We start from the raw sequence: 55,791 nt of genomic DNA, 5'->3' as shown, positions 1-55,791 counted from the left end.
CCAGCAACAGCGGCGAGGTCGTGCGCGACTGGGCGCTGGCCGGGCACGGCATCATGCTGCGCTCGCTATGGGACGTGCACCCCTTGCTGGCCGACGGCACACTGCTGCAGGTGCTGCCCGGCTACGCGATGCTCGACGCCGACGTGCACTGGATCGCACCGCCGCGGACGCCAGGTGGCGCTGTGCCGCTGCGCCTGCGGCTGCTGCAGGACCATCTCGCCAGCAGCCTGGCCGATCCGCCGTGGCTGAAGCCGCTGCCGTCAGCCCGCCCGCGCCGCTGACGCCGGCTGCTTGGCGGCCGGCCCTTTGACCACCAGCCACACGCCGAAGGCCGTCAAGGCCATGCCGGCCAGCGTCGAAGCGCCAAGCGGCTCGCCGAACAGCAGCCACGCCATGGCGGCGGTACAGGGCGGTACCAGGTAGAGCAGGCTGGTCACTGAAGTGGCAGCACCGCGCTGGATGAGCACGTACAGCAAGGAACTGCCGCCCAGGGTCAGCCCGAGCACCGACCATGCCATCGCGCCGACGAAGTGCGGGTGCAGCCGGATCGCCTCGGCTTCGAACAGGGCGAACGGCAGCGAGACGGCCAAGGCGGCCATCAACTGCACCGTGTTGGCCGTGCGCGCGTCGCAGGGTTTCAAGAAGCGCTTCTGGTAGAGCGTGCCGACGGTGATCGACACCAGCGCGAAGATCGCGAGCGACAGGTTCAATGCGTTCAGCTCGCCGAGCCCGAGCTTGCGCCAGACCACCAGCGCCAGCCCTGCCAGGCCGAGCGTCAACCCGCCCCACTGCCGCCCTGTGACCCGCGTCCCGGCGCCACCGATGGACGTGACCCATACGGCCGTCAGCACCGGCTGCAAGCCGACGATCAACGCGATGGTGCCCGCGCCCATGCCCGCTTTGACCGCGGCCCAGACGCCACCCAGATAGCCTGCATGCATCAGTGCGCCGGTGACGCCGAGGTGAGCCCATTGCGCTGCGCCTTGCGGCCACGCCGCACGTGCCAGCCGTATCCAGACGAGAAAGCAGGCGATCGACAGCGCATAGCGCCACGACAGAAATCCCAGCGGCGGTGCATAGGGCATGCCATAGCGCGCGACGATGAAACCGGTGCTCCAGACGAGCACGAACACCCAGGGCATCGAGCGCACGAGCGCCTGCCGGTCGTTGAACATGTTAGATATCTGGTGCACCGGCGATGCTGCCGTTGATTTCATGGGGGCGTCGTCAGCGGGATTTCGCCCGGATCTCGGGCAGCGCCTTCTGCAGGTAGTAGACCATCGACCAGATCGTCAGCACTGCCGCCAGGTAGATCAGCCCCGTGCCCCAGATCTTGGTGTCGAAGATGCCGAAGAGCAGGCCGTCATACAGCAGGAACGGAATGGCGATCATCTGCGTCATCGTCTTCAGCTTGCCCAGCATGTGCACCGCCACGCTGCGCGACGCGCCGATCTGCGCCATCCATTCCCGCAGCGCCGAGATCGCGATCTCGCGGCCGATGATCACCAGCGCGACGAGCGCGTTGACGCGGTCAAGCTGCACCAGGATCAGCAGCGATGCGCAGACGAGGAACTTGTCGGCCACGGGGTCGAGAAAGGCACCGAAGGCCGAGGTCTGATTGAGCTTGCGCGCCAGCCAGCCGTCGAGCCAGTCGGTGGCCGCGAACACGATGAACATCACCGTGGCGATCAGGTTGCGGGTCGGGCCTTCCACCTGTGGCAGGTAGAACACCCCCACGATCAGTGGGATGGCGACGATGCGCGCCCAGGTCAGCAACGTGGGGAGGTTGAAGAACATGGCGGCCATTGTGGCGCAAAGTCGATGACGGCTTGTCGCGGTGCGTGACAGGCTGTCTTGCCCGTGTGCGCGCGCTGCTGCCTGGCGGGTTGTTCGGCAACGCCATGCAGTCCCCCGCCACAGGGAAGCAGGCCCGGCAAGGCCGCTCGCGCAGAGCAGAGGAGAACGGTCAATCCAGCGACCGCGGCTTGAACCGACGGTCGTCGCGAAACAAGAACGTCTCCGGAAACCTCCACGGTTTCGGCAAATGCGCCACGCTGCCGAACGGCCCGGCCCTTCGCACCGCATCGATCGCCAGCTGTGTCGTGTCCTTGGCCTGCCGCGGGTACCGCAGCACCTCGATACGCCGCACGCTGCCGTCCGCGTTGAGCTCGATCTCCAGCACCGGAATCGCCAGCAGGATGTCCGGCGGCGTATCGAGATAGACGCCCGCGGCATTGACCTCGGCAATGCGCTGCCCCACCCGCAGGCGGTACTGCTCCCAGGTGCGCGCCGGCGCCTCGACGCGCGGTGCCGGTTTCGCCACCGGCGGCGCGACAGGCCTTGCAGCGGGGGGAGCGGGTTCCGGCGCAGGCACCGGCGCCTTCTGCGCACACCCGCCCACCACTGCGACGATCGCTGCGCCAAGTGCAGCCAGCGAGAACGGCACGCGCCACGCGTAGCCACCGGAACGGCGTCTCTCCGACATCTGGAACCCCTCTTCGTGCTTGTCAGTGCACGAGGCACCGACCCTCATCGGTCAGTGCAGCGCACGATAGATTTCTTCGGCCAGCTCGCGCGAAATTCCGTCGACGGACACAAGATCCTCGACGCTCGCGTTCGTCACCCCGCGCAACCCGCCAAAGCGCTGCAGCAGTCTAGCCCGCTTCTTCGGCCCGACACCGGGGATGTCCTCGAGCTTGGAGCCGCCGGTGCGAACTGATGCACGCCGGGCGCGCATACCGGTGATCGCAAAACGGTGCGCCTCGTCACGGATCTGCGCGACCAGCATCAGGGCCGCGGAGTCCTTGCCCAGGTACACCTTCTCGCGGCCGTCGGCGAACACCAGTTCCTCCAGCCCGACCTTGCGGCCCTCGCCCTTCTCGACGCCGACGATCAGGCCAAGGTCCAGGCCCAGCTCTTCGAACACTTCGCGGGCCATCGCAACCTGCCCCTTGCCGCCGTCGACCAGCACCAGGTCCGGAAGACGCGCCTCGCCCTGCTGCGCCGCCTCGGCGAGCTTGGAATAGCGCCGGGTCAGCACCTGGCGCATCGCGGCGTAGTCGTCGCCGCCGGTCACGCCCTCGATGTTGTAGCGGCGGTACTGCGACGGCTGCATCTTGTGCTGCTCGAAGACGACACAGGACGCCTGCGTCGCCTCGCCGGCGGTGTGGCTGACGTCGAAGCACTCGATGCGGAAACTGTCGAAGTTCTCCGGCGACAGGTCCAGCGCCTCGACCAGCGCACGCGTGCGCGCCTGCTGCGAGCCCTCCTCGGCCAGCAGCCGTGCCAGCGCGAGGTCGGCACCTTTCACCGCCATGTCGAGCCACGCGCGCCGCTGCTCGCGCGGCTGGTGCAGCGCGGTGATCCTGACGCCGCTCTGCAGCGACAACGCCTCGATCAGCGCCTTGTCGACCGGGTGGCTGAGCACCAGCAGGGGCGGTACGCCGCCTTCGAGGTAGTGCTGCGCGATGAAGGCCGCCAGCACCTGTACCTCGGCGCTCACCGTCTGTCCAGGGCTGTCAGCATCTTCTTCGGCGGACAAGGCCGTCGCATCCTCGACGTGCTTCGGGAAGTACGCACGGTCGCCCAGGTGACGCCCGCCGCGCACCATGGCGAGGTTCACGCACGCCCTGCCGCCTTGCACCTTGACTGCCAGCACGTCTGCGTCCTTGTCCGAACCGGTATCGACTGCCTGCTGATGCAGCACGCGCGACAGCGCGCCGAGCTGGTTGCGGATCTCGGCCGCCTTTTCGAACTCCAGCGTATCGGCATGCGCCATCATCTGCGCCTGCAGCGCGTCCATGACCTCCTGCTGCTCTCCCTCGAGGAAGCGCACTGCGTTCTCGACGTCGCGCGCATAGTCTTCCGGCGCGACCAGCTTCACGCAGGGGCCGGAGCAGCGCTTGATCTGGTACAGCAGGCAGGGGCGCGTGCGGTTGTTGAAGACGGTGTCCTCGCAGGTGCGCAGCCGGAATACCTTCTGCAGCAGCTGGATCGACTCCTTCACCGCCCAGGCGCCCGGGTAGGGGCCGAAGTAGCGATGCTTCTTGTCGACCGAGCCGCGGTAGTAGGCCATGCGCGGGTAGTCGTGCGACGCGATCTTCAGGTACGGGTAGCTCTTGTCGTCGCGAAAGAGAATGTTGTAGCGCGGGTTGAGCGTCTTGATCAGGTTGTTCTCGAGCAGCAGCGCTTCGGCTTCGGAACGCACCACGGTCGTCTGCATCCGCACGATCTTCGACACCATGTGCCCGATGCGCGTGCCGCCGTGGTTCTTCTGAAAGTAGCTCGACACCCGCTTCTTCAGGTTGCCTGCCTTGCCGACGTACAACACGCCGCCGTCCGCGTCGAAATAGCGGTACACGCCGGGCAGGCCCGGCAGTGCGGCCACCTCGGCGAGCAGCTTGTCGCGCAACGGGTCGGTCGGGGTCTCGGAAGCAACGTCGGTCATGGGCGAAATTGTGCCGCGGCCCGGTCCGCCGCGATCACTGCGGGACAATCGCCCGATGCAATGGGACATCTTCTGCCGCGTCATCGACAACTTCGGCGACATCGGCGTGTGCTGGCGGCTGGGCGCCGACCTGGGTCGGCGCGGCGAGCAGGTCCGGCTGTGGGTGGACGACCCATCGGCGCTGGCCTGGATGGCGCCGGACGGCGCACCCGGCGTCGACGTGTGCGTGTGGGCCCAGGCCACGCCCCTGCCCGACCCGGGCGACGTGGTCGTCGAGGCCTTCGGCTGCGAGTTGCCGCCCGCCTTCGTCGAACGGATGGCGCGCCGTCAACCGCCGCCGGCCTGGATCAACCTGGAATACCTGAGCGCCGAGGACTACGTCGAGCGCTCGCACGGCCTGCCGTCACCGCAGTTCAGCGGCCCGGGCGCCGGGCTGCGCAAGCACTTCTTCTACCCCGGGTTCTCCGAACGCACGGGCGGCCTGATCCGTGAACCCGGTCTGATCGAAGCGCGGCTCGCGTTCGACCGCGACGCCTGGCTGGCGCAGCAGGGCTATGCCCGGCGCACGGACGAGCAGGTGGTGAGCCTGTTCTGCTACGACAACGCCGCCCTGCCGGCGCTGCTGGCCCACCTCACCGAGACGCCGACCCTGATGCTGGTGACACCGGGGCTGGCGGCGGCACAAGTGGCGCGCCTGCTGGGCCTGACGCCGCAGCCGGGGGGCGGGGCCGACTCCGGCCTGCTGCGGCTCGGCTGGCTGCCGCCGTTGCCGCAGGCACAGTTCGACCGGTTGCTGTGGGCGTGCGACTTCAACTTCGTGCGCGGCGAAGACTCCTTCGTCCGTGCGCAGTGGGCAGGGCAACCGTTCGTGTGGCAGATCTACCCGCAAGGCGATGGCGCGCACGAGATCAAGCTGGAGGCCTTTCTCGACCGCTTTCTGCGCCATGCCGAACCCGGTGTGGGTGAACGCATCCGCGGACTCTGGCGGGCCTGGAACGGCATGGCGCCGGGGCTCGGTCCCTGGCCGCCGGCCGACGCCTGGCGCTCGGCCGTGAAAAGCTGGCGTGATGCGCTGCTCGCCCAGCCCGACCTTGGCAGCCAGCTGCTCGGCTTTGTCAGGCAGACCGGCTAGAATATCGGGCTTTGCGCGTTCCTGGGTTCTCGGCAGCTGGTTGACGGTTGTGCTTGTGTGCAGCTGTTTGCGAGCGACGCCTTCCCATCCACTGTGATGTCTTTCATCTTGTGCCGGTAGAACGCGCCCTCACCTTCCGTTACTGGACTCACACCGACCCCAGACACCCTCAAAAGGGACCGCTATGAAGATTGCACAGGAAATTCGCGCCGGCAACGTGATCATGCAGGGCAAGGACCCGATGGTCGTCCTGAAGACCGAATACAGCCGCGGCGGCCGCAACGCAGCCACCGTGCGCATGAAACTCAAGAGCCTGCTGAACAATTCGGGCACCGAAGTCGTTTTCAAGGCCGATGACAAGATGGACCAGATCGTCCTCGACAAGAAGGAGTGCACCTACTCCTACTTCGCCGACCCGATGTACGTGTTCATGGACACCGAATACAACCAGTTCGAGGTCGAGGCAGAGAACATGGGCGACGCGATCAGCTATCTCGAAGACGGCATGGGCGTCGAAGTGGTGTTCTATGAGGGCAAGGCCATTTCGGTCGAACTGCCGACCACCGTCGTGCGCGAGATCACCTGGACCGAACCCGCGGTCAAAGGCGACACTTCGGGCAAGGTGCTGAAACCCGCGAAGATCGCGACCGGCTTCGACATCCAGGTGCCGATCTTCGTCGCTCAGGGCGACAAGGTCGAAATCGACACCCGCACGCACGAGTACAAGAAGCGCGTCTGAGTCGCTCACAGCCGCGCAACCGCATCAAGGGGCACCATTGGTGCCCTTTTGCTTTGAAGCCCTGCCTCGATGAAGACCGAACCGATCCGCCCCGCGCAGATCGACTTCACCGCTGACGGCGTGCCCTGGGCGCCGCAGTTCGGCGACGTCTATCACACGGCGGCCGGCGCACTCGATCAGGCACGGCACGTCTTCCTCGCGGGCAACGGGCTGCCCGCACGCTGGCAAGGGCGCGAGCACTTCACTGTGCTGGAAACCGGCTTCGGTCTCGGCAACAATTTCCTCGCAACCTGGGGGGCCTGGCGCGAAGACCCTCGGCGCAGTGAGCGGCTCTTCTTCATTTCGGTCGAGAAGCATCCGCCCGCGCGATCCGACCTGCAGCGCGTGCACACCGGCTGCGCACTGCCGGAACTGGCTCATCAACTGATCGCCGCCTGGCCACCGCTGACGCCCAACCTGCACAGCCTGTCGTTCGATGGTGGCCGCGTGACGCTGCTGCTGGCGCTCGGCGACGTGGCGCAGTGGCTGCCCCACCAGTTGTGCGCGTCGGTCGACGCGTTCTACCTCGACGGCTTTGCACCCGCCAAGAACCCTGAAATGTGGGACCCGCGCGTCCTGAAGGCCTTGGGCCGGCTGGCCTCTCCTGATGCCACTGCGGCGACCTGGAGCGTCGCCGGCAGCGTGTGCGACGGGCTGCGCGACGCCGGCTTTGCCGTCGAGCGCTCTGCCGGCTTCGGGGGCAAGCGCGACATCACCGTGGCCCGCTTCACGCCGCGCTTTCAGCGCCGCGAACCGCGCGGCTGGCAGTCGGCCGCAACGCACAGGCGCGAGGCGGTGATCGTCGGCGGCGGCCTCGCCGGTTGCGCCGCGGCCCATGCGTTGGCGCAACTCGGCTGGCAGTGCCGCGTGCTCGATCGGCAAGCACATCCGGCACAGGAAGCATCGGGCAACCCGGGAGGCCTGTTCCACGGCATCGTCAATCCGCAGGACGGCGCGCACGCCCGCTTCAACCGCGCTGCAGCGCTGCAGTTGCGAGCGCTGCTGCCGCACCTGCTGGTGCATCGGCCGATCACCGGCGGCTTCGACGGGATGCTTCGGTTGCAAGTACCCTCGCCGTCCAAGGACCTGGCCTTGGCGTCCATGCGGCGAGCCATCGAAGCCACCGGCCTGCCGCCCGACTACGTGCGCGCCGTCGACACCGCCGAAGCCCGCGGCCTGAGCGGCCTGCCGCTGGCCGGGCCGGCGTGGTTCTACCCGGGAGGGGGCTGGCTGCACCCCGGCGATCTCGCACGCTCCTGGCTGGAAGACTCACCCCGCGTGCAGTGGCAAGGCAACACGCGCGTGGATGCGCTGCGCCGTATCGGAGACAACTGGCAACTGCTCGATGCCAGCGGCGCAGTGCTCGCGCAGGCGCCGGTTGTCGTGCTCGCCAATGCCAACGATGCGACCCTGCTGCTGTCGCTGCGCCATTGGCCGGTGTCCGCGGTGCGGGGCCAGACCACGCTGGTGCCGTCCGATGTCCCCGGCTTGCTCGCGCCGTTGAAGCCGGTCGCCGGTGCAGGCTACCTGCTGCCCGCACACGCCGGCCACGTGTTGTGCGGCGCTACGACGCTGCACCGCGACTCCGATCCGGACGTGCGTGTCGGTGACCACCTGCACAACCTGGCGCAGGTCGAACGCATCACCGGCTCGCGCCCTGTCGTCGACGCGGCGCAGCTGCAGGGTCGTGTCGGCTGGCGCTGCGTCGCCGACGACCGCCTGCCGGTGCTCGGTCCAGTGCCCGACGAAGCGGCGCTGGGCCGATCCGGTGAGCGGCTCGACCACCCGCGCTTCGTGCCCCGTCGGCCCGGCCTGTATGTCTACACCGGGCTCGGCTCGCGCGGCATCACCTGGTCGGCCCTCGGCGCCCGTGTGCTGGCGGCGTGGATTGCCGGCACGCCCTGCCCTGTGGAGACCGATCTGCGCGACGCAGTCGACGCGGCACGCTTCGTCAGTCGGGCGGCGCGGCGTCCGCCGGGCTGAGCAAAGCTTCCAGGTCGCGGCGGATGCTGCGAACCTGCCACGAGCCGGCCACCACCAGGGAGCCGGCAGCCCAGAACAGAAAGGCCGCGCCGACCAGCGACCCGGCGGCGCCGAACAGCAGCGGCATCGCGGTACTGGAGACGTTGATCGCCATCATCCGCAGGCCCAGCGCCTGGCCGTGACGGTGCGGCGGCGTCACCTGGTGCAGCGCCGACATCACCATCGGCTGCACCGACCCGAGCGCCGCACCGAGCAGCACCGAGCACAAGCCCATCGTCAACGCCTGCTGCGTGAACGGGTAGACCACGAAGAGCAGCGCCGTCGAACTCATCGCCGCCAGCAGCACCCGCCATTCCTGCACGCGGTGCGCGACGACGGGAATCACCAGTCGCACCGCCGTCGCGGCGATCGAGAAGGCACCCAGGATGGAGCCGATCGCCGACGCGCTCAAGCCACGTTCGTGCCCCAGCACCGGCACCACGAAGGTGTGCACGTCCCAGCAGGTGGACAAGGTCCAATTGACGATCAACAGGCGGCGCAGCGGTGCGAACCCGAGCAGATCCAGCGCGGAAAGCACCGAGGCGTCGCCGTTCATCCCCGTCCGCGGCGCCTCGCGCGGCACCTGCCGCGCCCACCACAGCGTGGCAAGCGGCAGCAGCGCCAGGAAAGCGAATGCGGCACGAAAGCCGGCCAGGTCGATCAGCACGCCCGAGACGAACGGCCCCATGAAATTGGAGAAGGCCGGCCCGAGCGCGAGCCAGCTGAAGATGCGTTTCAGCTGCGTGGCGTCGCGCGCGCTGCGCCCCGCAGTGCGTTGGATGGCAACCAGCGCGAACGACGTGCCGCCGCCGGTCAGCAGCGCCGCGACGCACAGTGCCGCGTAATGCTGGAACGCCCAGGCAATGCACGCACCGGTGAACGACAGTGCAACGCCGATGGCAACCGGCCGGTGGTAGCCATGGCGATCAGCCAGCCGCCCGGCCGGCAACGACAAGGCCACCGGCGCCACCGCAAACAAGGCCAGCAGCACGCCCACCGACCAGGCCGAGTGGCCCTGGTCCAGCGCGAGTAGCGGCGCCGCCATGCGCGTGCCCGCCATGCAGGCATGCAGACACACCTGACCACCGATCAGCGCGACCAGCGGCCGCGGCATCATGGCGCGTCCTGCTCCTCGGCCGGCACGTCCTGCGGCAGCAGGCCCGCGGCGTCGGGCTCGGGCAGTGCCTCGACTGTTTTCAACGCCCGGCTCATCTGGCGGGTGCGAACCTCGGCCTTGTCCAGCGTATTGAGCATGCTTTGCGTCTGGTCTTTCACCTTCGCGAGCACGTCGCCGAATTTCGAGAACTCGGTTTTCACCGCACCCAGCACCTTCCAGACCTCCGACGAGCGCCGTTCCAGCGCCAGCGTGCGAAAGCCCATCTGCAGGCTGTTGAGCATCGCCAGCAGCGTGGTCGGCCCTGCCAGCGTCACGCGATGCTCTCGCTGCAGCGCTTCGACGAGCCCCGGCCGGCGCAGCAGTTCGGCATACAGGCCCTCAGTGGGCACAAACAGCACCGCGAAGTCGGTGGTGTGCGGCGGCGCCAGGTACTTCGCGCAGATGGTGCGTGCCTCGTCGCGGATGCGCATTTCCAGCGCCTTTGCCGCCAGCTCGGCGCCGTCGCGGTCGGCGCGCTCCTGAGCTTCGAGCAGGCGCTCGTAGTCCTCGCGCGGAAACTTTGCGTCCAGCGGCAACCACACCGGGGTGCCGTCGTCGGACCTGCCGGGCAGGCGGATCGCGAACTCGACGCGGTCGCGGCTGCCGGGGACGGTGGCGACGTTGACCGCGTACTGCTCGGGCGTGAAGACCTGTTCCAGCAGCGCAGCGAGTTGCATCTCGCCGAAGACACCACGCGTCTTGACGTTGGTCAGCACCCGCTTGAGGTCGCCGACGCCCTGCGCGAGCGTTTGCATCTCGCCCAGTCCCCGGTGCACCTGTTCCAGCCGCTCGGCCACCTGCTTGAAGCTCTCGCCCAGGCGCTGCTCCAGCGTGGCATGCAGCTTCTCGTCGACGGTCTGGCGCATCTGCTCGAGCTTCTTTTCATTGTCAGCGGCCAGCGCAGAGAGCTTCTGTTCGACCGTCGTGCGTACTTCCATCAGCCGGCGCTCGTTGGCGTCGGACAGCGCACGCAATTGCTCGCTCTGCGCATCGGCGAAGCGCTTCAGCGCGGCGTCCTGCGCCTCGCGCGCGGCCTGCGACTGCGCGGTCAATGCGCCAGTGGAGCTGCGCAGCGTGTCGGCCATCAGCTGCTGCATCGCCGCCAGCTGGGTTCGAAAACTGTCGATCTGCTCATTCTGCGTGCGGGCGACGTCGCCCTGCTGGGTCAGCAGCGTTTGCTGGAAGTTCGACAGCGTGCCGCCCAATTCCTGCCGCGTGCCTTGACTGGTTCGGCCCAGTTCTTCGCGCAGCCCCCGCTCGAGTCGCGCCAGCGCGTCGGTGTGCGCATGCGTCAGTGCTCGAAGCTCGTCGGCAGAGGCCGCAGCGGCCCGGGCTCGCAGGCTCCAGACGAGCCAGAGAAGCAGCAGCAGATTGGCCGCACCGAGCGCAGCCAGCCAGAAGTCGGTGGTCATGCGGTGATTGTGGCAGGGCGTCGGCCCTGCCGTCTCACCGACGAGCGAGCACCTCGGGGTTCAGCGGCGACGGCGGCTGGCCGGCCCGTGGTCCGCAGCCCAATGCGGCAATCAGGTTGTCGGCCGCGAGGTTGGCCATGGCCAGCCGGGTGCGCACTGTCGCACTCGCGATGTGCGGGGTCAGCACGACGTTGGGCACGTCCAGCAGGCCGGGATGCACAGCGGGTTCGCCCTCGAACACGTCCAGTCCGGCCGCTGCGATGCGCCGCTCGCGCAACGCTTCGGCCAGCGCCGCGTCGTCGACGATGCCGCCTCGGGCGATGTTGATCAGCGTGGCGCTGCGCTTCATCTGCGCGAGTTCCGCCGCACCGACCGCATGGTGGCTTGCAGGTGAATACGGCAGTACCAGCATCAGGTGATCAGACTCGCGCAGCAGCTCTTCCTTGCCGACATAGCGCGCATTCAACGACACTTCGATCTCCGGCGCCAGCCGCGAGCGGTTGTGATAGATCACCTGCATGCGGAAGCCATGAGCCGCGCGCCGCGCAATCGCCTGCCCGATGCGTCCCATGCCGAGCACGCCGAGCGTCGTGCCGTGCACGTCGCGCCCCATCATCATGTCGAAGGACCAGTTGCTCCACTGACCGCTGCGCAGGAAGCGCTCGGCCTCGGCCATGCGCCGCGCAGTCGCCAGCAACAAGGCGATGCCGAAGTCGGCCGTCGTCTCGGTCAGCACGTCGGGCGTATTGGTGCACAGCACGCCGCGTGCGCTGCAGGCTGGAACGTCGAGATTGTTGTAGCCAACGGCCATGTTCGCGACCACCTTCAGGCCGGGGCAGGCCTCCAGCACCGCGGCGTCGATGCGGTTGGTCGGCGTGAGATAGACGCCCTGCTTGCCCCGCAACCGCGCGATCAGTTCCTCGTGCGACCAGACGCGCTCTTCCTCGTTGACTTCCACGTCGAAGTGCTCTCGCAGGCGCTCGACCACTTGCGGAAACACCTTGCGAGCCACCAGCACTGCAGGTCTCATGTACTGCCTCCAAGGGCCGCGTCAGCGCAGCCAGATGAATGTGGTTACCGCGAACAAGGGCAACAGGATACCGAAGGACCACACCATGTAGCCGAAGAAGCTCGGCATGCGGATGTCGCGGTCTTCGGCGATCGCCTTCACCATGAGGTTGGGGGCATTGCCGATGTAGGTGTTGGCACCCATGAAGACGGCGCCGCCCGAGATGGCCGCCAGCACCGGCGCCAGCGTCGTCATCAGCACCTGCGGATCGCCACCGGCCAGATTGAAGAACACCAGGTAGGTCGGAGCGTTGTCGAGGAAGGACGACAGCAGGCCGGTGGCCCAAAAGTACATCGCCGGGATCGGTTGCCCGTCGGGTGAGGTGACGAGCTGCACCACCGGCGCAAACGGCCCGTTCAGGCCGGCCTTCAGCATCGCAAGCACCGGGATGATCGTCAGGAAGATGCCTGCGAACAATTTTGCCACTTCTGCCATCGGCCCCCAGCCGAACTGGTTCTGTTCGCGCGCCGCCTTCGGCGTGACGACCAGCGAGATGAAGGTGATCGCCGCCAACGCGCCGTCGCGCACGAGTTGCGGCAAACCCACCGCGGTGCCGAACACGTCGAATTCGATGCCCGGGCTCCATACGCCGCTCATCAGCACCAGCCCGACGACCGCGAGCAGCAGCACGAAATTCACCTTGCCCTCGATGCCGAAGCTCGGCGTGTCGGGCGTCGGGTCCTGCCGCGTCACGCCTTCCTTGCGGTAGTACCAGGTGTCGATCGCGTAGAAGAGCGCCAGCAGCGCCCCCACCAGGAACAGCGTCTCCGGGAGGATCGCCTTCGCGGTCCAGAAGAAGTCGACGCCCTTCAGGAAACCGAGGAACAGCGGCGGGTCGCCCAATGGCGTCAGCGACCCACCGATATTGGAGACGATGAAGATGAAGAACACGATCACGTGCGCGACATGCTTGCGGTTGTCGTTGGCACGGATCAGCGGACGGATCAGCAGCATCGACGCCCCCGTCGTGCCCATCACGCTTGCCAGGCACGCGCCGATCGCCATCAACCCGGCGTTCAAGGCCGGGCTGCCGTGCAGGTTGCCTCGCACGAAGATGCCGCCGGCCACGGTAAACAGCGCCGTCAGCAGGATGATGAAGGGGATGTACTCGGCCAGCATCGCGTGCACCAGCCCTGCACCGGCCGTCGGCAGGCCGAACACGGCGGCGAACGGCATCAGGAAGGCCAGCGCCCAACCGGCGGCCACCTTGCCGTAGTGGTGGTGCCAGAAGAAGGGGGCCACCAGCGGGATCACCGCGATCGACAGCAAGATGCCGGCGAACGGCAGCGCCCACCACACCGACAACGCGGCGCCATCCACATCGGCCGCAAACACCAGCCCGGGAGCCAGCAAGCCTGCGCACAATACTGCGGCGACGCGCAACACGCGTTTGATCATCTTCGTCTCTCGAATCAAAAGGAAATGGGCCGGGAGCCGGCGCGGCGGCGGCGGGACCTCAGACGCTACCGTGCACGATCACGACATGCACCCGGTAGGGGCCGTGGGCACCGAGCACGATCGTCTGCTCGATGTCACCGGTGCGCGACGGCCCGGACACCGTGTTGAAGCCGCGGGGAATCTCGCCGAGTTCGGCTCGCATCAGGTCGAAGGCGTCTTCCTGGCAACCGACGATGCGCTGCACATCGAGCAGCACGACGTGCGTCTCCGGCAGCAGGTGCGCCGTGGCCCAGGTTCCCGGGCTGGTGGCAAAGACCAGCGAGCCGGTCTCGGCCACCGCACAGAAGCAATCCGTCAGGCTGACGAGGTCCTCGTCGCGCGGCGGGCGGTGTTCCACCGTGATGCCGGCGTCCTGCCAAGGCAGGCGTTTGAGCGTCTCGTAGGCCACGGCGCTCGGCCCCAGGGCGTGCGCGCTCAGATAGCGTGCAATGGCCGCCGGCGCTTCGTGCCACGACGGTACCTCGTCGAGCGTGCTTTGCATCCGCAGCGCCATCTCGCGGAATTTGGCGAGCCGGTCGGTACCGATGTCCGGCAGCGGTCCACGAGGATGGCGCTGCAGCCAGTCGTCCGCCTCGTGCACCTCGGCGGCCTTTTCTGCATCGTCCCGGCCTTGCTGCTGCCGGATGCGCGCCAGGATGCGCTCGCGGGCGAGGGGTGTCTCCATATGGGGCCGGATTATAGAAATCCGTCCCTTACGCCCAGCTTCACGCGGCAAGGACCGCTCGAACGCCAAAAAAAGCGGGCCCACCGACTAGCCGTGGTGGCGCTGCAGCCGCGCCCGGATCTTCGGCTCGTATTGCCGCCAAGCAGCGCCAACGCCATGGGCAAGGCCGGCCGCGTCCAGCCGCACGCGCAGGGCAAGCAAGCGGCGCTCCGCGTCGAGCCGCTCCTCGCCCTCGGCATCTGCGAGCTTGCCTTCGGCTTCCCGCAGTTCGTTCAGCAGGCGTACTTCTTCGGGCACGTGGCCCGAGTTTTTCAGCACCCGCATCGCTGCACGCTGTTCGGCGGGCACCAGCCGGTCGTCGTCGAGCTCGAGCGGCCGGCCCTCGCCCGGCAGGCCGGACAGCTCGCCCGCTGCCACTGCGCGGGCGATGCGCTCCTCGGCCACCCATTCCAGGGCCGACATTGCCATACGCCCTACTCCAGGAACTTCGCGAACACCTCGACCGCTGCACGTTCGGTCTGCAGGCGGTTCTCGACCGCGTCCGGGTCGGCATGGCCCAGGGACATGCCGCACACCAGCATCTCTTGCGGCGGTGCGCCCAGGTGCTCCATGATGATGCGGTGGAACTGCGTGAACGCAGCCTGCGGGCAGGTGTCCAGCCCGCGGGCACGGGCGGCCACCATGACGTTTTGCAGGAACATGCCGTAGTCGAGCCAGGAGCCTCGCTCCATCACCCGATCGACCGTGAACATCAGGCCGACCGGCGCGTCGAAGAAGGCGTAGTTGCGCCCGTGCTGTGCATGCATGCGCGCCTTGTCCCCCTTCGCGATGCCGAGCAGGCCGTAGAGGTCCCAGCCGATCTTGCGGCGGCGGTCGATGTACGGGGACACCCATTCGCGCGGGTAGTAGGCGTATTCCTCCTGGTGCGTCGCAGCCACCGCCGGGTCGTCGTAGGCGGCCAGGATTTTGCGGCTCAAGGTCTCGCGGGAAGCGCCGGTGAGTACATGGACCTTCCACGGCTGCGTGTTGGTGCCCGAGGGCGCCCGCGATGCCACGTGCAGGATGTCTTCGATCACGTGCTTCGGCACGGGCGTCGGCAGGAAGGCGCGCACCGAACGGCGCGACGTGATCGCCGCGTCGACGATGGCGGCGGTTTCGGGCAGACCCGTCATCGGAGTTTCTCCAGGGCTTGCGCCAGCGCAGGCGGCAGCGTCGCCGGCCGGCGGGTGGTGCGATCGACATAAACATGGACGAAATGCCCGCGCGCAGCGCTGTGCGGCTCGCCCTGTGCAAACAGCCCGATTTCGTAGCGCACGCTCGATGCGCCGAGATGGGCGACCCGCAGGCCTGCCTCGACCGTCTGCGGGAAGGCCAGCGGGCCGAAGTAGTTGCACTGTGTCTCGACCACCAGCCCGATCACCTCGCCGGCATGGATGTCCAGCGCACCTTCGACGATCAGGTACTGGTTCACCACCGTGTCGAAATAGCTGTAGTAGACGACGTTGTTGACGTGGCCGTACACGTCGTTGTCCATCCAGCGGGTGGTGATCGGCAGGAAGTGACGGTAGGCGTTGCGCGCTTCAGGCTGGGGTCGGGACATGACTCGAACGATTATTCCATTGCTGTTGAAAACCGGTGGCCAGCGACAGCGTGCGCCGCTGGATCTCTACCGTCTCCTCGATCACGCGGCCATAGCCCCCGGCCATCGTCACGACCACCGGGATGCCGCGCGCATGCGCGGCCGCGAACACGCGGCGGTCGCGCTCCGCCAGCCCATCGACCGACAGCCGGAGCCGGCCGAGCCGGTCGCCCCGGTAGGGGTCTGCACCGGCCAGGTAGAAGATCAGCCCCGGCGGCCGGCCTTCATGGCGGTGCCACAACTGGTTCAGCGCGCCGTCCAATGCGTCCAGGTAGGGCTCATCCTCGCAGCCGTCGGGCAGTTCCAGGTCGAGGTCGCTCACCTCCTTGCGGAAAGGGAAGTTGCGCGCCCCATGCATGCTCAGCGTGAAGACGGTCGGGTCGTCGCGGAAGATCGCAGCCGTACCGTTACCCTGGTGCACGTCCAGGTCGACAACCGCTACGCGCAGCAGGGCCCTGCGTCGACGGTGCCACTCGGCCTGCATCAGCCGCGCGGCCACCGCAACGTCGTTGAAGACGCAGTAGCCCGAGCCCTTGTCCGCATAGGCGTGATGGGTCCCGCCGGCCAAGGTAGCGGCCACGCCGTCTTCCAGCGCAGCGCGAGCCGCCGCGATGGTCGCTCCGACCGATCGACGGGCCCGCTCAGCCATGCGTGCCGACCAGGGAAAGCCGATCTCCCGCTGCTGCGCCTGCGTCAGCCAACCCTCGGCGACCGCGCTGACATAGACCGGTTCGTGCGCCAGTGCCAGTTCGCCATCGCTCGCAGCAGGCGCCGGGCACAACCGGACCTCCGGCAACTCGCTCGCGACGCGATCACGTAACAGTGCGTACTTCCCCATCGGGAAGCGATGCCCTTCCGGCAGCGGCAGAACGAAGTGATCCGAGTAAAAGGCGCGCACCGGGCCCATTGTCGCGTCGCACCCGGCTTGGTGCCGTCGCGCGCGTGTCATTGCACCGCAGCAAATCGCACGCCTGAGAAGGCTCCGGCAGCCGGTTCTAGGTTCGCGGCCCTAAATTGCTGCAACGCAACAAAAAGGGCTTGCAAGCGGCGGATCAACCCCTATACTTTGACCCATGCTGCAGCGCAACATGAATGCAGCACCCCTCACTGCCACTCTGGAGGTTACTGAACCATGCTGACCGCTGAACAACTGATCGCCGCCCAAAAAGCCAATATCGAGACCCTCTTCGGCTTGAGCCAAAAGGCCTTCGAAGGCGTCGAGAAGCTCGTCGAATTGAATGTGCAAGTTGCCAAGGCTTCGCTCGACGAGGCCGCCGAGCACGCTCAAGCGGTGATGTCGGTCAAGGACGCCCAGGAACTGCTGGCCCTTCAAGCTGCCCTGCTCCAGCCGAACGCCGAAAAGGCCGCTGCGTACAGCCGCCATGTCTATGACATCGCCGCCGCGACCAACGCCGAAGTCGGCCGGGTCGCCGAAGCGCAACTGGCCGAAGTCCAGCGCAAGTTCATGGCCGTGGTCGACACCGCGGTGAAGAACGCACCCGCCGGCTCGGAGAACGCCGTCGCACTGGTGAAGTCTGCCGTCGCGGCCGCAAACAACGCCTTCGAGAGCGTGCACAAGGCCGCCAAGCAGGCTGCAGACGTCGCGGAAGCGAACTTCCAGGCTGTCACCAACACGGCGGTCAAGGCAGCGCAATCGGCCAAGCCTAAGCGCGCAGCCGCCTAAGTAAATGTGTGTGTCGGGGTTGAACTTTCCAGTGCAGCCCCGACTCTGTGGAGTACCGTGTTTTTCACGGTCTCCCTGAAAGGTTGTCTCCTCGGTACCTCTCGAAACCCTCCTTTCAAGGTACCTTCAGCCCGGTGGCTTGCCACCGGGCTCTTTTCTTTCCGGCCTCGCTTTTCGGCTTGCCTCGTGGCCTGCTCCTCAGCGGGTCTTTGCGGCAATCTTGGCCTTCAGCTCTGGCAGGGCGGCGAGCGCCGCTTCTCGCCCCGCCTGGATCACCCGGCCCCGCGCCGCGAAGTCGGAGCCGGCCACCCCGGGCAACCTGGGCACAAGCACGATGTCGGCGTCACGCAATTCGAGCTGGTTGATGCTGCGCCCCATGATGGCGAAGGTCTGCAGCAGCATGCGCATCGCGTCGCCCACCGGGTTGCCTTCGGGTGCGGACGAAATGTCGACCGCGATGACCAGTTCGGCGCCCATCTGGCGCGCGTAGCGCACCGGCACCGGCGAAACCAACCCGCCGTCGACGTACTCGCGGCCGTTGATGCGCACCGGCTGAAACACCGCCGGCACCGCGCTCGAGGCGCGCACCGCAACGCCTGCATCGCCGCGCTGGAACAGCACGCCCTGCCCACTGCCCAGGTCGGTCGCGACAATGCCCAGCGGCACCCGCATCTGTTCAATCAGCTTTCCACCGGTGTGTTGGTTCACGTACCGGGCCAGTGCCTCACCCCGGATCACGCCCCTGAACGGGAAGGACCAGTCGGTGATCATCAGCTCGTCCATGCCGTCCGCCAGCCTTGCGAGCTCCCTGCCGTCCTTGCCCGAGGCATACAGGGCGGCGACCAGACTGCCGGCCGAGGTGCCGGCCACGAAGTCAGGCTTGATGCCGTTTTCTTCCAGCACCTGCAGCACGCCGATGTGCGCGAAGCCCCGTGCAGCCCCGCCTCCCAGCGCCAGACCGATCCGCGGTGGCCTGGGCGCCGGCAACGGCAGGACCGCCACCGGTGGCTCCGCTGTAGCAGGCGGCTGCACCGGCGGCGTCTGGCAGGCAGCCAGCGTCGCGAGCAGGAGACCGACGACCCATCGACGCGGCCCGCGCATCGAACCATCCGGGATTCCAGGGAAGCGCAGCAGACACGACATGGGCGCGGATTCTATCGGCGGCTCCGATGTCGGCCAGCTCCAAATAACGATCATCGATAACCAACAAACGAAACTGTAGTTCTCTTTTATATAGAGCCCTCCTAAAGTGCCTTCTCGGCCCTGCCGGCGTGCCGCCGGCGTGGGCTCCGACCAAGGATTTCCATGGATTGGCTCGCAGTCATTAGCGGTTTTGGAGTAGGCGCCATCGTCGGCATGACGGGGGTGGGCGGCGGCTCGCTGATGACCCCGCTGCTGATCTCGGTCTTCAAGCTCAACCCGGCCACCGCCATCGGCACCGACCTCTGGTTCGCGGCCATTACCAAGACTTCGGGTTCCATCGCGCATCACCGTCACGGCCAGGTCGACTACCGCATCACCGGCCGGCTGCTGATGGGCAGCATCCCGGCCGCGATCGCGACGATCGCCTTGATGCACTACACCGGCGTCACCAAGGGCTGGGCCAGCGCGCTGACCTTCTCGCTCGGCATTGCGCTGCTGCTGACTGCCCTGACGGTCGCCTACAAGCAGGCGTGGCACCGAGTCGCGTTGCGGCTGCAACGTTGGCTGCCGGAACACCGCAAGCCCGCACTGACGGTCCTGGCCGGGCTGATCCTCGGCGTGCTGGTGTCGCTCAGTTCCATCGGAGCGGGTGCCATCGGCGCCACGTTGATCCTGTTTCTCTATCCCCAGCTCGAAACCCGCCGCCTGGTCGGCACCGACATTGCGCATGCCGTACCGCTGACGCTGGTCGCCGGCATCGGTCACGCCACGCTAGGCCACGTCGACTGGGGCCTGCTCGCCGCGCTGCTGCTCGGCTCGATCCCCGGTATCTGGATCGGAGCGCAGCTCACCCGCAAGATGCCCGACCGCCTCGTGCGCGCCCTGCTGTGCGTGTCGCTGGTGACGGCCGGCCTGAAGGTCATTCACTGAAGAACCCACGATGTATCAATACACCGAGTTCGACAAGCAGTTCGTCAAGCAGCGCGCCGCGCAATTCCGCGACCAGCTGGAGCGCAATCTCGCCGGCCAACTGGACGACGAAGACTTCAAGGCGCTGCGCCTGCAGAACGGCTGGTACATCCAGCGTCATGCGCCGATGCTGCGCATCGCCGTGCCGTACGGCGAGCTGAACAGCGCGCAACTGCGTACGCTGGCAAAGATTGCACGCGAGTACGACCGCGGTTATGGCCATTTCACGACGCGCCAGAACCTGCAGTTCAACTGGATCCCGCTGGCGCGTGGCGCCGACGTGATGGACGAGCTCGCGGCCGTTCACATGCACGGCATCCAGACCTCGGGCAACTGCATCCGCAACATCACCAGCGACGCCTTTGCCGGCATCGCGCCCGATGAGACCATCGACCCGCGCCCCTACTGCGAGATCATGCGCCAGTGGTCGACGCTGCACCCTGAATTCGCCTTCCTGCCGCGCAAGTTCAAGATCGCCGTGACCGGCGCCGCGGAGGACCGTGCCGCCATCGCCTGGCACGACATCGGCCTGCAGATGCTGCGCAACGATGCCGGCGACGTCGGCTTCAAAGTGCTCGTCGGCGGCGGCATGGGCCGCACGCCGATCACCGGCACAGTGGTGCGCGACTTCCTGCCGTGGCAGCAGATCCTCGTCTACATCGAGGCGATCGTGCGCGTCTACAACCGCTACGGCCGGCGCGACAACATGTACAAGGCGCGCATCAAGATCCTGGTCAAGGCCGAAGGCCCGCAGTTCATCCAGGACGTGGAACAGGAATTCCGCAACATCCTCGACCACGACGTCGACGGCGCCGCCCACATCATCAGCCAGGAAGAACTGGACCGCGTCGCGCAGTACTTCGACGTGCCCGAAGGGGTCCGCTTCGAAGCGGCCAATGATTCCTTCGGCGCCACCGTCACCGACGCGCCGGCGGCCTACCAACGCTGGCTCGAACGCAACGTGCACCCGCACCGCTTCCCCGGCTACCGTGCAGTCACGCTGTCGCTCAAGCGCGTGGGCCAGGCGCCCGGCGACGTGACCGACGAGCAGATGGAGTTGGCCGCCGACATCGCCGACCGCTTCAGCGCCGGCGAAGTCCGCGTCACGCACGACCAGAACCTGGTGCTGCCCTGGGTGCGCGAGGCCGACCTGTATGCACTGTGGCAGGCAGCGAAGGCCGCCACCTTCGCGACGCCCAACATCGGCCTGCTGACCGACATGATTGCCTGCCCTGGCGGCGACTTCTGCGGCTTGGCGAACGCGCGCTCGATCCCGATCGCCGGCGCCATCGCCGAACGCTATCAGGACCTCGACGAACTCTATGACATCGGCGAGATCGATGTGCACATGAGCGGCTGCATGAACTCCTGCGGCCACCACCACACCGGCCACATCGGCATCCTCGGCGTCGACAAGGATGGCGCCGAGTGGTATCAGATCACCCTGGGCGGCTCCGACGGCACTGTCGCCAGCGGCAACTCGGTGGCCGGCAAGGTGATCGGCCCGTCGTTCGCGGCCGACGAAGTGCCCGATGTGATCGAAGCCGTGATCGAGACCTATCGCACCCATCGTGCGGCGAGCGAGCGCTTCGTCGACACGGTCAAGCGCGTCGGCCTGGAGCCGTTCAAGACCGCGACCAACGCCGTGCGCCGTACGACCGGCAACAAGGCCCTGGCCGCTTGAGGACGAACACGATGGAATTCATCACTTCCGACAAGGACTTGTGGGCTGCAGTGCCCGAGGACGAGGCCGTCGTGCCCGCCACCAACACGCTGCTGACCTGGGCGCAATGGCGCAACGTGCGCGAGCAGTGGCCGGCCGGCCTGCCGGTGGCCATCGCCTTTCCGAACGACGCCGATATCGAGGACCTGAGCCCCGACCTGTCGCGCATCGCGCTGGTCGTGCTGCACTTTCCCAAGTGGACCGATGGCCGTGCGTACAGCCAGGCGCGCCTGTTGCGCGGGCGCTATCGCTATGGTGGCCAGGTGCGCGCCACCGGCGACGTGGTCGTCGACATGGCACCGTTGCTGAGCCGCACCGGCTTCGACAGCGCAGTGCTGCGCGCCGGCCAGAACCCCGAGTTCGCGCAGCGCGCGCTCGGCTTCTTTCCGGCCTATTACCAGGGCGATGTGCATGAACACCGCCCGCTGTTCAATCGCGGAGCCTGAGGACATGGGGGCGATCGAACTCTACGCGCGGCACACGCCCGACTTCGCAGCGAAACTGGCGCATGCGCAGGCGCTGCTGCAGGCGTCCGCCAACGAGCACGCCGGGTCCATCGTGCAGGCCACCAGCCTGGGCGCCGAGGACATGGTGCTGACCGACCTGATCGCTCGCAATGGCATCCAAATCGCCGTCGGCACCCTCGAAACCGGCATGCTGCACGACGAGACCGTCGCGCTGATCGGTCGCATCGAGGCCCGCTACGGTTTGAAGCTCGAGGTGTATCGGCCGGTCGCCGAAAGCGTCGTCCACTTCGTACAAAGGAACGGCGACAAGGCGATGTACCAGAGCATCGAGCTGCGCAAGCAATGCTGTGGCATCCGCAAGCTGGAGCCACTGTCGCGCATGCTGAAGGGCCGCAGCGCCTGGGTCACCGGCTTGCGGCGCGAGCAGTCGGCCAACCGCGGCGAGGTACCGTTCAGCGAAGACGACGACAAGGGCCTGGTGAAACTGAACCCGCTGGCCGACTGGACCTGGAACGACGTGTGGCATTACATCGCCACCTACGATGTGCCCTACAACCCGCTGCACGACCAGTTCTATCCCAGCATCGGCTGTGCGCCCTGCACGCGCGCGATCGCAGTGGGCGAAGACTTCCGCGCCGGCCGCTGGTGGTGGGAGGACGAAAAAGCCAAGGAGTGCGGGCTGCACGTGACAGAAGAGCAGCCCGCGGTATCGATGATTGGAGCCCGAGCATGAACGCCCCCGTGAGCGTCGACAAGCTGTTGCCGGAACTGGACCGCCGACACCTGGACTGGCTGGAAGAAGAAGCCATCTTCATCCTGCGCGAAACCGCTGCCGCCTTCGAGCGCCCGGCGCTGCTGTTCTCCGGCGGCAAGGACTCGTGCGTGGTGCTGCGCCTGGCCGAGAAGGCCTTCAAGAACAGCCAGGGCAACGGCCAGTTCAAGGGCCGCCTGCCTTTCCCGTTGCTGCACGTCGACACCGGCCACAACTTCCCCGAGGTGATCGAGTTTCGCGACCGCCGCGTGGCCGAGATGGGCGAGCGCCTGGTCGTGGGTCATCTCGAGGACTCGATCAAGCGCGGCACCATTCGCCTGTCGCACCCGCTCGAATCGCGCAACGGCCACCAGACCGTCACGCTGCTCGAAGCCATCGAGGAACACCGCTTCGACGTGCTGATCGGCGGCGCCCGCCGCGACGAGGAGAAGGCTCGCGCGAAGGAACGCATCTTCTCGCACCGCGACAGCTTCGGCCAGTGGCAACCCAAGGAGCAGCGGCCCGAGCTGTGGACGCTGTTCAACACGCGCATCAAGCCCGGCGAGCACATGCGCGCCTTCCCGATCAGCAATTGGACCGAACTCGACGTGTGGCTCTACATCGCTCGCGAGAACATCCCGTTGCCTCACCTGTACTACAAGCACGACCGCGACGTGGTGCGCCGCAAGGGCCTGCTGGTGCCCGTCACCGACGTCACGCCGGTGCAGGCCGGTGAAACCGTCGAAAAAGCCCAGGTGCGGTTCCGCACTGTCGGCGACATGACCTGCACCTGCCCGGTGGAAAGCGATGCCGCCACGCCGGCCGAGATCGTCGCCGAAACGCTGACCGTGACCGTCAGCGAGCGTGGCGCCACCCGCATGGACGACCGCACGTCGGACGCCTCGATGGAGCGCCGCAAGAAGGAAGGGTATTTCTGATGTCTCTGGAAAACACGCCCCACCGCGCCCTGCGCTTCCTGACGGCAGGCAGCGTCGACGACGGCAAGAGCACGCTGATCGGGCGCCTGCTGTTCGACAGCCGCGCCATCCTGGCCGACCAGCTCGACACGCTCGAGAAGCGTGCCGCCGGCCAGCCGATCGACCTGTCGCTGCTGACCGACGGCCTGGAAGCCGAGCGCGAGCAAGGCATCACCATCGACGTGGCATACCGCTACTTCGCGACCAAACACCGCAAGTTCATCATCGCGGATGCACCCGGCCACGAGCAGTACACCCGCAACATGGTGACAGCCGCGGCCGGCAGCGATGCCGCCGTGGTGCTGGTCGACATCACCAAGCTCGACACCACCGCCCTGCCCGTCACGCTGCTGCCGCAGACGCGGCGGCATGCGTTGCTCGCCCACCTGCTGCGCGTGCCGAGCATCGTGTTCGCGATCAACAAGCTCGACGCCATCGAGCAGCCCCAGGCGGCCTTCGAGGCGGTGCGCGACGCGCTGCTGGGTTTCACCGAGCAAGCCGGCATCCAGGTCGCGGGCATCATCCCGGTCTCGGCGCTGCGCGGCGACAATGTCACACAGCCGCTCGATGCACCGTGGTATGGGGGCCCGTCGCTGCTGCAGCTGCTCGAGTCGTTGCCGACCACCCAGGAGCGCGACAGCGGGCACCTGCTGCTTCCCGTGCAATACGTCGCCCGCGAAGGCGAAGGCACCGGCAACCAACCGCGCACACTGTGGGGTCGCATCGCGCACGGACAGGTCAAGGCCGGCGACCACGTGCAGCTGTTCCCGAGCGGCGAGATCGCCACAGTCGCCGAGGTGCGCCGCGCCGGCGAGGTGGTCGACAGCTGTGCGGCCGGTGAATCGGCCGGCCTGGTGCTCGACCGCCAACTCGACGTTTCGCGAGGCGACTGGATCGCGACGCCGCAGTCCGTCAAGGACAGCAACCGCTTCTCGGCAACGCTCGCCTGGCTCGATACCGAACCCGCCGTGGTCGGCCGCAAGTACTGGGTGCGCCATGGCAACCGCTGGGTGCAGGCCCGCATCTCCTCCATCGAGAGCCGCCTGAACATCCACACGCTGGAAGCCATCGACGCGCACGAGCTGGCGGTCAACGACATCGGTCACGTGGTGATCGAGACGCAGCAGCCGCTGCCGGTGGAGTCCTACGAGGACAACCGCGTCGGCGGCGCGCTGATCATCGTCGACCCGACGAGCAACCGCACCAGCGGCGCGCTGCTGGTGAAGGCGGCACTCTGAACGGAAGGCAACGCGGGATGGGCAAGGTCGCCTTCATCGGTGCCGGCCCCGGCGCAGCCGACCTGATCACGCTGCGCGGCGCGCGGCTGCTCGCACAGGCTGACGTGGTGCTGTTCGACGCATTGACCGACCCGGCGCTGCGCGAGCTGGCTCCCGACGCCCGCTGGGTCCATGTCGGCAAGCGCGGCTTTTGCGACAGCACCGGCCAAGCTGCCATCAATGCGCTGATCGTGCGACACGCACGCGAGGTGCATCTGGTCGTGCGCCTCAAGGGCGGTGACCCGAGCGTCTTCGGCCGACTCGAAGAGGAACTCGAAGCCGTCGCCGAAGCCGGGTTGCACGCCGAAGTGGTACCGGGTGTGACTGCAGCGCTGGCAGCAGCCGCCGGCACACAGCGCCCGCTGACCCGCCGCGGCAGCGGCCGCAGCGTCAGCCTCACCACGGCAATGACACGCACCGGCGAGCTGCATGCCAGTCGCAGCGCCGACACCGAGGTGTTCTATATGGCCGGCAAGCAGTTGGGCGCGCTGTCGCGCCGGCTGCGCGACAGCGGCTGGCCCGCCGACACGCCGGCCAGCGTGGTCTCGCGTGCCGGCTGGCCCGACCAGCTGCACAGCGAGCACACCATTGCCGAACTGGCGCGAGCCAGCCTGCTGCACGCGGGGCGCCCCACCGTCGTCGTCGTGGGCGCCGGAGCCCGTGCCGTCGTGCTGGAGCGCCCAGCGTCCCAGGTTGCGACATCCGGCATCGTCAGCGAGGACATTGCGCCAGACCAAGGCCTCGGGCAAACCCTCAGGCCCTAGAATCACGCGTTTGGTGCACGAGCGCGACGGCGCCATCGCCGCGTGGCAATCGCCTCAACCAGCGCACACAGAGTAACCGCCAACCACAAGAGACCGCCACCATGACCCACGTAGTGACCGAGGCCTGCATCCGCTGCAAGTACACAGACTGTGTCGACGTCTGCCCGGTGGACTGCTTCCGTGAAGGCCCGAACTTCCTGGCCATCGATCCCGACGAATGCATCGACTGTGCGGTGTGCATTCCCGAGTGCCCGGTCAACGCCATCCTTCCGGAAGAAGACGTGCCCGGCAACCAGCAGCACTTCATCCAGCTCAACGCCGAACTGGCCAAGCAGTGGCCTAGCATCACGAAGCGCAAGGAAGCGCTGCCCGACGCCGACGAGTGGAAGGACAAGACGGACAAGCTTTCCGAGCTGAGCCGCTGAAGACCGGGTCGAGGCTCTGATGGAAGCACCGCAAGGCGTGATCGAAACCGACGCGGTCATCGTCGGGGCCGGGCCGGTCGGCTTGTTCCAGGTGTTCGAGCTGGGCCTTCTCGAGGTCAAGGCACACATCATCGATTCGCTCGCCTACCCTGGCGGGCAGTGCATCGAGCTCTATCCCGACAAGCCCATCTACGACATCCCAGCCGTGCCGGTGTGCACAGGCCGGGAGTTGACTGACAACCTGCTCAAGCAGATCGAACCCTTCGGCGCGACCTTCCACCTCGGCCAAGAGGTCTCGGTCGTCGAAAAGCAGCAGGACGGACGTTTCCGCGTCGAGACTTCGAAAGGCACCAGCTTTCTCACGCGCACGCTCTTCATCGCTGCAGGCGTCGGCGCCTTTCAGCCGCGGCTGCTGAAAATCGACGGCATCGAGAAATACGACGGCACCCAGGTGTTCTACCGGGTGAAGAATCCGGGCGACTTCGCAGGCAAGCACCTCGTGATCGTCGGTGGCGGTGACTCCGCGCTCGACTGGTCGCTCAATTTTGCGCAGGAAGGCCCTCATCGGGCTGAAAGCGTGATCCTGATCCACCGCCGCGACGGCTTCCGCGCCGCGCCGGCTTCGGTGGCCAGGATGCACGAACGGTGCGCGGCAATGGAGATGCAGTTCGTCGTGGGCCAGATCAGCGGCATCGACGAGGCCGGTGGCCGGCTCACTGGCGTGAAAGTCATGGGCAGCGATGGCGTCACACGTGTCGTACCGCTCGACGTGCTGCTGGTGTTCTTCGGCCTGAGTCCCAAGCTCGGGCCCATCGCCGAATGGGGTCTGGCGCTCGAACGCAAGCAGATCCTGGTCGACACCGAGAAGTTCGAGACCAGCATTCCCGGCATCTTCGCGGTGGGTGACATCAACACCTATGCCGGCAAGAAGAAGTTGATCGTGTCCGGCTTCCACGAGGCCGCATTGGCGGCCTTCGGTGCCGCGCCCTACATCTTCCCGGACAAGCGCATTCATTTGCAGTACACGACGACCAGCCCCAAGCTGCACAAGGTGCTCGGGGTCGAAACGCCGACTTTCGACGACTGAATGCATCGCGCCTTGCAGCTTGCTTGAAAACCAGCATATAATGCGAGGCTCTGTTCCCCGATAGCTCAGTCGGTAGAGCGCCGGACTGTTAATCCGTAGGTCCCTGGTTCGAGCCCAGGTCGGGGAGCCAAGAAATCAAAAGCCAGCAGGTCAGCGCCTGCTGGCTTTTTTGTTTTCTGTATGCAGCTGTGCTGTCAGGCTTGCTGGCACTGATTGCCACCAGCTGTGTGATGGTGAGCTCGACGGCGTCAGTGCGCTTGCAAGGAGCGGCCCATTCCGGGTGCCCCGGTTAAGGGCATCCGAGCGCCTGGCTGATGACAGCGACCTGTGGCAGCAGATGGTCGTCGCCCCCCAGCCGCCCGGTCGGCCAGTGGCCGGCGGCCATCAGTGCCGCGCAAGGGCGCGCACCATCGCAATGACCTCCGCCGGCTCGACCGGCTTGAGCAGATGCGCCTGGAAGCCGGCGCGCAGCATGTTCACCCGGTCTTGCGGGCGCGCGAGGCCGGTCACCGCGATCGCGGCGATGCCGTCTGTCGCCAGCGAGCGGTCGGTGCGCAGCTCGCGGATGAACTCGTAGCCGTCCTTCCCCGGCATGCCGATGTCGGACACCACGACCTGCGGCGGCGCTTCGCGGATGCAGCCGATTGCCTCGTCGGCGCCCGCGGCGGTCTGCACCACGGCGCCAGCGCCTTCCAGCAGCATCTTCAGCACGCCGCGCGCATCGGCATCATCGTCGATCAGCAACACGCGAACGTCGTGCAGCGGTGCCGGATCGGCCTCGGCATCTTGCGGTACGGCAACCACCGTGGTGCCGACGGCCGCGACCACCAGCGGGAACTCGATGCTAAAGACCGCTCCGCGGCCCAGTCCTGCGCTTTCAGCGCGTATCGATCCGCCATGCAACTCGACCAGATTCCTGCAGATCGACAATCCCAGTCCCAGGCCGGACCGCTCCTGGCGCATCGCGGCGTCGGCCTGCCAAAATCGCTCGAAGACATAGGGAAGCTGCGCCGGGTCGATGCCTGCGCCGGTGTCGGCGACGTGCAGCCGCACATGCATTCCCTCGCGTGACAGCCCGATCTGCACGCGTCCGCCGCGGGGCGTGAACTTGACGGCATTCGAGACCAGGTTCCAAACGATCTGCTGCACCCGAGCCGGGTCGGCATTGACGGTGCCGGCGGAGTTGTCGATGGACGTCACCAAGTCAACGCCCTTGGTTTGCGCCATCGGTCGCGCGGCGTCCGCGCCCGCCTCGACGATTGGCGCCAGATCGATCGGTCGCGGACTGATGCGCAACTTGCCGCTCACGATGCGTGACACGTCCAGCAGGTCCTCGATGAGCTGGCCCTGGAGTTGCGCGTTGCGTTCGATGGTGTCGAGCGCGCGCTGCTGCATCGGCGCATCCAGCTTGCCCGACTTCGCCAGGCGCACCCAACCGGTGATCGCGCTCAACGGCGAGCGTAGCTCGTGCGAGACGACGGCCAGGAACTGGTCCTTGGCGGCCGTCGCCACCTCGGCAGCGCGTCGGGCATCGATCAGCGCCGCCTCGAACTCTTTGCGACGCACCATCGTCATCATGCAGCAGTGGTTCAGCGACGTACCGTCACCGTCCCCCTCGCCGTCACGTACCGCGCTGGCGAGCACCGGCAAGTCGGTGCCGGCGGCGGTACGCAGTATCAGGTGCACCTCATCGGCGTGGCCATGCAGTTTCAGCAGCGGGAAGAAATGCGTGCTGTGGAACACGCGTGACGCCGGGGCGAGCACGCGGTCGATATGGCTGCCGGCCAAATCGCCGATCGGGGTGCCCAACCAGGCGTGCAGGCAAGGGTTGGCGTATCGGATGGTGCCGCTGTCGCAGAAGCTGAGCAATCCGAACGGCGCGAGCAGCAAGCCACGCTGCGCCCGCGGATCGCCGTCAGCCAGAGACACGGCCACCTCGCGCGAGGTATTGTTTCATCGCGTCGATGGTGAGCTGCGGATGGCTCATATGCGGGCAGTGGCCGGTGGCCTCGAGCACCGCCAGCTCACTGCCTGGCATGTGCTCCAGGAGGTAGCGGCCCACCGCCATCGGCGCGAGCGCATCATCGCGGACCTGCAGGATGAGGCTCGGTACAGGGGCGCGAGCGAGGTCAGCCCTGTTGTCGGCGAAGAACGTGGCCCGCGCGAAGGTCTGCGCGGCCAGCGGGTCGGTGGAGCAGAAGCTTTGCTCGAGCTCGGCGCCGAGGTCCGGCCGGCCTGGATTGCCCATCACCACCGGCGCGAGATAGGACGCCCAGCCGATGTAGTTGTGGTCCATCAGCGAGAGTAGGCTCTCGATGTCGCCGCGCTCGAAACCGCCGACATAGCAGGGGTCGTTGATGAAGCACGGCGACGGCGCAACCATCACGAGGCTCGCGAAGCGCGACGGCTGCCGAATTGCGGCCAGTAGGCCGATCATTGCGCTGACCGAGTGGCCGACCAGGATGGCCTGCTGGAGTTCGAGCGCCTCGCAGACATCGAGCAAGTCTAGCGCGTAACCTTCCAGTGAACTGTAGCGAGCGGCGTCGAAGGCTCTCAAGTCGGACTGGCCGCAGCCGACGTAGTCGAACAGCACGACGCGGTGCGTGTCGGCGAATGCTGGGGCCACGAAGCGCCACATGTTCTGATCGCAGCCAAACCCATGGGCGAAGACCATGGTCGGCTTGTCGCCGGCGCCGGCGATGCGAACGTTGTTGCGCAGAAGGATCGATTCACGAGGCTGCATGGCGGGCATGGCAGAGAGTCCAGCCGCAATGTTACCCCCCGGATTGTGCTAGGGAGGGTTTGCACAAAGCGCTGCGCCGTGCCCTTGCGCATTGACCGAGCGGGAAGTCGATGATTGCAATGTATCGATAGGCATTCAACTGCCGGTGCATTGGCTAGCGCACACCCGCTCGCGCTGCGGTCGCCTGCGGCAGCGACGGGCCGAAGCCCTGCTGTTGGCCGTGTCCCTGCTTCGACCGGCAACGGCTTGACGACGCAAGGGTGACCAGCGCGCCGGCTGTAGGCAAAGTCGCTCGAGAAGGTGCCACGCGTCGGCTGAAAAAATTGCGCGGGCGACAGCCCAGCCCTGCAGCGACCGACTTCAGCTCGCCGGCGCTGCGCTGTCGAAAGGCGGGATGTCAAAGTGCAGAACGTCTTCACGCACGCCCAGCTTGGTGTACAGCGCGATCGCCGGGTCGTCGCCGTGGTCGGCCTGCACAAAGATCACGTAGATGCCGCGCGCAGTGGCCAGCTTCCTCAGCTTTTCGATCAAGGCCGTGGCAACACCTTGGCGTCGATAGGCCGTGTCGACCGCCAGATCGTAGATGTACAGCTCGGATCGAGCTTGCTCGAACTTGGGCAGCACGTAGGCGGCCAGCCCCCCGATGACCTGAGAGCCCGCCAGGGCGGCCACGGCGATGAAGTTGTCGTTGGACAGCAGGCCTTCGAGGTAACGATCGTCAGGCTGCTTGGCGGTGTAGGTAGGAACGTCTTCGAACGCCTCACCGAACATGGACAGCATGCCGCGCAGAGCGGCGAGATCCCTGTCGCCGAGGACGCGAATGTGGACGGATTGCTTCGCTTCGATGGGGTCTCGACGGGACGGCATGTGTTGCATGGCTTGTGGCGACGCAGCCCGTGATCCCATGGATAGCGCAGGCCGAGCACGACTATGCCATAGCCACGGAGTGGCCGGTCATCAGCCGTCCGCGGCATTGCTCGGGGCCAATGGCACTGCGCAAGATTTCAGCAATGTGGCGACAAGCACGCGGCGACGCCGTGGGTTGAGGCGCCATGCATCGCTGTCCACAGATTTGTCCACTGTCCCGGTGGACAACCGGCCTGTCTTGTGGCCTCGAGTGCCTTGGGCACCTCATGTGCTCTGCTGGACGGCGCACACAGGAATTGCGTTACAGTTTCTCGTGTCATCCGCATCAGCCGCCGGCACGCGTGGCCGCGGCCATGCCGGGCACGACCGTCGAGCGCCATGCTCAGTCAGCATGCCGTCCGGCGCTCGGATGTCCGGCAGAACAGGCCAACGACCGCGACGACGGAGAGAAACAGACATGCCAACACCGGACCGGGACCGTCGTGCCAGCCGCCGCGCCGCGCTGCAGCAGGAGTGCGAGGTCGTCCTGCCGGGCAACGTCTGCCGGAAGGGACGTACCTGCGAGTTGGGCCTCGACGGCCTGTCGCTGCTGACCGGCAAGCCAATTTCTCCGGGCGTCCGCTGCCAGGTCCGGTTCCAACTGCCCACGGCCGCCGGACCATTGCCGCTCTTTCTGTCGGCCAAGGCGGTCTATTCCTCGTTCCAAAGTGCGGAGCGCTTTCGCATCGGGCTGCTGTTTGACCGGCTGACGGACGAGGACGAGCAGGCCCTGGCCGGGTTTCTGCACGGGCTCGGTTGAGACGTACGAGGGCGGCGCCCGGTGATTGCCGCCGCCGAATCCGCCCACCTATACTCGACCAATGAACGAACTAGTACATGCGCGCATGAGGCGAACGTCACGCAGCGCAGCTCCGCCGCGCAAGGAAACCGGCCGCACCAATGACCCCGAGCGGACGAAGGCCAACATCCTGGAGGTGGCGGAGGCCGAGTTCGGCGAGAAGGGTCTGGCGGGCGCGCGCATCGACGAGATCGCGAACGTCACAAAGACCAGCAAGCGCATGATCTACTACTACTTCGGCAGCAAGGAAGGCCTGTACCTTGCCGTGCTGGAGGAAGCCTATCGCCGTGTGCGCGACGTCGAGGCAGAACTGAACCTTCAGGACCTCGAACCTGAAGAGGCACTGCGCAGGCTGGTCGCCTTCACCTTCGACCACCATGCGCATCACGAGAACTACATCCGACTGGTGATGTCCGAGAACATCAGTCGTGGGCAGTACCTGGCGCAGAGCCAGCGCATTCAGGACCTCAACGTACCGGCCATCGCGGCCATTCGCAACCTCTACGAGCGCGGCGTGAAGCTGGGCCTGTTCCGCAAGGGACTCGACCCGGTGGACATCCACGCCTCCATCTCGGCGCTGAGCTTCTTCAACGTATCGAACCGGCACACCTTCGGGCTCATCTTCAAGCTAGACATGCAGTCACCCGCTTATGTCGCGCAGCGCCGCGACAACGTGGTGGAGATGATCGTCCGCTTCGTCCGCAAAACCTGATCCGCACCGGGCAACCGCCGTTCGCAGGCCTGCGGCGACAGCGGGGTTTTCCCTCAGTTTAAAACTAACTAGTCCGTACAAAATGGGTGACAGGAGATCGCCCTTGCTTCAAGCCTTCATCGACCGGGTCTGCCGGCTCTTCGTTTCCCTGATGGTCGTCTGCCTGGCGCTCATGGTCGTCATGGTGTTCGGCAACGTGGTGCTGCGCTACGGCTTCAACTCCGGAATCACGGCATCCGAAGAACTGTCACGCTGGCTGTTCGTGTGGATGATCTTTCTCGGCGCCGTGGTGGCGTTGCACGACCGTGCACACCTGGGCACCGACGCGCTGGTCGCCCGGCTCCCGATGGCCGGCCGCAGGTTGTGCCGTGTCGCGGCGCATCTGTTGATGTTGGGCGTTTGCTGGCTGATGTTGCACGGCGCGTGGCAACAGACCGTCATCACCTACCGCACCTCCAGTGCGGTGATGGAAATCCCGATGGCGGGCTTGTACGGCAGCAGTGTGCTGTTCGCACTGCTTGCGACGCTGATCATCGTGCACGAGTTATGGAAGCTGGCTACCGGGCAACCGGACCACGACCGTCCCGCTGCATCCGCCGAAGCCGGCGGTCCGCCGCACGGCGACCCGCAGGCGTCGGCATCTGACGCCACGAAGGAGCAGTCGTGACGATTGCCGTCTTTCTGGGTGTGCTGCTCGGCGCCATGGCACTGGGCGTGCCGATCGCCTTTTCGCTGCTGATCTGCGGCGCCGCACTGATGTGGCACCTCGACATGTTCGACGCGCAGATCCTGGCCCAGAACGCGGTAGAGGGTGCCAACAGCTTCCCGCTGCTGGCTGTGCCCTTCTTCATGCTGGCCGGCGAGATCATGAACGCCGGCGGGCTGTCGCGTCGCATCGTCGGCTTCGCGATGACGCTGGTCGGGCACGTCAAGGGCGGACTGGGCTACGTGGGCATCATGGCCGCGGTCCTGATGGCAGCGCTGTCAGGCTCGGCAGTGGCTGACGCGGCCGCACTGGCTGCCCTGCTGCTGCCGATGATGAAGCGCGCCGGCTACGACAGCGCGCGTTCCGCGGGCCTCCTGGCGTCGGCCAGCATCATTGCGCCGGTCATCCCGCCGAGCATCGGCTTCGTGGTGTTCGGCGTGGCGGCCAACGTCTCGATCTCCAAGTTGTTCATGGCGGGCATCGCCCCCGGCGCGATGCTGGGCGCCGCGCTGTGGCTCACGTGGTGGCTGCTGGTGCGCAAGGAGAAGATCGCGGCAGCCCCCCGTGCCAGCCACCGCCAGGTGCTGGTCGCCTTGAAGGATGCGACATTTGCGCTGGGCCTGCCGGCCATCGTCGTCGGCGGGCTGAAGTTCGGCGTCTTCACGCCCACCGAGGCCGCGGTCGTCGCAGCGGTGTACGCGCTGTTCGTTTCCACGGTGATCTACCGCGAGCTGAAGCTCTCGCAACTCTATGACCTCTTTGCCGCAGCGTCGCAGACCACGGCGGTGATCATGTTCCTGGTCGCGGCGGCAATGGTATCGGCCTGGATGATCACCGTCGCCAACCTCCCGGGCGAACTGGTCGCCCTGCTGCAGCCGTTGCTGGACCGACCCACGCTGCTGCTGATCGCGCTGATGGTCATCACGATGCTGGTCGGCACGGCGATGGACATGACGCCGACCATCCTGATCCTCACGCCGGTGTTCATGCCTCTGGTGAAAGCGGCCGGCATCGACCCGGTCTACTTCGGCGTGCTGTTCATGATCAACAACGCGATCGGCCTGATCACACCACCGGTCGGCACGGTGCTGAGCACCGTCGCAGGGGTGGGCAAGGTCAGCATGGACCGCGTCGTCCGGGGCGTCTTGCCCTTCATGCTGGCGCAGTTCGCGGTGATGTTCCTGCTGGTGCTGTTCCCCAGCCTGGTGATCGCGCCCGCCCGCTGGTTCTATTGACGACTCCGCTGCCGGCGGTGCAAGGGCACGCCACCTCCGGCACGGCTGATCACAGCGTCCCGAAGTCAAACAGGAGACATGCAATGAAACGACTCTTCCTCAAGGCTCTGGCAGTCACCGTGGCAGCGGCTGCACTGGCTTCGGCGCATGCTCAGACGAAAACCATCAAGTTCGCCAACCAGAACGCCAAGGGCCACCCGATCGTGAGGGGCATGGAGAAGTTCGCCGAGCTGGTGGAGGCCCGCTCTGGCGGCAAGCTCAGGGTCAACGTGTTTCCCGGTGGGGTGCTGGGCAGCGACCAGGCCAACCTTTCGGCGCTGCAGGGCGGCACGCTCGAGATGGCTTCGATGAACTCCGGAATATTCGCCAGCCTGGTCAAGGACTTCGCGATCTACGACTTTCCGTTCCTGTTCGCCAATTCCCGAGAGGCCGACACCGTGGTTGACGGGTCCTTTGGCAAGGGCCTGCACGCGAAACTGGAAGAGCGCGGTATCGTGGGCTTGGCGTACTACGAGCTGGGCTTCCGCAACATCACCAACAGCAAGCGTCCGATTCAGAAAGTCGAAGACCTGGCCGGGCTCAAGCTGCGCGTGATCCCCAATCCGATCAACATAGACTGGGTGAGTGCGCTGGGCGCCAACCCGACGCCGCTGCCGTTTCCCGAACTGTACGCCGCGCTGGAACAGAAGGCGGTCGATGGGCAGGAGAACCCGGTGGCCACGATCAACGGCGCGAAGTTCTATGAGGTGCAACAGCACCTGGTGCTCACGAACCACCAGTACAACCCGCAATCTGTGGTCGTCGGCAAGAAGTTCTGGGACGGTCTGTCGGCCGACGAGAAGAAGATCCTGCAGGAGGCCGCGGACGAATCGGCGCGCTATCAGCGCGAGCAGGCGCGAGCCTCGGTCACGTCGACGCTGGAGTCGCTGAAGAAGCACGGCATGCAGGTCACCGAGCTGCCGCCCGCCGAAGTGGCCAAGATGCGGGAACGCATGAAGCCGGTGATCGCGAAGCACTCCGTCAGCGTCGGTGAGGCCACGGTCAGCTCGATGATGGCCGAGCTCGACAACCTGAGGAAGTGACCGCCCCGGACCAGGAGCCGTACTGCATGAACGCGCGCCCGTTCGCGACAGGCAGTCTCCGCATCGACGGCGACACCGAACTGATCGCCCACCTGGGCTTTCCGACTCATGCCTTCAAGGCTCCGCTCATCTACAACCCCTACTTCGCGTCGATCGGCTTGAATGCGGTGGTGGTGCCGATGGGCTGCCGCCCGGAGTCGTTCCCGACGCTGCTGCGCAGCCTGTTCCAGCTCGAGAACATCCGCGGTGCACTGATCACGATGCCGCACAAGGTCAGCACGCTGGCGCTGCTCGACGAGGTGACGCCGACGGCCGAGGTAGCCGGGTCCTGCAACGCCGTCAAGCGCATGCCCGACGGCCGCCTGCTGGGGGACATGTTCGACGGTGAGGGTTTCGTGCGCGGCTTGCTGCGCAAGGGTTTCCGGGTCGCGGGCAGTCGCGCGCTGGTCGTGGGCAGCGGCGGCGTCGGCAGTGCAATTGCAGCGTCGCTTGCGGCCGCGGGCGCACGTGAGCTGGCGCTGTACGACGTTCAGGCTGCCTCGGCACAGGCGCTTGCCGAGCGGCTCCTCGCGCGACACCCGACACTTGCCGTCCGCACCGGCCACAACGACCCGGCCGGCTTCGACCTGGTGGTCAACGGCACGCCCCTGGGCATGGCCGCCGGCGATCCCCTGCCGATCGATGTGGAACGCCTGCAGCCGGCGACCTTCGTCGGTGAAGTGGTGATGCGCGCCGAGATCACGGCTTTCCTGTCCGCCGCGCAGGCGCGCGGCTGCCGCATCCAGATCGGATCGGACATGCTGTTCGAGCAGATCCCTGCCTACCTCGAGTTCTTCGGCCTGCCCAGCGTGACGGCCGACCGTCTGCGCGCCGTCGCGCAACTCCGCGCACAACCCCATGGAGGCTCCGCATGAGCGATCTCCTGCTTGCCCCTCAACTGCCACGCGAGCCTTGGCAGGCTTCGTTCAGCGACGAAGCCAACCCGATCGGCCTGGACGGCGTCGAGTTCGTCGAATACGCGACACAGAAGCCGCAGGCCTTGGGCCAGGTGCTCGAGATGATGGGGTTCCGGCTGACGGCCAGACACCGTTCGCGAGAGGTCTTGCTGTATCGGCAGGGCCGCATCAACATCGTCGTGAACGCTCACCCGGGCGATGCGCAGGCCGCGAGCCACGGCATCGACCAACCGAGCATCAGTGCGATTGCAGTGCGGGTGCGCGACGCGCGTGCTGCACGCCACTACGTACTGGAGCACGGCGGCTGGGAAGTGCCCACGCACCCCGATGCGATGGAACTGAACATTCCGGCCATACACGGTGCGGGCGGCTCGCGCGTCCATTTCGTCGACCGTTACCGCGACTTCTCGATCTATGACGTCGACTTCGTTCCGGTGCCCACCAGCGAGCCGCAGGTCGACGTACTGAGCGGGCTGCATCTCTTCGGCGTCGTGCAGTACATCGGGTGGGGTCGCACAGGCGACTGGGTGGAGTTCTACCAGGAAATGTTCGGAACCTCGGTGGTCCCCGCCCAACAGCGCTTCGGCATCATGCCGTCGGGCACCCTGCTGCGCGCGCCGTCGCGTGAGCCGGACAACCAATTCATGCTGCAACTGGTCGAACCTGCGATCGATGCCGCCGACGCGCGTGAGCATCTGCATCGCATCGGGCTCGGTGTGCCCGACGTGGTGACGGCCGTGCAGGAACTGCGCTCACGCGGTATCGAGTTCATGGAAAGCGCTGCAGCCCACACCGAGCGCCGCGGCGCGATCACCAAGACCTACCTCGGCAGCGTGGTGTTCGAGCTGGTGCTGAGCGAGCTCTCCCGGGAGGCGGCTTCATGAATGATCGACGCAGCCTCGAGGAAGCGCTGGCAGGCTTTGGCATGGACACCATCACGCTGGCCGGGCCGCTTGCTGCCAAGCTGGCGGCCATGAAGGACGCCGGCTTCCACCAGGTGATGCTGAAGGCGAACGATCTGGTGGGGCACCCGGGCGGCTGGCGTGCCGCTATCCAGGAGGTCCGTGCCAGCGGGCTGCGAGGCACCGGTTTTCAGGTGCTGCGCGACTTCGAGGGGTTGAGCGGGCATCTGCACCAGTACAAGCTCGACATCGCAAAGACCATGCTGCAGATGTGCGCAGCACTCGGCTGCGATGTTCTTCTCGCATGCTCGTCCACGTCGGCCCACGCCAGCCAGGACGTCGAGCAGATGGCGCGAGATCTGCGCAAGCTGGCCATGCTCGCATTGCCCTACGGCATCCGCATCGCCTACGAAGGCCTGTCATGGGGGCGCACGATCAACGAGTACACGACCGCCTGGGACATCGTGCGCCGCGCGGATTGCCCGAATCTCGGCATCGGCCTGGATTCCTTCCACATTTTCGCGGCCGGCACGTCGCTGGATGGCATCGGCGAACTCGATCCCCAGAAGATCTTTCTCGTGCAGTTGTCAGATTTTCTCTGGCAGGAGACCCGCACGTTCGAGGAGCGCATCGCGACGGCCCGCACCTACCGCGTCTTCCCGGGCGAGGGCGTGCACACCGAACGACTGGTGGATCTCGTTGTGCGACTCGAAACGATCGGCTACGCCGGCGATTACAGCTTCGAGGTCTTCAACGACGACTATCTGCAGATGCCGTTGTCCATGGTGGCGCAGCGCGCATCGAGGTCGGCGCTGTGGCTGGCGCAGGACGTGCTGAGACGCTCGCTGCCACTGCCGAATCAGCTCACGCTACGTGTGTTGCCTGAGTGAGTGCACGGTGCCTGCGCATCAGGTAAAACGCCACCGGTACCAGGAACAGCGACAGCAGCGGCGCCGTCACCATGCCGCCGAGCATCGGTGCAGCGATACGGCTCATCACCTCTGAACCGGTGCCGTCTCCCAAGACGATGGGCAGCAAGCCGGCAAGAATGACCGCCACAGTCATCGCCTTCGGGCGTACGCGCAACACCGCACCGTCGCGGATCGCATCGAGCAGCATGCGCGTGTCGGGCGGCTGACCCTGCGCGACCCGCACTGCCATCGCCTGCTTCAAGTACAGCAGCATGACGACGCCAAACTCGGCCGCCACACCGGCCAGTGCGATGAAGCCCACGCCCGTCGCCACGGACAGGTGGTAGCCCATCAGGTAGAGGAACCAGACGCCGCCGACGAGCGCGAACGGCAGCGTCGCCATGATGAGCAACGCCTCGTCGATGCGGCGGAAGGTCAGGTACAGCAGTACGAAGATGATCGCCAACGTCGCCGGCACAGCCACCTTGAGACGCGCGTTGGCGCGCTCGAGATATTCGAACTGGCCGGAATACGCCAGGCTCATGCCGGGCTCGATCTTGACCTCACGTGCCACAGCTTCGCGAAGGTCGCGCACCACCGAGGCGATGTCTCTGCCCCGCACGTCGACATACACCCAGCCCGAGGGGCGCGCGTTCTCGCTCTTGAGCATGGGCGGTCCGTCTGCCAGCTCGACGCGCGAGATGGTGCCCAGCGTGATCTGCTGCCCCGTGGGCGTCAGCACCGGCAGATCGCGCAGGCGCTGGGGCGTGTCTCGCATCTCACGCGGATAGCGAATGTTGATGGGAAACCGAGCGAGCCCTTCGACGGTTTCGCCGATGGTCTCGCCACCGATGGCACCGGCCACGATGGCCTGCACGTCATTGACATTCAGTCCGTAGCGCCCCGCCTGCGCGCGGTCGATCTTCACGTCGACGTAGCGACCGCCTTCGAGACGTTCGGCCAGCGCCGAACTGACGCCGGAAACTCCCTTCGCGACCCGCTCCACTGCCGCTGCGACTCGATCGATCGCCGACAAGTCGGTACCGGACACCTTGACGCCGACAGGACTCTTGATGCCTGTGGCCAGCATGTCGATGCGGTTGCGGATCGGCGGGATCCAGATGTTCGCCAGGCCCGGCACCTTGACGGCGGCATCCAGCTCCTCGAGCAGCTTCTCGGGTGTCATGCCGGGGCGCCACTGATCACGCGGCTTCAACCGTACCGTCGTCTCGAACATCTCGAGCGGTGCAGGATCGGTCGCGGTCTCGGCGCGTCCGGCCTTGCCGAACACCCGCTCCACTTCGGGTACCGTGCGGATCATGCGATCCGTCAACTGGAGCAGTTCAGAGGCCTTTTGCGCCGACAGCCCGGGCAGTGCCGAGGGCATGTAGAGCAGGTCCCCTTCGTCGAGCGGTGGCAGGAACTCGCCGCCCAACCGGGCGAGCGGCCACAGCGCGGTGGCGAGCAGCACCACAGCCGCCGCAAGCGTCGCCTTCGGCCGGGCCAGCACGCACTCCAGGGCGGGTCGGTAAACGGCGATCAACCCGCGCGTAACCGGGTTGCGTTCTTCCTCGGGGATGCGACCACGGATCCAGTAGCCCATCAGCACCGGGACCAGCGTGACCGACAGCCCCGCCGCGGCGGCCATCGCATAGCTCTTGGTGTAGGCCAAGGGTCCGAACAGGCGCCCTTCCTGCGCCTGCAGCGTAAACACCGGCACAAAGGACAGCGTGATGATCAGCAGCGAGAAGAACAACGCCGGGCCGACTTCGACCGCGGCCTCGGTGACCACGCGCCAGCGGGCCTCGCCTTCGAGTCGCAGTGCGGGGTGCGCGCGCTGCCACGCTTCGAGCTTCTTGTGCGCGTTCTCGATCATCACGACGGCGGCGTCGACCATTGCGCCGATCGCGATCGCAATGCCGCCGAGCGACATGATGTTCGCGTTGATGCCCTGCTGCTGCATCACGACAAACGCGGCCAGCACGCCCAGCGGCAGCGAGATGATCGCCACCAGCGCAGAGCGCAGGTGCCACAGGAACACGACGCACACGAGCGCGACGACGATGAACTCCTCCAGCAACTTGAACCCGAGGTTCTCGACGGCTCGGCCGATCAACTGGCTGCGATCGTAGGTCGGCACGATCTCGACGCCGGGCGGCAAGCTGCGCTGAAGCTCTTGCAGCCTGGCCTTCACCGCACCGATCGCGCGCTGCGCGTTCTTGCCGCTGCGCAGGATCACGACACCCCCGACCGCTTCGCCCTCGCCATCGAGCTCGCCGATGCCTCGCCGCATCTCGGGGCCGACCTGCACGGCTGCGACATCACCGACGCGTACGGGCACGCCGGCGCGGACGGCCAGCGGCACCTGGCGGAAATCCTCCAGCGACGCCAGATAGCCGCTCGAGCGCACCATGTACTCGGCCTCGGCGAGCTCCAGCACCGAGCCGCCGCTTTCCTGGTTGGCGTTCATGAGCGCCTCACGCACCTGCGCATGGGTGATGCCGTAGGCCACCAGCTTGGCGGGATCGAGCACCACCTGATACTGCTTCACCATGCCGCCCACGGTGGCCACTTCGGCAATGTCGGGAATGCTCTTTAATTCGAACCGCAGGAACCAGTCCTGCAAGGCGCGCAGTTGTGCGATGTCGTGGCGACCGCTGCGATCGACCAGCGCGTACTGGTACACCCAGCCGACGCCGGTGGCGTCCGGCCCCAGCGCAGGCCGGGCGCCCGCAGGCAGGCGGCCTTGCACCTGGCTCAGGTATTCGAGCACTCTGGAGCGGGCCCAGTACAGATCGGTGCCGTCCTCGAACAGCACGTAGACAAAGGAATCGCCGAAGAACGAGTACGCCCGCACTGTTTTCGCGCCCGGCACCGAAAGCATCGTCGTCGACAGCGGATAGGTCACTTGGTTCTCGACGATCTGCGGTGCCTGGCCCGGGTAACTGGTGCGGATGATCACCTGTACGTCGGACAGGTCCGGCAGCGCATCGATCGGTGTCTCGCGCAGCGCCAGCAGGCCCCATGCACTGAGCAACAACGTTGCCAGCAGCACCAGAACGCGATTGCCGACCGACCATCGGATCAAGGCCGCGATCATTTCGTCGCCCCCGATGCCACCGGTTCTATCTCGCGGATCTCGTAGCCCTCGGCGGCCTGCACGAAACGGAAGCGCACCCGGTCGCCCGGCTTCAGCCCGCTGGCGAGCTGGGGTTGTGCCAACTTGAAGGGCATTTCCATCGCACCCCACTGCAGCGACGGGATGGGCCCGTGGTCGACCGTCAATTCGCCGCCCCGGTGTTCCACCACGGCACCTTCGCCCTCATGCACACTGGCCGCTGCCGCGCCCGCCTGACGCGGCAGCAAGCCCTGCATGCTGGCTTCGGAGTCGATCAGAAACTGGCCCGATGCCACCACCTGCTGTCCGGCCTCGAGCCCGCGGCGCACGACAAGACGATCGCCGAGGTCCGCTCCGAGTTCGACCTCGACCGGGTGATAGCGCCCGGGTGTGTCGACCACATACACCACCGTACGCCGACCTGTGCGCACGACCGCTTCGGCCGGCACGACAAGCACCTCTTGCCCGGCTGTGCTGAACCGTACCTGGGCAAACATGCCCGAGCGCAGCCGTCCCAGCGGATTGGGCAGCTCGATGCGCACACGCAGCGTGCGGGTCTGTTCGCTGGCTTGCGGCAGCACCGCAGCCACCTTGCCAGGCAGGGGCTCGTCGGGCCACGCCTGCACGCGCACCTCGACCGCCTGTCCGGGCACCACCGCGGGTGCCTGCACTTCGGGCACCGAGGCTTCCAGCCACACCGTGGCCAGCCCGCTGATGCGCGCGAGGGTCATGCCGGGTGTCACGGTCATGCCGGAGCGCACCGTCAACTGGTCGACCAGACCCGCCAACGGCGCGCGAATGGCCGTCACGGCCTCGACCTTGCCGCTGGCTTCGACCGACCGGATCAGCGAGGCGGGCATACCGAGCAACACCAACCGTTGCCGTGCCGCGTCGGTCAATGCCGTGTCGCCGGTCGCACGCACCGCCAGGAACTCCTGCTGCGCTCCCGCCCACTCGGGCACTAGCAGATCGGCGATGTGCGCCCCGGCCGCAATCACGTCGCCCGGCGCCAACGCCGATACGTGCTCGACGAAGCCGCCGCTGCGCGCCTGCACGATGGCGACGTCACGTTCGTTCAGCTGGATCGTTGCGGGCACTTCGAGCACCACGCCGCCGCTGCGGCGCTCCACTGCCGCCGTGCGCCATCCCAGCGACTGAGCCAGCCGCGGATCGATGGCGACGGCGCCGGTGGCCGCCTCGTTTGCATACTTCGGCACCAACTGCATGTCCATGAACGGCGACTTGCCGGGCTTGTCGAAACGCTGGTTGGGCACCATCGGGTCGTACCAGTAGAGAACCTCCCGTCCCCCGTCCGACCCGGGCGCCGCCGCCTCCGAGCCCTTGTACGTCGAAGGAATCACAGCAGTGAACTTCGAGCCGACATACCCGCCGACGGCTCCGGCTGCCAGCAGGGCCAACGTCACCACGGCCCGACGATAGGAATGGGGGTGCATGCTGTTCACTCCGTCACCAGATGGGACAAACGCGCGTTCTGCTGCGCGAGCTCCGATTGCAGTTCGATGGTCCGCAGCCGCGCCTCGGCAGCGTTGCGGCGCGCGGCGAGCACGCTGCCAAGGTCCGCGCGGCCAGCCTGGTAGGCCGCCAGCGACAGGCGAGCCCGCTCTTGCACCAGCGGCTCGACCCGTTCGCGTTGGCGCTGCAGCGCGCGTTCGAGGCGGCGCAGCTCCGCCAGTTCGTCGTCGAGCTCGGCCGCAACACGCAGGCGCGCTTCTTCTGCTTCGGCTCGCACCCGTTCGGCGTCCTTCTGCCGCGCAGAGACGCGCGGTCCCTGCCGGGTGGAGGGCGAGACAGGCAGCTGGAAGCGCAATTGCACCGACAGCATGTCGCCGAAAGCACGCGAGCGGTTGCTGTAAGCCACCTCCCAGGCCCAGTCGCCACGTCGTTCGGCCTGCGCTTGCGCCACCGCCGCTTCGCTCATCGCCAACATCGGCTCGTAGGGCAGCAGTTCGACATGTCGGTTCAGCCGCGCCTTGAGTTGCAACGCGTCCACGGTGAGCAGCGGCGGATCTCCTGCCGGCTCTGCCTCGCCAAACCAGCGAACGAATGCCGCCTGCGCACCGTCGAACTGCCGCTGCAGCTCGTCGCGCCTGTCGTCCAGCGCGGCAGCCTCGAGCCTGGCCATCGCTGCGTCAGCGGGCATCGCCGTGCCGGCGGCCACGCGTGCATGCACCGTGTCGACGAGCAGGGCCACCTCTCGTTCAACGCTCGCCAACGCGACCAGCCGCCGCTGCGCATAGTGGCGTGCCAGCCATGCAACGGCCGCCTCACCCCTGACCTGCTGGCGTACCGCCAGCCACCGTGCTCGCTCGCGCTCGCGGGCCGCCTGCGCTCCGATGCGCTGCGCCGCTCGCTTGGCTGCATTCGGCACCTCCTGCATCCAGCCGAGACGGCGCATGGTCATCGGCTCGGCGCTCCAGTCGAAGCGATCGCGGCCACCGACGGGCAGGTTCTCGAGCCCGACGCTCAGGCTCGGGTCCGGCAGTTGGCCTGCCGCTTCAGCGCTGCGCGCCGCCGCATCGACGGAAGCGGCACCGGCGGCCAGGGACGGAGCGCGGCGCTCGGCGGCGTCGAGCGCCTGTTCATAGGTGAGGCCCGGTGCCGCACCGGCCGGCATGCCGATGGCGACGGCCAGCCCAAGGATGGCCGCGGCACTCGGGCCGGGCCAAAACGGAAGTCTCATGGATGTTCTCCGCAATCTGCTGCCTGACAAGCTCTTGCAGGTGCCGGCATCCCGTCGCCGGGCAGCCGCACGCCGGGAGCTCAGGCGCTAGTTGCGGAGAACGAGAAAGCTGAGATAGACCGGTGGCGTACCGAGCGGCGGCCCTGTGGGCGCGCTCGCCGCTCGCACCGACAGGGCGCAGGGGAGCTCGCACAGCCCCCCTCGGTCGAGCACCCAAGGCAGCACTGCAAGCGACAGGATGTCGACGCCAGGCGCGGTGTTCACCGTTTGCGTGCCGGCCTCGCAATGCGCCTTGCACAGCTGCGGCTGTTCAGGGTCCGGTGCCGTCATGCCGGCACAGTCGGGCATCGTCATCGCTGCCGGCATCCCGGGCACCACGGCCGATCCCGGGCAGGCGTACGCCAGCGTCGCGAACTGCATGAACAGCAGCGTCGCGATCAGCCAACCGGCAAGGCGGCAGCGAGTGCTGGCAGACAGGCGCATGGTCGCAAGTCTAGCGTGTCCGTCAGCGACTTGTTTGACTCGTGTCAGGAGCCGCAGGACTTGCTGCACCGCACGCTGGTGCCCGGGGGGGCGCCGTACCGCTCAATGGGTGCTCGAGGCACGCGCACCCGACGAGGACTGCGCGCCGCGCTGCTGCGACATGCGCCTGCATTCGTCCGCACAACGGCGGCACGTCTGCGCGCATTGCTGGCAGTGGTCCATCTGATGCTTCGCGCACTCGTCGCCACACATCTCGCAGATGTCGCCGCACAGCGCGCAGATGGCGTGTGCGTTCTCGCTGCCCCGCGCCATGGCAGCCGCCGCAAGGCGACAGATCGCCGCGCAGTCCATGTCGAGTTCGATGCAACGGGCCATGGCTTTCGGATCTGGTTCCTTCAGGCAGGCGGTTGCGCAATGCTCGCACGCGACCGCGCACTGATTGCAGGCTTCGATGCAGGAGGCGTATTGCTGGTATGCCATGGGGGCTCCTTCACACTGAAAAGCCGGGGATTCGGCATTGCCTGGGCGGCAAACCGCGCGCCCGAGCCCCGGGGCGTCGTCCGGAGCCCGCCGGTCCCCTGTCCGAGGCCGACGACCACGACATGATCGGATGCGCGTCGCGGCTACCGCCCGGCTTGTCGCTGGCACGCCTACAAATTCTCGCAACTGCCGCAAGCATTCTCGCTACTTGGGCAGCACCTTGACCTTGCCGACCATGCCGGCCTGGTAGTGCCCCGGAATCAGGCAGGCAAAATCGAATTCGCCTGCGCGGTTGAAGGTCCAGACCATGTCGCCCGCCTTGCCCGGGCGCACATGGATCATGTGCGGCTCGTCGTGCTCCATGTCGGGGAACTTCATCATCAGCTCAGCATGCTTGTCGAGCGCCTGCTTCGTGCCGAGCACGAACTCGTGCAGCACCTTGCCGTCGTTGCGATGGATAAAGCGCACGGTCTCTCCCTCGCGAATGTCGATGCGCTCGGGGGAGAAGCGCATCGTATCCAGCATCCGGACCTCGATGGTGCGTGTCACGGTCTTCGCGTCGCCCGCGATGCCCCAGGGCTGCTGCTCCTTGACTGCGGGTACGGGAGGCCGGTCCCGGTGCGAATCGTCGCCATGCGCGACGGCGAGGCCGGTCGCACTGACCAGCGCAGCCACTGCGGCCACGCGCTTCATTGCTTTCATCTGCTGCTCCTGCGGGTCAATGATCGTGTCCGCCGTGGTTGGCCGGCTTGCGAACCTTCACTTCGACATCCTTGGACGGCTGCTGTCGACGCGGCATCGATGAGCGGCCTGCGCCGTAAGCGCGCGCAGGATCGGGCAGCGCACCGGTCCACTCGTAGGCCACGGTGCCGGCCGGGTGCGGGTACCAGCCCGGGTCGGAATAGTCACCTCGCTTCTGTCCACGCCGTACCTTGACGACGCTGAACATGCCGCCCATTTCGACCGAGCCGAACGGCCCGTCGCCCGTCATCATCGGCGCCGTGTTGTCAGGCAGCGGCATCTCCATCTCGGCCATGTCCGCCATGCCCCGCTCGCCCATCACCATGTAGTCCGGGATCAGCTTCGTGATCTGCTTGACGACACCGCGGTGTTCGACGCCGATCATCGTCGGCACGTCGTGGCCCATTGCGTTCATCGTGTGATGGCTCTTGTGGCAGTGAAAGGCCCAGTCGCCTTCCTCGTCGGCCAGGAACTCGATCTGGCGCATCTGCCCGACCGCGATGTCGGTCGTCACCTCATGGAACCGCGTCGACTTCGGCGTCGGGCCACCGTCGGTGCCGGTGACCAGGAACTCATGCCCGTGCAGATGCATGGGATGGTTCGTCATCGTCAGGTTGCCGATGCGGATGCGCACCTTGTCGTTCAGCCGCACGTTCAGCGAGTCGATGCCTGGAAAGACCCGGCTGTTCCACGACCACAGGTTGAAGTCGAGCATCGTCATGATCTTGGGCGTGTAGCTGCCCGGCTCGATGTCGTAGGCGTTCAACAGGAACACGAAGTCACGATCGACCTCGTCGATCAGCGGATGCCGGCTCTTCGGATGCGTGATCCAGGAGCCCATCATGCCCATCGCCATCTGCGTCATCTCGTCTGCATGCGGGTGGTACATGAAGGTGCCCGGCCGCCGCGCGACGAACTCGTAGACAAACGTCTTGCCCGGCGGAATGCCCGCCTGAGTGAGCCCCGTCACGCCGTCCATGCCGTTCGGCAGGCGCTGGCCGTGCCAGTGCACCGACGTGTGCTCGGGCAGCTTGTTCGTCACGAAGATGCGCACGTGATCGCCTTCGACGACCTCGATCGTCGGGCCCGGCGACTGGCCGTTGTAGCCCCAGAGGTGCGCCTTGAAACCCGGCGCCATCTCGCGCACGACCGGCTCCGCCACCAGGTGGAACTCCTTGACGCCGTTGTTCATGCGCCAGGGCAGCGTCCAGCCGTTCAACGTCACCACCGGGGTGTACGGTCGGCCCGTATCGGGCACCAGCGGTGGCATCGTATCGGGGCTGGACTGCGTGATCGGCTCCGGCAAGGCCGCCATCGCGACTTTGCTGATGCTGGCTGCCGCGGCCGCGGTTGCCACGCCGGCCGTGCCCGTTAAAAAGCGACGTCGATTCGTTGTCATGTTCTGTTGCTCCGTCGGATTCAGTGGGCACCCGCCGCTGCCGGTGCGGCGGCCGGTGACTCAAGCGCAACGCTGCCTGCCGGGCGGCCGATCAGCGCGCTCTGCAAGGCGGCATCGGCCAGCCAGAAGTCCCGCTGCGCGTCGATCGCCTGCATCACGGTGCCGATCTGCTCGCGCGTATCGGCCAGCAGTTCGAACACGCCGATCAGCATGCCGTTGTAGCGAAGCAGGTTTTCCTCGGCGATGGTCTTTTGCAGCGGCACGATCTCATCGCGGTAGTGGCGGGCCACGTCATAGGCCGTGCGATAACTGCCGTAGCTTTCGCGCACCTGCGAACTCGCCTCGACGGCAAGCTGCGCGGTGCGGTTGAGTGCCGCCATGTAGCGCGCCTGGCTGCCTGCTCTGGCAGCGTCGCCGGCATCGAAGATCGGCAGCTCGAACTCGAGTTCATAACCCTTCTGCGGCGCTTCGCCCGTTTCGCTGTTGCGCACGCCGGCGACATGCAGGCCATTGACCACGCTGGTCACCCGCGTCAAGCCCCGCTGACGCGCCAGTGCGTCGAGTTCGGCGCGCGCCAGCCGCAGGTCCAGCCGCTGGTCGAGTGCTACTTGCGCAACACTCGCCTCATCCCTCGCCATGACGGGCAGATCTGGCAGCCGCTGCGGCAGTTGGAGTGCCGCAGCTTGCGTATCGTCAAGCCCCAGGACGCGGACCAGTTCTTCACGCGCGCTTTGCGCGGCTTGGCGAGCGCGCGCCAGTTGTGCAACGGCCTGTGCAGAGTAGGCCTGCTCCCGGGCGCGCTGCAAGCGACTGAAGTTGCCGGCAGCCTGCATCCTGCGTGCCAGTTCGGCGCCCGCATCCGCGGCGGTGTTCACCTGCTCGGCATAACGCAATGACTGCCCGGCCGCCACCGCCCGCACCCAGGCTTGCCGTGCACGGGTGGCGGCCTGCACGACGTCGCCGGATAGCCTCAGACGTGCCTGCTGCTGCTGCAGGTCGGCCAAGCGTTGGCGCGCTGGCCACATCAGCAGGTCGAACACCGAAAAGCTGATCATGCGGCCGATGTCGATCTCGGTCTCGCCGCCTGCACGACGCACCAGGCGCTCGAAGGTGAACACCGGGTTGGGCATCCGTGCGGACTGCGTCGCTTGCGCCGAAGCCTCGGCCTGCTGGAACAGCAGGCTCTGCAGTGCGGGACTGTAAGCGAGCGCAATGCGCACGGCGTCGTCACCCGACAACGGCTGCGTCAGCAGGGCGTCGACCTGCAGGCGTGCGTCGCGCCGCGCCTCGTCGGACGTCAGCCAGCGCGGCCGGGCACCGAGGTGCTGCTCGCTCACGGTCCGGGCGTGGTCGAAGTTCACGTCTATCGCCGTGCTCGCACAACCGGCCAGCGCCAGCGTAGCCGCCCACACCCATCCGCGCAGCCCCGGTGGGCGACAGGAAGAGATAGTTCTCATGCGAATTTCCTGGTCAGTGTCGGTGGTGGCCGCGGTCGGAGCGCTCGTCGGCTGCATCGACGGCTGCCGGCCCGACGGGTTCGAGCGCGTCGTTCGCCTCGCGCGCGTAGGCGCGCCATCCACCGATGCGGTGCACTTCTTCGTTCACTTGCGCCCAGGGCCGTACCGGCTGGTCGGCAAACGCGCGGTAGCGCTCGAAAGCCGATGCGTAGTGCGGCATGCCCGCTTGAGAGCCGGCGAGCGTTGCAGGTGCGGCATGGACGGCGGCCATGGCCGTCCAGGCCAGGGCCCACGCCCAACGGACGGGTCGAAAGTATCGGGACATCGAATCCTCGCTGGGAATGCACGCCCACTGTTGCGGGCATGAGCACGCGTGCGTCAGCCGCGTACTGAAAAGCTTCTCGACTCGGGAGAGGCTCAGCGAGGGGGGCGCTCCTGCCCGCCCGTCAGGAACGGAGCGCAGGCCAGCGGCAACCAGGGCGCCGGATGGATACGGGCCAACGTGGTGGGTAGATCCACCCCTGAAGCGGGCAGCGCGGCTGAGGAACAGCAGGCCGCGCAGGCACTGCAGTCGTGATCGGCCAGTTGCTGCCACGGCGCCGGGTGGTCAGCAGCCGGTGTCGCGTTGGAGTGCGTCGCAGCCGCATGGTGATCGTGCGGTGCAGCGTGCGGCGCGTGGTCGGCGTCGTGCTGATGATGCGCGTCAGCATGCTCGCTGACCATCCGCTCGTGTATCGTCCCGCAGAAGGTCATCGCTGCCGCTGCGTACCCCTGGAGCGGGACGGCGAGCGATAGCAGGCAGACGAACACGAACCGCAGGACGACAGGCATGGGCGCAGTTTAACGACGAACCCGCATCCTCGACCTTGCCACGGGGGCAAGGTCAAGCACGCCTCAGCGCGGCCCGTAGACCGGGAACACCAGCCCGCCGACTTCGTACGCGCCGATGTCCGGACCCGTGCCCTTGAAGCCGTCGTTCACGTTCGGAATGCGTGAGGCGGCATCGACTGCCGGCGAGCCGGACTTCAGCTGAAGGTCGGGCACACCGTAGGCGGTCATCGGCGACGAGGGGTAGGCTACCCCGGCCGAAAAGCCATCGAGGCCCACCTGCAAGGCATTCTTCTCGGTCGTGCTGCTGCGCAGTGCCGCCAGGCTGGTAAAGCGCGCCGACCCGATCTGGCCGCTGAAGCCGCCGGTGGTCGAGCCGTAGGCGTCGTGGTCGGCGGACGAAGTGGCGTCGAAGTCGCTCAGCGAAGTGACCTTGCCGCTGCCGCTGCTATAGCCCGCATAGGTGCCGCCCGGCCCGCCGATGAACAGGTTGTTGCGAATCACCGCCCGGCGCACCGGGGCACCGGCATACACGCCGAATCCGTCGCCGTTCTTCACCACGGTGTTGTGCAGGATCACGTCGCCGATGCTGCCGTTGTTGAGCTTGAACGCCGACAGCACGATGTTGTACATCGCGTTGCGGATGAAGTACGTCGGCCCGCCGAGGCTCGGCTGCGACGAGATGCCCTGGAAGGCGTTGGTGATGCGGTTGCGCATCACGCGACAGTTGTGAAAGCAGAAGTCGGCCTCGACCGCGTCGTCGGCGGCGTTGCGCAGGTCGTTGTAGAGGATGTCGATGCTGTACTGGTCGACGGCTTCGGAGGCTTCCAGCAGGGAGATGTTGTCGCGAAAGCCGCTGATGCGGTTGTTGCGGATCACGTGGCCCGGCCCGGTGACGAGTATGCCCTCGCCGACGTTGTCGCCGTTGACACCCATCGACGACTCGCGCCACACCGTCTTGCCGTTGATGACGTTGTCGGCGAAGTAGCTGTTCTCCGAGCGCAGGTAGTGCACGATGCCGTCCGTGCTGGCGTTGATCGTCGACCTCGTCACGGCCACGTGCTTGGTGCGATTCAGGCGGATGCGCCCATTGACCGTCAGGCCGCTCAACTGCACATGGCTCTGGTCGAACATGTCGATGTTGCCGTTGATCACTGCACCGGCGCTCGAGCGGATCACGACGGGCTTGCCTTCCACGCCGCTCTTGACCCAATTGAAGCCGTTGTAGGTGCCAGCGCCGAGTTGCAAGACGTCCCCAGGTCGCGCCGCGGCTGCCATGCTGTTGAAGTTGGACGGCGTGACGGCCTTCACCGGCGCGTTGGCCATCGGGGCCGGCACGGCGCGAGTGCGTACAGCGACGACCTTCTTCGTCGAGCCGCCGTCCGGGTCGGTCAGGGTCAGTTCGACGTCATACGAGGTCGCCGGCTGCAGGTCCAGCAGGCTGCCCGAGTGGCGGTTGGCCCACGAGAAGCCGGCATTGCTGCCCGCCGGCACCCGGCGCAGTGCCATCGCGTCTCTCCAGCTTCCGCCCGCCGGGCGATAGCGCATCTTCACGATGCCGTTGAGATTGGCATCGCCGCTGATCGCCCACTCGACGCTCAGGCTCTGCATCGTCGGGAATGGGAGCGTCACCGCTCCCGGCACCGTCGCGTTCGCAGTGTCGACCGCAGCCAGACGCTCCGACTCGCCAGAGGGCGCGGGCTCGTCCCCGGCCAGCAGTGCGTCGTACGGGACATCCGCCCCATCCGAGCCCGGTTCGGCGTCCGCTTCAGCGACCGAGGAGGACTCGGAAACAGCAGGGTCATCCGATCCGCCGCCGCACGCGGCGAGCCCCAGCACCAGGGCATAACAAGACAAACGGGCAAAGGAAAGCGGCAGCCCGCCCGAGGGCCGAACAAAAGAAGACATCAAAAACCCAACGACGTTCGTAGTAGTGGTGAACGCGGAACACTGTGGCTCCGTCGTGCGCGAGGCGAGTCGGCGTGCGCCGGCTCGTGAAAGCCAGCGAATTGTTGGCGCTTGCAAGCCCTTCAGGTAAGCAATCGAAAGTCGCCTGGCGCCACCACTGGAGAACCGACGCAGCGCGTTACACACGGCGCATCGCGCTGGCAAATGGCGCTGATTCTTACCGTGAGAAATGAACCCCTGCCACGGGTAAGGCCAGGGGGTCGATGCGCCGCGCCGAAGAAGCGCCACAAAACGGGACCGCCGCTTGCCCGGTTCGAGTGATCGGCCCATCGGGGCCAGCCAGAAGCAGGAGCGTAGCCATGGCACAAGTACTGGTGGGTGTGTTCGAGCGCAGCGAGCAAGCGCAGCAGGCACACCGGGAACTGATCGAGCGAGGCGTCGACCCGCAACACATCCAGCTCGCTGCATCGCAGCCGCCGCCCGACCAGGGCGACGAGATCGGGAGTTCGGTCGAACGCAGCATGTCGATCCATGCGTCGATCGGCGATCTCTTCCGCTCGTTGTTCGTCGAGTTCGGCGGGCCCAGCGACGATGTCGAGCTCTACAACGAGGCGATCCGCCGGGGCGGCATGGTCATGAGCGTTCAGGCCCAGGACGAGCGCCACGCCTCGACCGTGCGCGAGGTGATGGAGCGCCATGGCGTCGCAGACCTCGGCACGCCGGGCGCGGCCGCCATCGATCTGTCGGTATTGGGAGAAGCCCCGGGGGAAGCACTGGAAGACACCCCGCAGCGACAAAAGATACGCGTGTACTCTGCTGCTCAGCGCATGGACCGGCAGCAGTGATTCCCCGCGGCCGGGGTGACGACGGGCAACGGCCGGCGATAGAACTCGTAGCGGTGACGGTTGTCCGTGACGAGCTGCACGACGGCTGAGCCCAGCGGCGGCAGCACGACAGGCTCGAAATCTTTCAACGCCTCGCAGCTCGAGAAGCTGAAGGGCCGGTAGCGCGGCACGTCGTTCCAGCCGACCACGAGTTCGCCACCGGGGCGCAACAATTGCCGAAAGCCTCTCAGCGTGGCGTTGGTGTCCGCCCGTGCGTTCAAGCCCCAGCCGAACACGCCGTTGAAGACGATCAGGTCGAACTCGCCGGGTTGGAACAACTTTGCCGCGTCGACAACCGACCCCGTCACATGGCGTTGGCGGCTGCCGTGTCGGGCAACATGCGGGTCGATGTCCAACGTGGTGTAACGGCGGCCGGCGAGGAGCGACTCGTATCGCACGGTGTACCAGCCGACACCGACGAAAAGCACACTGCGCATGTCCGGCCTCGCCGCGTAGTACGGCAGGATGCACTGCTCCAGCATCAGGCGGTCTGCCGTCTGCATGTGTACCGGCAGGCCGAGCCGGCGACGCAGCCACTGGGACGCCACGCGCCAACCCCAGCGCAGCGCCGCCAGCTGCGACCGCCCCTGTGCGGCTGTGCGCGATGGTGCAGTGTCCTGACTGCCGTCTATTGCCATGCGAGCTGCTTAGCAAACGGCATGCGCGGCAGGCCCAACGAAAAGAGCCGGCAGTGCCGGCCCCCTACAGCGTGTGCGGGCGAACCGACCTACTTCTTTGCCGCCGCGAAGCTCGCGATGCCGGAAGCGATCTCCTGCTTCGCGGCCTCGGGGCCTTCCCAGCCCTTGACCTTGACCCACTTGCCGGCCTCGAGGTCCTTGTAGTGCTCGAAGAAATGCTGGATGGCCTTCAGGCGCATCGGGTTGATGTCTTCCGGCTTCTTCCAGTGATCGTAGATCGGCAGGATCTTGGTGGTCGGCACGGCCAGCAGCTTCGCGTCGCCGCCGGCTTCGTCTTCCATCTGCAGCACGCCGATCGGACGGCACGTGACCACCACGCCGGGGGTCAGCGGGAACGGCGTGATCACCAGCACGTCGACCGGATCGCCATCGTCCGACAGCGTCTGCGGCACATAGCCGTAGTTGCACGGGTAGTGCATCGCAGTGGTCATGAAACGGTCGACGAACAGCGTGCCCGTCTCCTTGTCCACTTCGTACTTGATCGGATCCGCGTTCATCGGTATTTCGATGACGACGTTGAACTCTTCCGGCGCTTTCTTGCCGGGGGTGACGTTGTGCAGGCTCATGATGCTTGTGCGATGGTTGGCAAGGGAAAACCCGAAGTGTACCGGCTGGCCTTGCGAGGCCCTGACACGAGGGGCCCTCGAGGCAACGCGGCAACTGCGCGTAAACACAGGTACCGCGCGATTGCGGCACCATGAGGCATCCCGTAGCATGCACCGGCGATTCGGGCACCAAGACCCGAGCGCGTCGATTCACTTTCGGATCATCTCGAGGAAGGAGACCGCCTCATGTCCCAATCTTTGGCGCTTTACTTTGCGCTTGCGTGCGGCCTTGCCGCCGTGCTGTACGGCTTCGTGTCGCGCAGCTGGATCCTCAAACAAGAAGCGGGCAACGCCCGCATGCAGGAGATCGCCGCGGCCATCCAGCAAGGCGCGGCGGCCTACCTGGCCCGGCAATACAAGACCATTGCCATCGTCGGCGTGGTGCTGACCGTGCTGATCGGGATCTTCATCGACACGACCACCGCGGTCGCCTTCGTCGTCGGCGCGGTGCTCTCGGGCGCCTGCGGTTTCATCGGCATGAACGTCTCGGTGCGCGCCAACGTGCGCACGGCGCAGGCGGCCACCAAGGGCATCAATGAAGCGTTGAACGTCGCTTTCAAGGGGGGGGCCATTACCGGCATGCTGGTCGTCGGCCTGGGCCTGCTGGGCGTGGGCATCTTCTACTGGTTCCTGACGGCCAACGGCCAGACCACGCCGGTCTCCGACCTCGCCACTCAGCTCAAGCCGCTGCTGGGACTGGCCTTCGGCGCTTCGCTGATTTCCATCTTCGCGCGCCTGGGTGGCGGCATCTTCACGAAGGGCGCCGACGTCGGGGCCGACCTGGTCGGCAAGGTGGAAGCGGGCATCCCCGAAGACGACCCGCGCAACCCGGCTGTGATCGCCGACAACGTCGGCGACAACGTCGGCGACTGCGCCGGCATGGCGGCTGACCTGTTCGAGACCTACGCGGTGACGCTCATCGCCACCATGGTGCTCGGTGCGCTCATGGTCACCGCCGCCCCCGGGGCGGCGGCCTTGTATCCGCTGGCGCTCGGCGGCTTCTCGATCATCGCCTCCATCATCGGTTGCAGCGTGGTGAAGGCCTCGCCCGGCATGCGCAACGTGATGCCGGCGCTGTACAAGGGGCTGATCGTCGCCGGCGTGATTGCCCTGGTGGGTTTTTACTTCATCACCACCTGGGTCATGCCCGACGATGCGATCTACGCGAGCGGCACGCAGCTGCGCCTGTTCGGCGCCGCCGTCGTCGGCTTGGTACTGACCGCGCTGCTGGTGTGGATCACCGAGTTCTATACCGGCACCGACTACAGCCCGGTCAAGCACATCGCGCAGGCGTCGACCACCGGACACGGCACCAACATCATCGCCGGCCTGGGCGTCAGCATGAAGTCCACCGCCTGGCCGGTGCTTTTCGTCTGCGCCGCCATCCTCGTCTCGTTCTGGCTGGCAGGCCTGTACGGCATTGCCGTGGCGGCCACATCGATGCTGAGCCTGGCCGGCATCGTGGTCGCGCTCGACGCGTACGGCCCGATCACCGACAACGCGGGCGGCATCGCCGAGATGGCGGAACTGCCGGACAGCGTCCGCGACATCACCGACCCGCTGGACGCCGTGGGCAACACCACCAAGGCCGTCACCAAGGGCTACGCGATCGGATCTGCCGGCCTGGCGGCGTTGGTGCTGTTCGCCGACTACACGCACGCGCTCGAAGCGCGAGGCATGAGCATCAGCTTCGACCTGTCCAACCACGAGGTGATCGTCGGCCTGTTCATCGGCGGCCTGATCCCCTATCTGTTCGGCGCCATGGCCATGGAAGCCGTGGGCCGAGCAGCGGGCAGCGTGGTCGAGGAAGTGCGCCGGCAGTTCAAGACCATCCCCGGCATCATGGAAGGCACCGGCAAGCCCGAGTACGGCACGGCAGTCGACATGCTGACGACGGCCGCCATCAAGGAGATGGTGATTCCGTCGCTGCTGCCGGTGGTGGTGCCGATCCTGGTCGGGCTGCTGCTCGGGCCCGCCGCCCTGGGCGGCCTGCTGATGGGCACCATCGTCACCGGCCTGTTCGTCGCGATCTCGATGTGTACCGGAGGCGGTGCCTGGGACAACGCCAAAAAATACATCGAGGAGGGCCACCATGGCGGCAAGGGCAGCGAAGCGCACAAGGCCGCTGTGACCGGTGACACGGTCGGCGATCCCTACAAGGACACGGCCGGCCCGGCCGTGAACCCGCTGATCAAGATCATCAACATCGTGGCCCTGCTGATCGTGCCGCTGCTGCCGGGGACGGCGGCGACCCGGGCCGACGCGCCGGCGGCACAGCCGGCGCCGGTCGTGGTGCAGGCCCCGGCCTCGCGCTGACGCCGCAGGAAAATGAAAACGCCCGCCGATGCGGGCGTTTTTCTTGCTGGCGGCGCTGCTACTTGCGTGGCGGTGGCACGTCGGTACAGGTGCCGTGCGCGATCTCGGCCGCCATGCCGATGCTCTCGCCCAGCGTCGGGTGCGGATGGATGGTCTTGCCGATGTCGACCTCGTCGG

General features: G+C 66.6%; 55 protein-coding genes and 1 tRNA gene (2 of these 56 only partly in view). 25 read left to right on the top strand and 31 right to left on the bottom strand.

Going from position 1 to position 55,791, the window contains the following annotated elements:
* A protein-coding gene (locus M8A51_RS12815) for a LysR family transcriptional regulator (RefSeq protein ID WP_251778849.1) crosses the window boundary here: on the top strand, window positions 1–281 show its final stretch. It extends 673 nt beyond the left edge of the window; only the last 281 of its 954 coding nucleotides appear in the window; the start codon falls outside the window, past its left edge; its stop codon occupies window positions 279–281.
* Here the strand turns inward: M8A51_RS12815 and M8A51_RS12810 are convergent.
* The 4 genes from M8A51_RS12810 to uvrC form a co-directional block, all read right to left on the bottom strand.
* Complete coding sequence (locus tag M8A51_RS12810; protein ID WP_251778880.1) at window positions 261–1,175, bottom strand: DMT family transporter; 915 nt, start codon at window positions 1,173–1,175, stop codon at window positions 261–263. The two genes, M8A51_RS12815 and M8A51_RS12810, sit on opposite strands and share 21 nt — an antisense overlap.
* Window positions 1,176–1,227: 52 nt before the next feature.
* Complete coding sequence (gene pgsA / locus M8A51_RS12805; RefSeq protein ID WP_251778848.1) at window positions 1,228–1,797, bottom strand: CDP-diacylglycerol--glycerol-3-phosphate 3-phosphatidyltransferase; 570 nt, start codon at window positions 1,795–1,797, stop codon at window positions 1,228–1,230.
* Window positions 1,798–1,966: 169 nt separating this feature from the next.
* Window positions 1,967–2,485, bottom strand: coding sequence for a hypothetical protein (locus M8A51_RS12800; RefSeq protein ID WP_251778847.1), 519 nt, complete (start codon window positions 2,483–2,485; stop codon window positions 1,967–1,969).
* 51 nt (window positions 2,486–2,536) lie between these two features.
* Window positions 2,537–4,447 carry an excinuclease ABC subunit UvrC gene (gene uvrC, locus M8A51_RS12795; protein ID WP_251778846.1) on the bottom strand — a complete coding sequence of 637 codons (1,911 nt, stop codon included), beginning with the start codon at window positions 4,445–4,447 and terminating at the stop codon, window positions 2,537–2,539.
* A gap of 55 nt (window positions 4,448–4,502) precedes the next feature.
* On the opposite strand from uvrC, the gene earP reads away from it, so the two are divergent.
* The 3 genes from earP (at window position 4,503) to mnmC (ending at window position 8,340) form a co-directional block, all read left to right on the top strand.
* A complete protein-coding gene (gene earP / locus M8A51_RS12790) occupies window positions 4,503–5,579 on the top strand; it encodes an elongation factor P maturation arginine rhamnosyltransferase EarP (protein ID WP_251778845.1) in 1,077 nt (358 codons plus the stop codon).
* A gap of 184 nt (window positions 5,580–5,763) precedes the next feature.
* On the top strand, window positions 5,764–6,318 hold the full coding sequence (gene efp / locus M8A51_RS12785) for an elongation factor P (RefSeq protein WP_251778844.1): 555 nt from the start codon (window positions 5,764–5,766) through the stop codon (window positions 6,316–6,318).
* Window positions 6,319–6,387: 69 nt separating this feature from the next.
* Complete coding sequence (gene mnmC / locus M8A51_RS12780) at window positions 6,388–8,340, top strand: bifunctional tRNA (5-methylaminomethyl-2-thiouridine)(34)-methyltransferase MnmD/FAD-dependent 5-carboxymethylaminomethyl-2-thiouridine(34) oxidoreductase MnmC (protein ID WP_251778843.1); 1,953 nt, start codon at window positions 6,388–6,390, stop codon at window positions 8,338–8,340.
* Here the strand turns inward: mnmC and M8A51_RS12775 are convergent.
* From M8A51_RS12775 to M8A51_RS12735, 9 genes are all read right to left on the bottom strand, one after another.
* On the bottom strand, window positions 8,309–9,493 hold the full coding sequence (locus M8A51_RS12775; protein WP_251778879.1) for an MFS transporter: 1,185 nt from the start codon (window positions 9,491–9,493) through the stop codon (window positions 8,309–8,311). The two genes, mnmC and M8A51_RS12775, sit on opposite strands and share 32 nt — an antisense overlap.
* Complete coding sequence (rmuC, locus tag M8A51_RS12770; protein ID WP_251778842.1) at window positions 9,493–10,947, bottom strand: DNA recombination protein RmuC; 1,455 nt, start codon at window positions 10,945–10,947, stop codon at window positions 9,493–9,495. The genes M8A51_RS12775 and rmuC overlap by 1 nt, the downstream gene beginning before the upstream one ends.
* A gap of 34 nt (window positions 10,948–10,981) precedes the next feature.
* Window positions 10,982–11,977, bottom strand: coding sequence for a 2-hydroxyacid dehydrogenase (locus tag M8A51_RS12765; protein WP_251778841.1), 996 nt, complete (start codon window positions 11,975–11,977; stop codon window positions 10,982–10,984).
* Between the two features lie 21 nt (window positions 11,978–11,998).
* Window positions 11,999–13,414 (bottom strand): sodium:proton antiporter, encoded by a 1,416-nt coding sequence (locus M8A51_RS12760; RefSeq protein WP_251778840.1) that lies wholly within the window; start codon window positions 13,412–13,414, stop codon window positions 11,999–12,001.
* A 58-nt stretch (window positions 13,415–13,472) separates the two neighbouring features.
* A complete protein-coding gene (locus M8A51_RS12755) occupies window positions 13,473–14,138 on the bottom strand; it encodes a LutC/YkgG family protein (RefSeq protein ID WP_251778839.1) in 666 nt (221 codons plus the stop codon).
* An 87-nt stretch (window positions 14,139–14,225) separates the two neighbouring features.
* Entirely contained in the window at window positions 14,226–14,606 is a 381-nt protein-coding gene (locus M8A51_RS12750) for a DnaJ family domain-containing protein (RefSeq protein ID WP_251778838.1), read from the bottom strand.
* Window positions 14,607–14,611: 5 nt separating this feature from the next.
* A complete protein-coding gene (locus tag M8A51_RS12745) occupies window positions 14,612–15,310 on the bottom strand; it encodes a nitroreductase (protein ID WP_251778837.1) in 699 nt (232 codons plus the stop codon).
* The gene (locus M8A51_RS12740; protein WP_251778836.1) at window positions 15,307–15,738 is read right to left on the bottom strand and encodes an acyl-CoA thioesterase; all 432 of its coding nucleotides are present in this window, start codon (window positions 15,736–15,738) and stop codon (window positions 15,307–15,309) included. Before M8A51_RS12740 ends, M8A51_RS12745 begins: the two co-directional genes overlap by 4 nt.
* Window positions 15,719–16,675 (bottom strand): histone deacetylase family protein, encoded by a 957-nt coding sequence (locus tag M8A51_RS12735; protein ID WP_251778835.1) that lies wholly within the window; start codon window positions 16,673–16,675, stop codon window positions 15,719–15,721. The genes M8A51_RS12740 and M8A51_RS12735 overlap by 20 nt, the downstream gene beginning before the upstream one ends.
* Window positions 16,676–16,909: 234 nt before the next feature.
* Between M8A51_RS12735 and phaP the strand changes: the two genes are divergently transcribed.
* Window positions 16,910–17,461, top strand: a complete 552-nt coding sequence (gene phaP / locus M8A51_RS12730) for a TIGR01841 family phasin (RefSeq protein ID WP_251778834.1) — start codon at window positions 16,910–16,912, stop codon at window positions 17,459–17,461.
* Between the two features lie 198 nt (window positions 17,462–17,659).
* Here the strand turns inward: phaP and M8A51_RS12725 are convergent, their stop codons facing one another.
* Window positions 17,660–18,562 carry a patatin-like phospholipase family protein gene (locus M8A51_RS12725; RefSeq protein WP_251778833.1) on the bottom strand — a complete coding sequence of 301 codons (903 nt, stop codon included), beginning with the start codon at window positions 18,560–18,562 and terminating at the stop codon, window positions 17,660–17,662.
* Between the two features lie 204 nt (window positions 18,563–18,766).
* Between M8A51_RS12725 and M8A51_RS12720 the strand changes: the two genes are divergently transcribed.
* The 10 genes from M8A51_RS12720 (at window position 18,767) to M8A51_RS12675 (ending at window position 27,174) form a co-directional block, all read left to right on the top strand.
* Window positions 18,767–19,534, top strand: coding sequence for a sulfite exporter TauE/SafE family protein (locus tag M8A51_RS12720; protein ID WP_251778832.1), 768 nt, complete (start codon window positions 18,767–18,769; stop codon window positions 19,532–19,534).
* A 10-nt stretch (window positions 19,535–19,544) separates the two neighbouring features.
* On the top strand, window positions 19,545–21,257 hold the full coding sequence (locus M8A51_RS12715) for a nitrite/sulfite reductase (RefSeq protein WP_251778831.1): 1,713 nt from the start codon (window positions 19,545–19,547) through the stop codon (window positions 21,255–21,257).
* Between the two features lie 11 nt (window positions 21,258–21,268).
* On the top strand, window positions 21,269–21,742 hold the full coding sequence (locus M8A51_RS12710; protein WP_251778830.1) for a DUF934 domain-containing protein: 474 nt from the start codon (window positions 21,269–21,271) through the stop codon (window positions 21,740–21,742).
* Window positions 21,743–21,746: 4 nt separating this feature from the next.
* Window positions 21,747–22,496, top strand: a complete 750-nt coding sequence (locus M8A51_RS12705) for a phosphoadenylyl-sulfate reductase (RefSeq protein WP_251778829.1) — start codon at window positions 21,747–21,749, stop codon at window positions 22,494–22,496.
* Window positions 22,493–23,452: a sulfate adenylyltransferase subunit CysD gene (cysD, locus tag M8A51_RS12700; protein WP_251778828.1), complete on the top strand. Its 960-nt coding sequence runs from the start codon at window positions 22,493–22,495 to the stop codon at window positions 23,450–23,452. Before M8A51_RS12705 ends, cysD begins: the two co-directional genes overlap by 4 nt.
* Window positions 23,452–24,729, top strand: a complete 1,278-nt coding sequence (locus tag M8A51_RS12695; RefSeq protein WP_251778827.1) for a sulfate adenylyltransferase subunit 1 — start codon at window positions 23,452–23,454, stop codon at window positions 24,727–24,729. The genes cysD and M8A51_RS12695 overlap by 1 nt, the downstream gene beginning before the upstream one ends.
* Before the next feature lie 17 nt (window positions 24,730–24,746).
* Entirely contained in the window at window positions 24,747–25,532 is a 786-nt protein-coding gene (cobA, locus tag M8A51_RS12690) for a uroporphyrinogen-III C-methyltransferase (protein WP_251778826.1), read from the top strand.
* Between the two features lie 101 nt (window positions 25,533–25,633).
* Complete coding sequence (fdxA, locus tag M8A51_RS12685) at window positions 25,634–25,957, top strand: ferredoxin FdxA (RefSeq protein WP_251778825.1); 324 nt, start codon at window positions 25,634–25,636, stop codon at window positions 25,955–25,957.
* A 19-nt stretch (window positions 25,958–25,976) separates the two neighbouring features.
* The gene (locus tag M8A51_RS12680) at window positions 25,977–27,044 is read left to right on the top strand and encodes an NAD(P)/FAD-dependent oxidoreductase (RefSeq protein ID WP_251778824.1); all 1,068 of its coding nucleotides are present in this window, start codon (window positions 25,977–25,979) and stop codon (window positions 27,042–27,044) included.
* A 54-nt stretch (window positions 27,045–27,098) separates the two neighbouring features.
* Window positions 27,099–27,174, top strand: a tRNA-Asn gene (locus M8A51_RS12675).
* 254 nt (window positions 27,175–27,428) lie between these two features.
* Here M8A51_RS12675 and M8A51_RS12670 read toward each other — a convergent pair.
* From M8A51_RS12670 to M8A51_RS12660, 3 genes are all read right to left on the bottom strand, one after another.
* Window positions 27,429–28,973 (bottom strand): hybrid sensor histidine kinase/response regulator, encoded by a 1,545-nt coding sequence (locus tag M8A51_RS12670; protein ID WP_251778823.1) that lies wholly within the window; start codon window positions 28,971–28,973, stop codon window positions 27,429–27,431.
* The gene (locus M8A51_RS12665) at window positions 28,960–29,796 is read right to left on the bottom strand and encodes an alpha/beta fold hydrolase (RefSeq protein WP_280926086.1); all 837 of its coding nucleotides are present in this window, start codon (window positions 29,794–29,796) and stop codon (window positions 28,960–28,962) included. The genes M8A51_RS12670 and M8A51_RS12665 overlap by 14 nt, the downstream gene beginning before the upstream one ends.
* 351 nt (window positions 29,797–30,147) lie before the next feature.
* Window positions 30,148–30,654, bottom strand: a complete 507-nt coding sequence (locus M8A51_RS12660; RefSeq protein ID WP_259371964.1) for an AAC(3)-I family aminoglycoside N-acetyltransferase — start codon at window positions 30,652–30,654, stop codon at window positions 30,148–30,150.
* A 457-nt stretch (window positions 30,655–31,111) separates the two neighbouring features.
* On the opposite strand from M8A51_RS12660, the gene M8A51_RS12655 reads away from it, so the two are divergent.
* The 8 genes from M8A51_RS12655 (at window position 31,112) to M8A51_RS12620 (ending at window position 37,975) form a co-directional block, all read left to right on the top strand.
* A complete protein-coding gene (locus tag M8A51_RS12655; protein WP_251778822.1) occupies window positions 31,112–31,453 on the top strand; it encodes a PilZ domain-containing protein in 342 nt (113 codons plus the stop codon).
* 61 nt (window positions 31,454–31,514) lie between these two features.
* Window positions 31,515–32,204 carry a TetR/AcrR family transcriptional regulator gene (locus M8A51_RS12650; RefSeq protein WP_407062229.1) on the top strand — a complete coding sequence of 230 codons (690 nt, stop codon included), beginning with the start codon at window positions 31,515–31,517 and terminating at the stop codon, window positions 32,202–32,204.
* Between the two features lie 103 nt (window positions 32,205–32,307).
* A complete protein-coding gene (locus M8A51_RS12645) occupies window positions 32,308–32,871 on the top strand; it encodes a TRAP transporter small permease (RefSeq protein ID WP_251778820.1) in 564 nt (187 codons plus the stop codon).
* Window positions 32,868–34,145, top strand: a complete 1,278-nt coding sequence (locus M8A51_RS12640) for a TRAP transporter large permease subunit (protein ID WP_251778819.1) — start codon at window positions 32,868–32,870, stop codon at window positions 34,143–34,145. The genes M8A51_RS12645 and M8A51_RS12640 overlap by 4 nt, the downstream gene beginning before the upstream one ends.
* Before the next feature lie 83 nt (window positions 34,146–34,228).
* The gene (locus M8A51_RS12635; RefSeq protein ID WP_251778818.1) at window positions 34,229–35,227 is read left to right on the top strand and encodes a TRAP transporter substrate-binding protein; all 999 of its coding nucleotides are present in this window, start codon (window positions 34,229–34,231) and stop codon (window positions 35,225–35,227) included.
* 26 nt (window positions 35,228–35,253) lie between these two features.
* Window positions 35,254–36,141, top strand: a complete 888-nt coding sequence (locus M8A51_RS12630) for a shikimate dehydrogenase family protein (protein WP_251778817.1) — start codon at window positions 35,254–35,256, stop codon at window positions 36,139–36,141.
* Complete coding sequence (locus M8A51_RS12625; protein ID WP_251778816.1) at window positions 36,138–37,067, top strand: 4-hydroxyphenylpyruvate dioxygenase; 930 nt, start codon at window positions 36,138–36,140, stop codon at window positions 37,065–37,067. Before M8A51_RS12630 ends, M8A51_RS12625 begins: the two co-directional genes overlap by 4 nt.
* Window positions 37,064–37,975 (top strand): sugar phosphate isomerase/epimerase family protein, encoded by a 912-nt coding sequence (locus tag M8A51_RS12620; protein ID WP_251778815.1) that lies wholly within the window; start codon window positions 37,064–37,066, stop codon window positions 37,973–37,975. The genes M8A51_RS12625 and M8A51_RS12620 overlap by 4 nt, the downstream gene beginning before the upstream one ends.
* On the opposite strand, the gene M8A51_RS12615 is transcribed toward M8A51_RS12620, so the two are convergent.
* The 11 genes from M8A51_RS12615 to M8A51_RS12565 form a co-directional block, all read right to left on the bottom strand.
* A complete protein-coding gene (locus M8A51_RS12615; RefSeq protein WP_251778814.1) occupies window positions 37,950–41,096 on the bottom strand; it encodes an efflux RND transporter permease subunit in 3,147 nt (1,048 codons plus the stop codon). The two genes, M8A51_RS12620 and M8A51_RS12615, sit on opposite strands and share 26 nt — an antisense overlap.
* Window positions 41,093–42,568, bottom strand: coding sequence for an efflux RND transporter periplasmic adaptor subunit (locus tag M8A51_RS12610; RefSeq protein WP_251778813.1), 1,476 nt, complete (start codon window positions 42,566–42,568; stop codon window positions 41,093–41,095). Before M8A51_RS12610 ends, M8A51_RS12615 begins: the two co-directional genes overlap by 4 nt.
* 5 nt (window positions 42,569–42,573) lie before the next feature.
* On the bottom strand, window positions 42,574–43,815 hold the full coding sequence (locus M8A51_RS12605) for a TolC family protein (RefSeq protein WP_251778812.1): 1,242 nt from the start codon (window positions 43,813–43,815) through the stop codon (window positions 42,574–42,576).
* Window positions 43,816–43,902: 87 nt separating this feature from the next.
* A complete protein-coding gene (locus M8A51_RS12600) occupies window positions 43,903–44,298 on the bottom strand; it encodes a hypothetical protein (RefSeq protein ID WP_251778811.1) in 396 nt (131 codons plus the stop codon).
* A gap of 102 nt (window positions 44,299–44,400) precedes the next feature.
* Complete coding sequence (locus M8A51_RS12595; protein WP_251778810.1) at window positions 44,401–44,778, bottom strand: four-helix bundle copper-binding protein; 378 nt, start codon at window positions 44,776–44,778, stop codon at window positions 44,401–44,403.
* Between the two features lie 204 nt (window positions 44,779–44,982).
* The gene (locus M8A51_RS12590) at window positions 44,983–45,480 is read right to left on the bottom strand and encodes a cupredoxin domain-containing protein (protein ID WP_407062228.1); all 498 of its coding nucleotides are present in this window, start codon (window positions 45,478–45,480) and stop codon (window positions 44,983–44,985) included.
* Between the two features lie 16 nt (window positions 45,481–45,496).
* Window positions 45,497–46,918, bottom strand: a complete 1,422-nt coding sequence (locus M8A51_RS12585; RefSeq protein WP_251778809.1) for a multicopper oxidase family protein — start codon at window positions 46,916–46,918, stop codon at window positions 45,497–45,499.
* A 20-nt stretch (window positions 46,919–46,938) separates the two neighbouring features.
* Window positions 46,939–48,375, bottom strand: coding sequence for a TolC family protein (locus tag M8A51_RS12580; protein WP_251778808.1), 1,437 nt, complete (start codon window positions 48,373–48,375; stop codon window positions 46,939–46,941).
* A gap of 13 nt (window positions 48,376–48,388) precedes the next feature.
* Complete coding sequence (locus tag M8A51_RS12575; protein WP_251778807.1) at window positions 48,389–48,700, bottom strand: hypothetical protein; 312 nt, start codon at window positions 48,698–48,700, stop codon at window positions 48,389–48,391.
* 92 nt (window positions 48,701–48,792) lie between these two features.
* Window positions 48,793–49,206, bottom strand: a complete 414-nt coding sequence (locus M8A51_RS12570) for a hypothetical protein (RefSeq protein ID WP_251778806.1) — start codon at window positions 49,204–49,206, stop codon at window positions 48,793–48,795.
* Between the two features lie 63 nt (window positions 49,207–49,269).
* Window positions 49,270–50,835, bottom strand: a complete 1,566-nt coding sequence (locus M8A51_RS12565) for a right-handed parallel beta-helix repeat-containing protein (RefSeq protein ID WP_251778805.1) — start codon at window positions 50,833–50,835, stop codon at window positions 49,270–49,272.
* Between the two features lie 635 nt (window positions 50,836–51,470).
* Here M8A51_RS12565 and M8A51_RS12560 point away from each other — a divergent pair.
* Window positions 51,471–51,956 (top strand): hypothetical protein, encoded by a 486-nt coding sequence (locus M8A51_RS12560; RefSeq protein ID WP_251778804.1) that lies wholly within the window; start codon window positions 51,471–51,473, stop codon window positions 51,954–51,956.
* Here the strand turns inward: M8A51_RS12560 and M8A51_RS12555 are convergent.
* Together M8A51_RS12555 and ppa are read right to left on the bottom strand one after the other, a co-directional pair.
* Window positions 51,932–52,633, bottom strand: coding sequence for a class I SAM-dependent methyltransferase (locus M8A51_RS12555; RefSeq protein ID WP_251778803.1), 702 nt, complete (start codon window positions 52,631–52,633; stop codon window positions 51,932–51,934). The two genes, M8A51_RS12560 and M8A51_RS12555, sit on opposite strands and share 25 nt — an antisense overlap.
* Before the next feature lie 89 nt (window positions 52,634–52,722).
* Window positions 52,723–53,259 carry an inorganic diphosphatase gene (gene ppa / locus M8A51_RS12550; RefSeq protein ID WP_251778802.1) on the bottom strand — a complete coding sequence of 179 codons (537 nt, stop codon included), beginning with the start codon at window positions 53,257–53,259 and terminating at the stop codon, window positions 52,723–52,725.
* A 225-nt stretch (window positions 53,260–53,484) separates the two neighbouring features.
* Between ppa and M8A51_RS12545 the strand changes: the two genes are divergently transcribed.
* Window positions 53,485–55,614 (top strand): sodium-translocating pyrophosphatase, encoded by a 2,130-nt coding sequence (locus tag M8A51_RS12545; protein WP_251778801.1) that lies wholly within the window; start codon window positions 53,485–53,487, stop codon window positions 55,612–55,614.
* Between the two features lie 58 nt (window positions 55,615–55,672).
* Here M8A51_RS12545 and lpdA read toward each other — a convergent pair whose 3' ends face one another.
* Window positions 55,673–55,791: the 3' end of a dihydrolipoyl dehydrogenase gene (lpdA, locus tag M8A51_RS12540; RefSeq protein ID WP_251778800.1), read on the bottom strand. 1,666 nt of this gene lie beyond the right edge of the window; 119 of the gene's 1,785 nt are visible here — the last part of the coding sequence; its start codon lies beyond the right edge, outside the window; it ends in the stop codon at window positions 55,673–55,675.

The organism is Caldimonas mangrovi (genome assembly GCF_023721835.1).
GTDB classification, from domain to species: domain Bacteria; phylum Pseudomonadota; class Gammaproteobacteria; order Burkholderiales; family Burkholderiaceae_C; genus Caldimonas; species Caldimonas mangrovi.
Note: the sequence above shows the minus strand (reverse complement) of the source record. Positions and strands in the feature narration are given on the sequence as shown.

Bases quoted from the DNA above. Each gene is read 5' to 3' on its own strand.
- mnmC (WP_251778843.1), top strand. From the start codon at position 6,388: ATGAAGACCGAACCGATCCGCCCCGCGCAGATCGACTTCACCGCTGAC.
- fdxA (WP_251778825.1), top strand. From the start codon at position 25,634: ATGACCCACGTAGTGACCGAGGCCTGCATCCGCTGCAAGTACACAGAC.
- M8A51_RS12715 (WP_251778831.1), top strand. From the start codon at position 19,545: ATGTATCAATACACCGAGTTCGACAAGCAGTTCGTCAAGCAGCGCGCC.
- M8A51_RS12615 (WP_251778814.1), bottom strand. From the start codon at position 41,096: ATGATCGCGGCCTTGATCCGATGGTCGGTCGGCAATCGCGTTCTGGTG.
- M8A51_RS12750 (WP_251778838.1), bottom strand. From the start codon at position 14,606: ATGGCAATGTCGGCCCTGGAATGGGTGGCCGAGGAGCGCATCGCCCGC.
- M8A51_RS12725 (WP_251778833.1), bottom strand. From the start codon at position 18,562: ATGCGCGGGCCGCGTCGATGGGTCGTCGGTCTCCTGCTCGCGACGCTG.
- earP (WP_251778845.1), top strand. From the start codon at position 4,503: ATGCAATGGGACATCTTCTGCCGCGTCATCGACAACTTCGGCGACATC.
- cysD (WP_251778828.1), top strand. From the start codon at position 22,493: ATGAACGCCCCCGTGAGCGTCGACAAGCTGTTGCCGGAACTGGACCGC.
- M8A51_RS12765 (WP_251778841.1), bottom strand. From the start codon at position 11,977: ATGAGACCTGCAGTGCTGGTGGCTCGCAAGGTGTTTCCGCAAGTGGTC.
- M8A51_RS12720 (WP_251778832.1), top strand. From the start codon at position 18,767: ATGGATTGGCTCGCAGTCATTAGCGGTTTTGGAGTAGGCGCCATCGTC.
- M8A51_RS12760 (WP_251778840.1), bottom strand. From the start codon at position 13,414: ATGATCAAACGCGTGTTGCGCGTCGCCGCAGTATTGTGCGCAGGCTTG.
- M8A51_RS12680 (WP_251778824.1), top strand. From the start codon at position 25,977: ATGGAAGCACCGCAAGGCGTGATCGAAACCGACGCGGTCATCGTCGGG.
- M8A51_RS12545 (WP_251778801.1), top strand. From the start codon at position 53,485: ATGTCCCAATCTTTGGCGCTTTACTTTGCGCTTGCGTGCGGCCTTGCC.
- M8A51_RS12710 (WP_251778830.1), top strand. From the start codon at position 21,269: ATGGAATTCATCACTTCCGACAAGGACTTGTGGGCTGCAGTGCCCGAG.
- M8A51_RS12740 (WP_251778836.1), bottom strand. From the start codon at position 15,738: ATGTCCCGACCCCAGCCTGAAGCGCGCAACGCCTACCGTCACTTCCTG.
- M8A51_RS12600 (WP_251778811.1), bottom strand. From the start codon at position 44,298: ATGCGCCTGTCTGCCAGCACTCGCTGCCGCCTTGCCGGTTGGCTGATC.
- M8A51_RS12560 (WP_251778804.1), top strand. From the start codon at position 51,471: ATGGCACAAGTACTGGTGGGTGTGTTCGAGCGCAGCGAGCAAGCGCAG.
- M8A51_RS12665 (WP_280926086.1), bottom strand. From the start codon at position 29,796: ATGCCCGCCATGCAGCCTCGTGAATCGATCCTTCTGCGCAACAACGTT.
- M8A51_RS12610 (WP_251778813.1), bottom strand. From the start codon at position 42,568: ATGCACCCCCATTCCTATCGTCGGGCCGTGGTGACGTTGGCCCTGCTG.
- cobA (WP_251778826.1), top strand. From the start codon at position 24,747: ATGGGCAAGGTCGCCTTCATCGGTGCCGGCCCCGGCGCAGCCGACCTG.
- M8A51_RS12580 (WP_251778808.1), bottom strand. From the start codon at position 48,375: ATGAGAACTATCTCTTCCTGTCGCCCACCGGGGCTGCGCGGATGGGTG.
- M8A51_RS12745 (WP_251778837.1), bottom strand. From the start codon at position 15,310: ATGACGGGTCTGCCCGAAACCGCCGCCATCGTCGACGCGGCGATCACG.
- M8A51_RS12695 (WP_251778827.1), top strand. From the start codon at position 23,452: ATGTCTCTGGAAAACACGCCCCACCGCGCCCTGCGCTTCCTGACGGCA.
- M8A51_RS12655 (WP_251778822.1), top strand. From the start codon at position 31,112: ATGCCAACACCGGACCGGGACCGTCGTGCCAGCCGCCGCGCCGCGCTG.
- rmuC (WP_251778842.1), bottom strand. From the start codon at position 10,947: ATGACCACCGACTTCTGGCTGGCTGCGCTCGGTGCGGCCAATCTGCTG.
- uvrC (WP_251778846.1), bottom strand. From the start codon at position 4,447: ATGACCGACGTTGCTTCCGAGACCCCGACCGACCCGTTGCGCGACAAG.
- M8A51_RS12620 (WP_251778815.1), top strand. From the start codon at position 37,064: ATGAATGATCGACGCAGCCTCGAGGAAGCGCTGGCAGGCTTTGGCATG.
- M8A51_RS12575 (WP_251778807.1), bottom strand. From the start codon at position 48,700: ATGTCCCGATACTTTCGACCCGTCCGTTGGGCGTGGGCCCTGGCCTGG.
- M8A51_RS12660 (WP_259371964.1), bottom strand. From the start codon at position 30,654: ATGCCGTCCCGTCGAGACCCCATCGAAGCGAAGCAATCCGTCCACATT.
- M8A51_RS12635 (WP_251778818.1), top strand. From the start codon at position 34,229: ATGAAACGACTCTTCCTCAAGGCTCTGGCAGTCACCGTGGCAGCGGCT.
- M8A51_RS12625 (WP_251778816.1), top strand. From the start codon at position 36,138: ATGAGCGATCTCCTGCTTGCCCCTCAACTGCCACGCGAGCCTTGGCAG.
- M8A51_RS12630 (WP_251778817.1), top strand. From the start codon at position 35,254: ATGAACGCGCGCCCGTTCGCGACAGGCAGTCTCCGCATCGACGGCGAC.
- M8A51_RS12705 (WP_251778829.1), top strand. From the start codon at position 21,747: ATGGGGGCGATCGAACTCTACGCGCGGCACACGCCCGACTTCGCAGCG.
- phaP (WP_251778834.1), top strand. From the start codon at position 16,910: ATGCTGACCGCTGAACAACTGATCGCCGCCCAAAAAGCCAATATCGAG.
- M8A51_RS12650 (WP_407062229.1), top strand. From the start codon at position 31,515: ATGAACGAACTAGTACATGCGCGCATGAGGCGAACGTCACGCAGCGCA.
- M8A51_RS12585 (WP_251778809.1), bottom strand. From the start codon at position 46,918: ATGACAACGAATCGACGTCGCTTTTTAACGGGCACGGCCGGCGTGGCA.
- M8A51_RS12570 (WP_251778806.1), bottom strand. From the start codon at position 49,206: ATGCCTGTCGTCCTGCGGTTCGTGTTCGTCTGCCTGCTATCGCTCGCC.
- M8A51_RS12810 (WP_251778880.1), bottom strand. From the start codon at position 1,175: ATGTTCAACGACCGGCAGGCGCTCGTGCGCTCGATGCCCTGGGTGTTC.
- M8A51_RS12775 (WP_251778879.1), bottom strand. From the start codon at position 9,493: ATGCCGCGGCCGCTGGTCGCGCTGATCGGTGGTCAGGTGTGTCTGCAT.
- M8A51_RS12595 (WP_251778810.1), bottom strand. From the start codon at position 44,778: ATGGCATACCAGCAATACGCCTCCTGCATCGAAGCCTGCAATCAGTGC.
- ppa (WP_251778802.1), bottom strand. From the start codon at position 53,259: ATGAGCCTGCACAACGTCACCCCCGGCAAGAAAGCGCCGGAAGAGTTC.
- M8A51_RS12590 (WP_407062228.1), bottom strand. From the start codon at position 45,480: ATGAAAGCAATGAAGCGCGTGGCCGCAGTGGCTGCGCTGGTCAGTGCG.
- efp (WP_251778844.1), top strand. From the start codon at position 5,764: ATGAAGATTGCACAGGAAATTCGCGCCGGCAACGTGATCATGCAGGGC.
- pgsA (WP_251778848.1), bottom strand. From the start codon at position 1,797: ATGTTCTTCAACCTCCCCACGTTGCTGACCTGGGCGCGCATCGTCGCC.
- M8A51_RS12605 (WP_251778812.1), bottom strand. From the start codon at position 43,815: ATGAGACTTCCGTTTTGGCCCGGCCCGAGTGCCGCGGCCATCCTTGGG.
- M8A51_RS12555 (WP_251778803.1), bottom strand. From the start codon at position 52,633: ATGGCAATAGACGGCAGTCAGGACACTGCACCATCGCGCACAGCCGCA.
- M8A51_RS12800 (WP_251778847.1), bottom strand. From the start codon at position 2,485: ATGTCGGAGAGACGCCGTTCCGGTGGCTACGCGTGGCGCGTGCCGTTC.
- M8A51_RS12755 (WP_251778839.1), bottom strand. From the start codon at position 14,138: ATGGAGACACCCCTCGCCCGCGAGCGCATCCTGGCGCGCATCCGGCAG.